This is a genomic window from Marinomonas phaeophyticola, assembly GCF_026966905.1.
Taxonomy (GTDB): domain Bacteria; phylum Pseudomonadota; class Gammaproteobacteria; order Pseudomonadales; family Marinomonadaceae; genus Marinomonas; species Marinomonas phaeophyticola.
Window position 1 is genome coordinate 115,344 of sequence record NZ_JAPUBN010000013.1, and the last position, 57,671, is coordinate 173,014.

Below are 57,671 nucleotides of genomic sequence, written 5' to 3' on the forward strand. Positions count from 1 at the left end.
AAACAGGGATGCACAAAGCCGCCAACGGCAAGCCAATCGATGACACTCTATTGCGACGAGAAGAAATCCCCAACAGCAGTGCCGTGATTGCAAGACACTCAAAGAACCAAATTAGATTGGCATTTGCAGGGCTATAAGGGATGTCGCCATCCAATAGACTGGTCAGCAAACGTGCTTGCAATTCAACGCCTGGTGTCGCACCTGAATGAGGAGTAGGAACAATGTCGCCTAAGCCAAATGCCGTTGCGCCAATCAGCGTCCAAGCACCATCGAGTAAATTACTGGGCGCTCTGTCTAGCAAGACGTCAGCCGCTGAAACCACTTGGAATGCATCCGGTCGTAAAGAATAGGAAATACGAACGTTGCCGTCTTTATCTAAAGGTACCTTAATACCGAAATAAGAGGGGAAGTGAATGTTCCAAGCCGGCGCAAAAAAGCCATCGCCTTTGATGATTTGGATGGGTTTTTCAGATGACTTAGTGGGCAGATTTTGCAATAACGCTTGTAATGATAATGAAGGATAAACTCGCCCTTGAACACAAATTAAAGGCGGTTGTTTACGAATCATACCATCCGCATCCACGATCGGTGTGATGTGACCTTTAGGAATGGATGCATAAGTCGCATGATTGGCTAAATAACTTGATGTATTGGGTAGTGGAGGTTGGCAACGCATGCCAGCCACTTCGCCAGACATTAACCCAGTTTGAATGCCATTGTTGTTCCCAAGAACCGGTACTTGAGCCAGTATACTGTTTTGTTGTTGCAATACAGAAACCAGCGCATCATCGCCTGTTTTAGATTCGGGTAAAACAATGTCGTAAAGTTGTAACGCCGCACCTGCGTCGCCTAACTTGTTAGACAGCTCGGCAAGCACTTCTCTAGGCCACGGCCAAGGCCCGATTTCCGATAGGCTTTGCTCGTCAATCGCCACAATAGTGACTCTCTCTTCCGTATTGCTAGAAGGGAATAATGACCAGCCTAATGCACCAAACTTTTCTTCTGTTGAATAGCGCCATTCATTAAAGAAGGTGCTCAGAAAGATCGTCAATAAGCCTGCTAAAGCAATCACAGCAAGCTTGGTTATCATCGGAGGCATATCCAAGACAGAGAGCCTATTTGTATTCTCTGAGGTCTTGGACGTTGGCTTAGAAAAGACGTTGAAAAACATAATTAAGGCTTACCGTTCCAATAAGTTAGTCCTTCAATTTTTCCAAGCTCTATCTCTTTTTGGAATAGATAGCTTGCTTCCGTACCATCTAGAGTAGATGCTCCAGAAACGAGGGTGCCGTTATTTTTGTTGCTATTAAAGTAACCTTTGTTATTAATGAGGCCAGAAGATTCCATAGAAATATCTGACGTAAGAGTATGGTTTAGAGACAAACCTGTATCAAAAGTACTGTTATTAAAATTAATGTTTAGCCAACCATTAGAGACGGTCATCAATTCTTTTCTGCCATCAACATGGATAACGGCTTGGGCATCAACTAGGTTAAACCGGACATTACCAAGATTAGGTGCAACAGTATCATTACTTGAATTGTTTCTGTACAGCACATATTCAGTTGTCCCAACAGTAGCGGAGCGGTCCTCAGCTATTATTGATCGAGTCGCGACAATGCGGTCTGTATTTTCAACCTGGTTGCTCCAACGACCCCATACCAACTGTCTTTTGTCGAGGTCAGCTAAAGAAACGCTCTCATTAGGAACGTAGTTTTCTGGTGGTGGGGTAACGCCACCGACTTCCTCAATGACGTCTTCTAGGCGGTCCTTTTTGACATCCGTGATTGAGTCATTATCGCTTTCTTTAGGTGCTATCACGGGGTCTAAATTTTGCTTGTCCGTATCCGTGATTGTCGGATTGTAAGTTGTTGATGTGTCATTAGTGTCATTGGATGAGTCATTGGTTTCTACATCGTCTTTTGAGGAGCTATCTGCGCTATCTATAGGTGCTTCAGTACTCTCTTCAGAGGAGTCACTTGTATCTGATCCCTCTTCTTCGTTTTCGGATGTTTGAGCGTTGGCTTGTTGTTCCATTAACTCAGGCACAAATTTACTGGAAAGCGGAATCAGAGTGGGTTTATCCGATAAATTACTCATCTCCAGCAATTGTTTGGACAGGCCATTAAGTTCCACAGAATTGATCTCGCAAGGGCCAAAGCCATCGCTTGAACAGTGGGCTGAGAAAGGGGCAACAACAATCGCCCCTTCATTGACAACCGCTTGTATTAAGTGGCTTTTTGCACTCACAACAAAATCTGTTCCGCGAACTCCTATGGCTGCAATAGGGGTATTCAGTCGGAATTTATCACGTGCGGCTTTCGCTCCTTTGCCCGAAATAGAGCGAGCAACGCCTTTCGACAAGTCAAAACGAATAACCGATGCTTTAGGGTTGGTCGCATCATATTGATAGTAATCAATGGCTAAGGCACTGTTTGGACGAACGCTCACCATCCCATCGTCGATAAAACGAATATGAACATGACCGCCATTAGCGGTGACAATGTGGTCGCCCTCAAAGATAGGCGTACCATTTTTTACTCTTACTTGCTTTTTATCATGGGTGGGGTTCGACAAATACGCTTTACCAATAACAAAAGACACTTCACCAGCGGCTTTGTTGTGTGTAGCGTGAGCAAACGTCATGGAACACATTGAAGCCAGTAACAGCACAGACAAAGATTTTTTACACGCAAATAAATTGGTATAAAAATTGTATATGTTTCCTATGGTTTTCATCGTTACATGACCTCAGAGCAATAAAAGGGGTAAGCCGCCCCCAAGCAAAGTTAAAAGATTGCTTGGTATAGTGTAAGAGCGGTATTACCGAAAAGAAATTTATAGGTTGAATCATACGCCTTGTAATGTAAAACAAAGTGATGGGAATCACATCAACTAACATAAAAATGACGAATCATTAAATAAAAGGGGAGCGATTACGAATACCACACAAGCGAATAGGCGAATGGCATAGGGTAACGTTACAGGTAAGTATTGATCATAAAACCGCACAACGTTTTTTTAACTGGAAATTTGCTCGAGCATTTAGTCGTGCAAATTGGATACTGAAAGCGAAATCGTGTAAGAGGTGAAGTATTGCCACTTGTAAGGCCAAATTTTGCCCGCATTAATGACGTCTCCAACAGCGCTTGGTTGTTATGATGTAAAGCGCAGCGGTTGTTTGGCTATAGAGTGACACGGCGGTTTGGTTATAAATAGCACCGCTGTTTTGCTGAGCAATAAAGAGCAAACAAAGATTTAAAGACGTTGTTGAGGTAGAATGGCGTTTGCAAAAGATAACCTTCGACGAAACCGTAGAAAATGAATGGCCAAAAAAATAGCAATGGCAAACAACGATAACAACGAAAGGCCGCGGTACGAATGCGCGTGACTAATGAAGTGATGGAGTATAAATGGCCGTTTCAAAAGAGCTGTTAAAGCGTTTTGAAATTTTAAGTGATTTATCTGAGACTGCCTTAGACTCATTAGCGTCTTATGCAGTGCTTCGTAATGTCGGACGTCGTGGCATAGTGATAACTGGCGGCCAGCGAAGCGACAGCGTGTGTTTCCTATTTGAAGGGCGATTGCAAGGCGTGGACTTCACATTAGACGGTCGAGAAGTTGGGCTGTACTTTGTCGAGCCAGGGGATTTTTGTGGGGAATTAGGCTTGTTTGACGAAGAAGGTCAGCCCGAAAGTGTGATCGCCTTAGCCAAATCTCAAGTGGTCGTCGTGCCGGCTTCCGCCATGAAAGCCGTGCTGCAAGAAAGCTATACCCTAGTGGAAAAAATGTTTGTTAGGATGGCGGGTCGAGTAAGGCAGCTGTCTGCCCAAAGAGCGTTGCTCGGATTGCCGAGTACGACAGGTCGAGTGTGTGGGCAGTTATGGATGATGCTGATTAAGCAAGAAACACTCAACAGAGAAGAGGGCGTGATTTTAAACCCACCCACGCACCAAGAGTTAGGCATCATGCTTAACCTAAGCCGAGAAACCGTAACCCGAGTGTTCCAAACGCTGCAATCAAAAGCCATTGTTAAGCGAGACGGTTCAACACGCTTGGTGATACTTGACGCCGACGCTTTAAAAAACCTCGCGGAATCGAAAGAATAACGGCCTTGAGAATATAAAGGGGCTTCACTCATTGAAAGAAACGCCAATCACTCCGATTAAAGCAAAAAAGCACGAATTGAATACCTAAGTGTTTCAATTCGTGCTTTTTTACGTTTTTTAGTGGTTGTTTGTGTTTATCTCACCTGTTACTTCACTAACTTTTCTTTTATGCGCCTTTGAAGCGTATGCGGAATCAGTTTAAGAATAGGGCTGAAGATTTTCATACCGCGTAATGTATACAGCAAGCCAAGCAGTCCGACTCGCGTTTTGTCTTCAAAAGATTGTTTGGGTTGTTGTTGTGTTAGCGTTGCATCAATCCACTGCCTAATATCTTGCGAAGAGTGAGTGCTAATAGAAGTAAAGCACACTTTTTTAGTCAGAGGTAAATAATCGCGTTGATACTGAAAGCGTGGTTCAGTAAAAGGCACTTGGCTCTGATAGATCTCCGGTATTACTGTGTCCGTTGCATCCGAATGTTCAGCAAGAGGTGTACCTTGCAATGTCGATTTAACATGAGTAAACACATCCGCGAAATGATGGGTGTCGCTTTCCCATGGCACAATCCACGTATGGTTTCGTTGATACAAGCGTTCAGGGAAGGCACCGATATCCGGCGCAACAATAGGCAAGCCAGATTCTATCGCGGTACTTAATGTGTAGCTAAACGTTTCAGGCCACAGAGCAGTAAACCAAATAACATCCACTTTATTGTCGCGTATCTTGTCTTGAATTGACTGCAATAAAGCGTCTTCTCGATACGCGCCTTCAACGTGTAGATTGCTGTCAGGCAAGGTAAGCAAGCGACGGTAAGCGTAACCCGTTAAAGTGAATTGAATATTGAGTTGCTGATTCTTACAATGAACGGCCAGCTCTTCTAATAAATCCGCCCCTTTGATTTTGCTGAGCGCCCCAATAACCAATACATTCAATGGTTGATCCGCCGACTTTTTCGTTTCAGCATGAGTACTGAACGCGTTGCCGGTGTAACGACCTTGTTGATGATACACCGTCTTTATAGTGGCATCAGGGAAATAAGTGGCAAAGCGGTTTTTCGCGTCATCACTGGGAGCAAAGCATAAAGTAGCTTGATTCAAGAAGGGTTGAAATTGCTTACGCCAGCTTAAAATGTCAGAGGCGTTGTCTTGAGGGTTGCGTTTAATGCATTGATTGCAGGCGTCCACACCCTTTTCTTGACAGTATTTATCGGTGTTGTCTGTCAGTGAAATTTGCGGGCAGGTCATGTAATAGTCATGGATGCTCACAAACCAAGGCAGCGACAGCATTGTGCCTAAGGACTGAGTCCAGTTCGGCAAGCCAATAAGGTGGTGATAATGTAAGGCACAAAGCGGCAGGCTAGACAGCAGTGTAATCAATGCGTCTTTGTCGTCCTCGGCATGGAAAAACAAACAAAACTCTTTTTCTTCAGGACTTAACGCCGCGTCGTGAGTCTGTACTTGAGACAGGGTTAAATAACCAGGCTTAGAGGTACTTGGCTTAAGCATCAAGGAGTGGGCTTGGCTGCGTAAGTCATCACTCAATTCTTCTAAAAAGCGTAATGTACCGCCACCTCGATTGTGTGACACGTGCAGAACAATAGGGCGTTGACTGTAACGTAAATTCGCAAGCCAAACGCGTTCACGGTAAGGCTTCGCCTTGTCTTCAAATATGTGTTGTTGTACCTGTTGTTCGTAAGTAGGGTGTAGCGCGGCCAATTTGCTCAGCGCCGCATGTTTTAGATCGTTATGTTCATCCCCAAAGCTAACATTGCCTGTGTGTAAGACAAACGTATCAAGTGCAAATTGATTGCTCCAGCCGTGTTGAATTACTCGCTGGCAAAAGTCGTTCTCTTCTCCGTAGCCCTTGCCAAAAGTGTCCACATCGAAATAGCCCACAATGTCTAAACAAGCACGGCGTATGTACATGCAAAAACCAATTCCCGTTGGGATGGCAATGCTTTCGCCCGCGTTGCAGCTAGCAAAGAGTGTGTCTAACTCGGCCACACTGCCATTTTGGGGGAATTCGTTGTCTTGGCAAAAGTTTGGGTAGCTGCAAATCGTTGCATTGTTTGAAAAAGGCGTTACCGTGCCGACATGCTCACTGGCATAAGCGCATGCTTTTATTCTGTCTAGCCAATCATTGGCTACGACCGTATCACTGTTTAATAAGAGTACGTCCCGCTCAGGATGAAGTTGCATGCCTCTATTTACGGTGGCAACAAAGCCTAAATTCTCTTCATTAATAAGCAGTGTAAAGTTGTTCTTGTCGGCTTCTTCTTTTAAATAAGCACTTACGGCAGGCTCTGGTGAACAATCGTCAATAACAATGATTTCATAGGGCGTTTTGTAATTTGCTGAATATACGCTTTCCAGGCAATCTTGAACGTCTTTTAGCCCTCGATAGACGGGTATGATAATGTTTACTGGTGTCATGTAATTACTCAATTAATTAAGCGTTTTATCTTGCTATGCAATCGCCAAGTGAAAGTGGATTTAATGGTGTCTAACTCCTCTGTTAGGGAAGTAATATGACTATTTAAACCATCTACTTGATTATTTAAATCTTCAATCAATGCGTTTTGTTTTTCTACGTTTTTGTTATTACTGTCATTTCTTAAACTTAATATATTGAGATCACGATTTATCCGTTCTATGTCAATATCTTTTTCTTCGATCACACGAATCGCATGCTGATAGGATTTATCTAGGTGGTTAATGTTATCATCTTTTGTTTCGATTGTATTAATCGCATTTTTATATAATGCGTCTAAGTGTTTTATGTCATCATCTTTTGTTTCGATTGTATTAATGGCATTTTTATATAATGTTTCTAAATATTCAATGTTTTGATCTTTTTCCTGAATTACTTTAAGCGCATAGGAATGTTGTTTGCCGATATTATTAAGCTGTTTTTGATTTTCTTCTTGTAATCGGTTTATGCGCTCTTCTTCGGCGATATTGCCGTACTGAATCAAAGACGCTATCTTGTTAATAGATAAAGACGGTAGCCATTTTTGATAAATGCAAAGGGCGGCGTTATTTGCAAGAGTGTGATCGTGCACCCCCGAAGCGGCCTCATGCAAACGATACACGGAAGTGACGGCAGGAATGTGTTTGAACTGGCACTTCTGATGTATTTGCAACCAAAAATCCCAATCTTCAAATAAATCAAACTGCAAGTCAAAACGGACCCCTTCATCTACCCAGCGACGTAAAAACAGCGCACTCATAATGGGGATGAAATTATTTTTTAGCAGTTGCAGAGAATTGAACGGGGTTTCAAATACCGACAATGGGTGCTCTGTACCTTCATGGTCAACGTTGACCGCTCGAGTTGAGCCGTACACCATACCAACAGCGTTATCAGACGGGGACTGTGACGCAAGAGACAGTGGCTCAACCAAGGTGTCTAAATGGTGTGGCAGCCAATAATCGTCGTCGTCTAAAAAACAAAGGAAGTCGCCCTTAGCATGGTCTAGACCTTTATTCGCCGCGGCCGTTCGACCGACATTGGTATCCAGTTCAATTAATTGCAAGGTGATGGTATCGGGCAGTGATTGAGTCACGGGTAAAACAGGCGCGCCACCATCATTAATGATAACCACCTCAATCGGACGATAGGTCTGCTTAACAATAGAATCTAAGCAATAACGTAGACTGTCCAGTCTATCCTTGGTTCTGACAATTACACTCACTAATGGTGGTGATGTAATAGTAGTCATTTAACTCTCCTAGTAATTGAAGCGGCGGACGGCAAAAACCCCCCACATATGATAAAAAACCCTGTATTTTACTGTGTTAGCTATCATATACACAATATAAAGTGATCAATATGATTGGTAAGCTAGGTGTATTTTTGATGATCTTGAATGACATTGGCAGTGTGAGGGTGTCTTTCGAGGTTTTTATAAAGTACACATAATCAAAGTAGGTATTCTAGTACTCATCTAATAATCACCATGTGTGTTCAATCACACTTTGCTTGGAAAAACGTCAACGGATTGTAATGCTGTAAACGGCTGTATTGCTTGCTTTATAGCATGGTGTTAAGGTAGCCGACTTCATTTTACACAGTTTTATAAAGGTTAGAGGACGGTATGCTAAGAGTTAGGTGGACGAAAGAATATCTCTTCCCCATTCAACATAAGGAACTGCTCTTTCAATTAGTAAAACGCGAAATAAAACAGAAATTCCAAGGGTCATGGTTAGGCTTAGGGTGGGCATTGCTTACTCCTATCGCGATGTTAGCGGTTTACACCTTTGTTTTTCGTTCCGTATTAAAAGCCAAATGGCCGGGTAACGAGAGTGCGACCAATGCGGAATTTGCGCTGCAGATTTTTTCAGGCTTATTGGTGTTCACTTTCTTTGCGGAGGTTGTTGGACGGGCCCCGACCTTAGTGTCGGACCAGCCTAATATGGTTAAAAAAGTCATCTTTCCCTTATCCATATTGCCCTGGGTGAATGTTGGGGCATCGGCTTTCTTTGCTCTGGTTAGTGTAATTGTACTTGCCTGTGCCGCCATTTTATCGAAAGGCTATGCCACAGTGCATTTGCTTGCTTTACCACTCATTGCCGTAAGCTTCTTGCCTATATTGTTAGGGTTGGGTTGGCTGCTATCGTCTTTAGGTGTGTATCTTAGAGATCTAGGCCATGTCGTCGGGCTCATTTTAACGCCGCTTATGTTTCTTTCTCCGATTTTTTACCCTATTACCGCCTTACCCGAGTTTGTTCAAAGTCTCATGATATTTAATCCACTGGCATTGATCATTGAATCGATTCGTAATGTGGTGTTAGAAGAGCAGTGGCCGAACTTCCTTGCCCTTGGTGGGTACTTTATTTGCAGCGGTTTCATTGCCCTTGTGGGTGCGGCCTGTTTCCACAAAACCCGAAAAGGCTTTGCCGATGTGCTCTGATCGCCATGTTTTGAAAACAGATTCTAAAGAAAACGAATGTATGTCAACGAATACCTCATCTCAGCCTGCTTCTGCAAGCGCCAACCTGCCCAGTACCCAGTTGGCGTTGCGCGCGCTTGATCTCGGAAAAACGTATCAGCTTTACAGCACCCCGTCAGACCGATTGAAGCAAATACTCTTTGGCAAAAAGAAACAGTACTTTAAAGAGTTTAGTGCCTTAAAGCGCATCAGTTTTGACTTGCCAAAAGGTGAAGTGCTTGGATTAGTCGGACGTAATGGCGCAGGTAAGTCTACCTTGTTGCAATTGATCTGCGGCACCCTTACCGCGTCTCAAGGGGAATTGCAGGTTAATGGGCGCATTGCCGCTTTACTGGAGCTGGGGGCAGGGTTTAACCCACAATTTACCGGCCGCGAAAACATTTATTTATCCGCCACCGTGATGGGCATCAGTCGCCAAGAAATAGACGACAAAATAGAAAGCATCATTGAATTTTCAGGCATTCGTCCCTTTATCGAACAACCAGTGAGCACCTATTCCAGTGGTATGTACGTTCGTTTGGCGTTCTCCGTGGCCACCAGTGTGGACCCTGATATTCTCGTTATAGACGAAGCCTTGTCCGTTGGAGATGGGGATTTCGCAAGACGTTCTTTCGAACGCATTATGTCCATGAAAGAAGCGGGCAAAACCATTCTTTTCTGCTCCCACTCTTTGTACCAAATAGAAGTGCTCTGTACCCAGGCCATTTGGATCGAAAAGGGTGAAGTGCGTGCAACAGGCTTACCCAGTGACGTAGTCCCTCAATACCAGAGCTTTTTAGACCAGCTAGGCGATTCAGAAGAGCAAGCCAAAGCACAAGCCAGAGAAAATAAGGCGCAGGCGGTTCTTGATGAGCAAGAACCTGTGACGGGTAAAGAGGACGCATCGGCGGTGAATCGCCCCTCTGAAACGCAAACCGAGACCGATAGTACCGGTGAGCTTCCACAAGAGAATACTCAGGTAAGCACGATTCAAGGGGATGAGAAGAAACAAACCGGTGTCGGTGCTCGCCTTACTCGTGTTACTGGAATGACTCACTCTCCCGATGGTTCGGTTGAATCAGGGAAAATCCTGAATCTAGAGAGTCGAACAACCGATGTTACCATTGATGTGGAATTCCAATCCTATCTAACCGACGAAATTCCCCAGGTGGCGTTAGCCATACACAGTGCTGGCGGTCAATTGATTACCAGTTGTGGTTGTTGGGTGGATAATGTGACCCCCACACTGGATAAAGACGGTAAGGGTCGCATTCGAATTCATTATCCAAACATGCCTCTCTTTAAAGGCACCTATTATGTGGGTGTCTTATTGTTCTGCGAACGGGGATTGTTTTTGCATGATGAGGCGGATCCGGCGATCACCCTGCATGTGACTCAACCCAACCAAGAACGTGGGGTAGTGTACATCCCTCACACATGGCAAACCGATGGTTCTGATACGATCGCCGACACCCAATCAGAAGAAACCTGTTCAGGTATGAACAATCCGGCTTCCCGTTGGCATACCGAAGAGGCAAGTAATATACCTCCGCCACAATTGTTCCGTTTGTTCGAACGGTGTTTTGGTCACCCGTTAACGCCTGAGTTATGGCGTTGGAAATATCAGCATGCCATCTCTCCTGGCGTAGCGGTATTAGAAAGAGAGCGTGTGGTGGCCTTTAATGGCGGTATGCCCCGTGCTGGATTGCTGTTTGGAGAGAATAGCCACTTTGTACAGATGGGCGATATCATGGTGGACCCGAAAACACGTGGCGTCTTAACCAAAAAAGGCCCTTTTTACCTAGCAGTGCAGGCGTATTTAGAGAAAAATATTGGTGAAGGCAAGTGTTATTCCCACGGTTTTGGTTTTCCAAATGAACGCGCCTATTTAGTGGGTGAAAAACAAAACGTGTATGCCAATATTGATATTATCCAAGAACCGCATTGGCCTATCATTTATGAACCCACAGACAGTGGTCTAATGGATGACGCCGGTTTAGTGCAAAGCACCTTGAATCTAGATTTAGAGCCATTAACCTGGTCCCTTGATCCAAGAGAAAATAGCCAAACGAATTACCAAATAGACCAGTTATGGCAAAAAATGTCTCTGTCTTTACGTCATCTGGCTGTGGGTAATCGTGACAGTCGTTGGTTGCAATATCGTTATCACAATAAGCCTGATAATGATTATAAACTGTATTGGGTTAAACGTACTGCTCACTCTGCCGTGAGAGGGAGCGCGGTGACAATGAATGAGCCTGTAACGAATGAATCAGCGGCAATCGATGGCACTCCTGCTACCGCTAATGCTCAAGCAAGGCTACTAGGGCTGATTGTAGTCAAGCATCATCCAGATCAAGGGGTAGAGTTGCTTGATTTCTTGTGTGAGAAACAAGATGCCGAGTGGATTATTTCAGCGGCACAATTATTGGCTGGGCGTTTAGCGCCAAACTTAACCTCATCGTTTGATCTTTTTGCTTGGATGACACCCAGTGTTGTGTCATGGTTTGATCCATCAAAAGCAGAAATAAGAGCAACCCCTGTCATTATTCCGGGCTCTGCGCTCGATAACAAAGCGCATGCCCAGCAAATCAAAGGCAAGTGGTGGCTTCTTGGTGGAGACAGTGACTTTCGATGAACGACTCAAATGATTTTATAAAAAAGACGACAACCGTGCCTAATTTAGAACAATTCTTTATGCCATACACTAGTCAATTCTTATTACCAGGAGAGGTCATCCCAGAAGGCAATGCACCGGCTAAACGCGTACTGGTGTTAGCGCCACACCCAGATGATGAAGTCTTTGGTTGTGGTGGGGCGGTTTCTCAGCTGGCCACCGCCCAAGCGGAGATCAAAACCTTAATACTCACTGACGGCTTAAGTGGTTTAGCTTCCCAAGACGCATCTCAATCCTCTCCCTCTCAGGCTTCACTATTAAATGAAGGGGCCGTTCAGGGCGTTAATATCCGCCGCCGAGAATCCATACAAGCCGCCCATTGCTTAGGGACGCCAAAGCCGATCTTTTTAGACCGTCAAGACGGTGCGTTAATGCAAGACGCAGACTTACTGACAGTGATTTTAGAGGCGATAGGCGATTTTCAGCCCGATTTAATTCTTGCCCCTTCCATATGGGAAATGCACCGAGACCATAGAGCGGTTTCTCAAGCGGGGTTAGCACTAGCGGCGCAATTACCCAGTGTGGCCAATATTGCCATGTATGAAGTGGGTGTGCCTTTGATCCCCAATGCCTTTATTGATATCAGTGAAACCGCCACCAAAAAATCCAGAGCCATGCGCTGTTTTGCATCGCAAAATTCACAGCAGTCTTATGCCGAGCAAATTCAAGGGCTAAACCGTTTTCGCAGCTACACTTTAGGTATGCAAGTAAAAGCGGCTGAGGCTTACCATATTGTTGCCAAAGTAAATGTGGCGGACTTTATGACCCAGCACCCTCAGGACATTAATAACCATGCCTTGTTTCAAGCGGAACAACATCTTGCTGTGTTTCAGCAGCAGTTGCAGCAGCAATCGTTAGAGATTGAACCGCTTAGAAAAACACGGCAGTTATTGGAAGAGGAGAATACCGCCCTGATGCAAGCGAACCTGCAGCAACAAGAAGCGCATCAAGCGGATAAAGAGCATTTAGAGAATGCTCAAATTAAGCTTGCTCAAATAGAGGAACACATTTCTGTCATGGAAAGCACCCTCAGCTGGAGAATGACAGCCCCACTGCGCTGGATTCGTCGATACATATAAAAATGCCCTCTAGGTGGTTTTTTAGACGGAAAAATATTTTTTTCATGCCAAAGGTTACAAAAGATTGCATTTATTATCGTACTTATGACAATCTTACCCCCGTTTGTGTCCTGCTTAGTCTGGTGGATGTTATACATCGACCTAATATAGAAGGCACGCAACGGGTTAAATTAGACGAAAACAAAGAAAAAAGAGTAATGTGCGTTCGTGTGATGCTCATCACATAACAAAAAACCTAACTCAACTATTCTTTGCACAGTCTAGGGTGATATTTGAAATGTCACCAAAGTGTCATAGATAGAAGTAATACTTTTTACTGTTCTGAAGTCGGCTTTTAACTAAGCATGATTAGTACATCAGAAGAGAATTAGAAAAGACATTACAACTTAAGTAGGAATGTGAAACAAAGAACGTCATTAGACGTGACCAGTATCACAAACGGCACCACACAGCGGTGCTATTCTTACATGATGCTAAGTATTACTACTCGTGTCCCATTGTGGTGGCCGAGTAATAACCGTTAATTTTGTATGATCATCATGAGGATGATCATGAAAATTAATAACCAACCTTGATCAAGGAGTTTTATAAATGGCTATCACGCTATCACAACGTACAGACCTTATTACTGCACTAGTAGGTCTTTTTGACGCAGCACCATCTTCTGAATTGTTGACTGGCTTCGTAGCTGGCATGGATTCAGGGGCTACTGTTGATTCTATGGTAAATAACTGGGGCAATTCAGCTGAATTCGCTGCTCTTTACCCAACTTACCTAACAAACGAAGAGTTTGCAGCGAAGTTTGTTAAAGCGCTTACTGGCAGCAACCTTGATGCAGCTGGCGTTACATTAGCAAACGATTTCGTTCTTGCTCAAATCAATGGCGGCGCAACGCAAGCTGAAGCAGCCCTTACGGCCATTCGCGTTTTGTCTACTGTTGACGTTACTGACGCGGTTTACGGTGCAGCAGCACAGCAACTGTTAAACAAAGTTGACGTAGCGACTCACTTCGCAACAACTCAAAACATCACTGATGCAACGTTTGCACAATTACGTGATGTAGTGACTGGTGTAACAGCTGACACTCAAACAGTGACAGACAAAAAAGTATTGATCGATGCCGGTGTTGATTCACTTCAGCAATACCTAACAACAGGTCAAGATATATTGACTGGTTCAATAGGTTCTGATTTGTTTGTTGCGACCTATTTCGACAACCAAAACACCCTACAGTCTGGTGACATCATCAATGGTGGTACTGGTGTAGATACATTAGCAGCGAAAATTGGCAACTCAGCCGATTATGCAATCAACGTTGAAACACAAGGCGTTGAAATTGCGAAATTCCAAGCACAAGCGGTTGCAGAAGATTCTTCTGACAACGAAATTGCCGGTGATCGTCCTGGAAACAGTGATCTAACTAAAGTAGACACTAACGGTTCAGCCGCTGTTGATGCACAAGACATGGAAGGCACTAGCCAATTCTGGTCTACTAACTCACGTGCGGATTTGGTTATCGAAGACGTTCGTAACAACTCACACGAAACAACCATCGTAATGCAAGACACAGATGCGGGCGATGTTGACTACGCGGTTTACTTCGATACTCAGCACATCACTAAACCTGGTGCGACAGTTGAAACTAGCCTATACCTAGAGATTTTGGATCTTGAAGCGGCGGCTGCGACAGGTGACAAACTAACAAACAACCCATACGTAGGCGTAAAAATCTCCGTTGGTGGTGTTGAGTACTCTATCGTTGGTGATACCGCTATCACAACAACTTACCAAGATCTAGTAGATGCCTTAAATGCTGCATTGACTTTGCAAGGTCTGACGTCTGTAAAAGCGTCTTTGGGTCAAACTTTCTCTAAGTTTAACTCTGACGATGGTTTGAAATACGATGGTACAACAATCGTTTTGACGAACTCAGGTTCTGAAGCCTTGACAGGTATCGGTTGGGTAGTAAACGGTACAGTACCAAGCGACACCAACGTTCACACCGCGATTAAAGACGTAGACCCTTCTGTTTCTACTGAATTAACTCAAGTAAACATGATCGTTGATAACGTAGGTCGTGGTTCTGAGTCGGGTGATTTCCGTGTAGGCAACATGTCTACTGGCGATTCTGGCTCTAACGGCATCCAACAATTCAACCTAGAAGTTCAACGTTCTAGCTGGATCACGTCTTTGTCTACAACGTCTAACGATTTAGAAGTCGTTAACGTAGTAAACGACGGCAACCACAATGGCGACCTTCGCATTGGCGACAACAAAGATAACGACGGTTACACTGGTCTAGAAGACGTGCGTGTATTTAACGCGTCTGCAATGACAGGTTCGGTTACTCTTGAAGCCGACGTGGATGCGGACGTTATCGCGAAATACGATAACCTAAAAGACACGCAAAACGGTGTTGAAAACGACAACATCGAGTTTTCTTACACGACTGGTTCTGGTGCAGACGTTATCGATTTCACTATCTCTGAAGAAGCCATTTCTTATGAAGATTTAGAATTAGCGATCGAAACAGGCGCAGGTAACGATCTTGTTAACTTCAAAGTTGAAAACTCTAATAGCACTTTGAATGCTAACTGGCACACAGATCAAGCGGCGCTTAACAACATTGTAATCTCTACAGGCGCTGGTGATGACACTGTCCGTGCTTTTGGTGATGGTGAAGTAACTATCTCTACAGGTGCTGGTAACGATACGGTTTACTCTGATAACTCTGGTCTTCCGACTCAAGCAGCGACTTGGATTTACAATGCTGCAAATACAGTTATTGGTGATATTCAAGGTTCTGGTGCAGGTTCTAAATTCTTTGTTACTGATGAAGCAACAGTAACAGTGACGTTCTCTGATTCAATTGATGGAGCTCTTGCTGTAAATGGAACTTCTGGGCATGAAGTGGTTATCGACTTAAGTGCTGTATCTGTTAATAATGTTACAGATAATGCGGGTGTTAACCAGGCCATCAAGAGTGCGATTAACTCTGATCCAGTATTAAACAAGGTATTAAAAGCAGAAGATGGCCCTAACCATTCTCTTGTTATTACCTCTTTGATTGATGGCGAATTTGATAATACTGATTTAGCAATTCATCTAAACACTCTTGGATACAGCAGAGCTTCTACTGCTGTAGCCCAAACAGCTATTGTAGCTGCTGATATTAGTGCAACTGAGTTGAAAAATTACCAAACATTTGTGAATGATTCTAGTAAACTTGCGGGTGATGTTATTGGTGCAGTAGCTACTGGCGCAGCAGCAGCCGTTAACTTCGCCACTACTGAAGAAGTTGTTGTTACCCTTGCTAATGGTGCCGATGCTACTACAGGTGGAAGTGTACTATCTTTTGATGGCTTCTCACTTACAGTTGCTGATAGTTCTACTGCTATTGCTAATGCTACTGCTTTCACTGCGGCTTACAATGCAAGTGCAAATGCAAATTACGTTGCTGTTGATGATCTTGCAGGTGGCATCACGTTTACAGCTAAAAACTTAACATCAGGTGCAGAATTTACGGCTACTGGTGATGAGGTAACTGTTTCACAAGCTGATCCAGTTGCAGGTAATGACATCTCAGGTGTTAAGTCTAATGAAGAAGCAAATAACAATACCATTAACGTAGGTACTGGCAGTGATGTTGTTGTCCTTTCAACTCATGATGATAGTGCAGAAACAATTGTATTTACTGGTACTAATCAAGGTGTAGTTGATATCTTCAACTTTGATGATGCTAATGATATGCTTGACTTCTCTGCATACCTAACTACTAAGGTATATAATGGTGGTTCATCAAGTGTTATATCACAAACAACATATGATGCTGATGGCGTTGCAGGTGGTCCCGTATTAGGTTATGACGCAGCTGCTAACTCATTATCTGCAAATGATGTAACTATTATTGATATGACTTTTGATATCAATAATAAAACGCTTACTGATACATTTGCAGGTCTTAATGCTGATAACCTTAAAGCGGCATTAACAGCAGTAGATCTTGATGGTTATGCTGGTACTGGTGCAAGCACTGCAGCTACTGCTACAACAGCAGGAACAGTTGTTGCTCTTGAAGCAAATGTTGCTAATCTAGTTGGTACAAACCTAGAATCTGTTGTTATGATCGAAAATGATGATAACTTAGGTGAATACAAAGTATTCCACATTACTTCTACTCAAGCTACTGCGGCAGTAAATGCTGTAACAGGAGTTGAGTTGATTGGTACTGTTGACTTTGGTGCAAGTGTCACATTAACTGATGCATTAATTGCAGGTTAATTAGAAGTTTACTTTTATATCTTTGATATAAAGTAACTTTGAATTAAGAAACCCCTATCTCTTTTGAGGTAGGGGTTTTTTTGTGTCTGCTCTTTGTCAGCTTTACAATTGACATCAATTGGACACCGGTTTTATAGGACACCCAACATTAGTTTTATTTGGTTTTATAGGACACCCAAAAGGTTTTATAGGACACCCAAAATAGTTTTATGGGACACCCACCAAGTTTTATGAGACCAGGTTTTATAGGACACCCAACATTGAAACTCAATAAATAGCTTGTTTTATAGGGTTTTATAGGACACCCAACATTGAAGGTTCAACTGAAAAGTTTTATGGGACACCCACCCAGTTTTATAACATCGGTTTTATAGGACACCCAACATTAAAACTCAATAAATAGCTTGAATCATTTCATTAAAAGCAAAACAAGAAGGAAAACCTGAAATTCAGGTAGAGAGTCGATAAGAGGGTATCTTGGTGCTAATCATCCCAATACATAAGTGCATAAGATCACTTACTTTTGCATAAGTGCCTTTTGGAAAGCAGTAAAATGTGTGGTGACGGCTAAGCCAGTAAACGGCAACAGCGTTTATTCGGCCTAGATCTTGGTTGGGCGTTTTTATAACGAGAGGGTTTTATAGGACACCCAACATTGGTTTTAGGTTTTATAGGACACCCAACATTGAAACTCAATAAAGAGCTTGAATCATTTCATTAAAAGCAAAACAAGAAGGAAAACCTGAAATTCAGGTAGAGAGTCGATGAAAGGGTATCTTGGTGCTAATCATCCCAATACATAAGTGCATAAGGTCACTTACTTTTGTATAAGTGTGTTTTCGAAAACAATAAAATGTGTGGTGATGGCTAAGCCAGTAAACGGCAACAGCGTTTATTCGGCCTAGACCTTGGTTGAGCGTTTCTATAACGTTGGATACTTTGCTCTTGCCCAACCACGCCATGGGTATTTTGCTCAAATTGAATGGCAATCGTTAGCCAGTTTTCAGATGATATGCCAAGCCGCTGTAAAATAGGCGAAAGCGATAGGTCAATCGAGCCTCTCTTGTCTTGTCGTGCAATTCTGCCTGTCATATCGACCAGTTGTAGATAGTCCGTTAATTTAAATAAAATCCCTTCGTTTTTCTCTTTATGCTCATTCCCCACAAACGGATGCAGTGCTTTGGGTTGAGAGCCTGTTTTAGCGGCCTTTACCCTTTGCTTGATACTGGTAAACTCGGACGTCTCAGGGGTCGTGGCGATATTGGCTCTAATCGGATTAAGATCAACATACGCCATGCAAGCTAAAACAGAAGCGTCATCTAACAGTGCTTGAGACTTAAAACGCCCTTCCCAAAAACGCCCAGTGCAGCCATCTTCTGCATTGGCTTGTCTTGCAATGGGTTCATTTAATTCCCGCATAAACCAGCTTACATCAGATAGTCTTTTTCGGTATGCCTCAGCTGATTGCTCTGCTAATTCAATGGCATAATCCGGTATGGTGTCGCCTCTCGCGTATTGCTGAGTGAATAAGGACCCTTTATGCAATGAATGCCATCGCCTCAATACCTCATGAGTTGACCAATTTTTGGCTTGTATTTCATTCACATGCAGCACGATGTGCAGGTGATTACTCATCACCGCATAGGCACAAATATCGATTGAAAAGAGTTGGGATAAAAACAAAATTCGTGTCTCGATCCAACCACGACGATGCTCAAAACTCTTTCCGGTTACAGAATCTTCCCCACATAGAAAAGCACGGCGGACACATCGAGAAATACAATGATAGTAAGGTGTATCAGACAAACTAATTTGTTGGTTTCTTGCCCTTGGCATAATTCATTCCTCATTCCTTGAGTTTGATTTCTACAGTTTAAACGGTGATCAAATAAACATCAATAAAGTAATGGGTGTCTCAGATCAGTCTTTTCAATAAAGTAATGGGTGTCTCAGATCCGCTAGATCCGTTCTTAATACGATTGGGTAGCAATCGCTTTTGATAAAACATATTATTTAGGGCGTTACGCAGAGTCAAAAATCGCAATAAACAAGGATGCATTGATGGATACCATGTTGTTAAAGTCAAATACTGATGCTCAAGATCAATTCGTTTTAATCAAAAATACTCTGACTGCGCTGGTAGGCCTTTTCGATGCCGCGCCGTCTGCCGAGTTATTCGCTGGTTTTATGGGGAGTTTAAGCACTGGCGCGACATTGGATGAGCTGGTCGATAACTGGGTGGCTTCAGAGGAATTTGCCTTGTTGTATTCTCCAGATTTAACCAATGAAGCCTTTGCTCAGCGTTTTGTCCGTAATTTATTGGGTAGCGATACGACAGAGGCTAACTTAGCCGAAGGTGAAGCTTTTATCTTAGCTCGCATGAATGAAGGTATGACAAAAGGTCAAGCGGCGTTTGCTGGCGTTCAAGCGTTGTCTACATTGCCGTATACTGCAGGGTATTGGTTTTATAGTGCCCGTGAGGCGCTGGCAAACAAGGTGAATGTGGCAGCGTATTATGTGGCCAGTTACGGTGGAATAGTAGAGCCTGAAAAGGATGCTAATATGTCAGGAGAGCCGTTGTATTATTTACAAGGCATCTTGGACGGTGTGAATTCGTATGCAGACTCTGTTACCACACAGCATCTATTCATTGATGAGGGTCGAAGTGCGTCGGTGCCGCCGTCTCTTACGGTCGTCGCGGATTCGATAATGGGTACGGCTGTCGATGATACGATTCTAGGCAGTACCTTTGAGGGGCAAATGACACTGCAGACAGATGACACCATCGATGGCCGTTTAGGCAATGATACGCTGGAGGCAAAAGTCGTGGCGAGTGATATGGAGGGGTTGTCACCGTCAATCACCAGTGTGGAAAATGTGCGTTTTCAAGCACGAAAAACCGATACTGAAACATCCACTCCTGTCGTTATAAATGCCACTCATATGGATGGCACGCGCCGTTTTACTTCGACTTCTTCCGATAATGATTTGATTCTGCGTCACATTCAACCCCCTTCTCATTTAACTACCTTGGTACTGCAAGACAGTGCGTCCAATGTAAATCTCAAGGCCTCTTTTGATAACGTGACTTCCCCGAAAGGCTTTGTGGGGCAATCACAGCTGAGACTGGAAATATTGGACTTAGACAGCTCGGCTAAAACGGGGGAGCCGTTAGCATTTAACCCTTATATTGGAGTGCGTGTTCAATTAGGTGATCAGCTTATTGATATCAGTATGCCAGGCTATTATGCCCACACATACGAAGATCTGATAAAGAGTTTAAATTACTCTCTACGTCTGCAAGGCATTGAAAATATCGAAGCAACCCTTGGGAATAGTACGTTTGCAAAATTCAATTCGGACGATGGTATTCGATATTCTGGAACGGAAATACGACTGACGTACACCGGTTTAGAGACCTTTAAAGGTATTGGTTGGATTGCAGAAGGGGTGCTTCCTGGATTCAATGTACACACGGCTATTATAGACGCGGCTTTGTCAGAAGATACCTACACCCAAACCAATCTGGTTTTGGATAACGCCGGTCAGGGCGAACAGGGTGGTGAGGTGTTGATTGAATCAGACAATGCCGTGGCCATTAATAGAGTCAACGTTCGTGTTGAAGACAGCAGCTGGGTGTCTCGCCTTGCGACAACAGAGGGCAAATTACAGCAGGTCGTGGTGACCAACGCCAAAGACCATTCAGGGGACTTGCGTATTGGTCATGCGTCAGGCGAAGAGGGTTTGCAAGAGGTACAGCGTTTTGATGCTTCAGCGATGACTGGGTCTGTCGATCTAACTGCGACACTGGGCTTGCAAGCGTTGTCCCTAGCGCAAAAATACAATGGGTTAGGGGGGATTCGAACCGAGGCCGATGAAGACTTTATTTACCAAACCGGTTCAGCCAATGACCGCGTTGTTTTAACCGTGGCAGAGACTCCATTGAGCTATGAGGATTTTGTTTTAGCCATTGCCACCCTCGATGGCGACGATAACGTGACGTTCACCATTCAATCCAATGAGACGGGCAATACGCAAAGCCCCCGTGCTGAAACGGACATGGCTTGGTATCAGCATCAAGCCAGTTTAGACAATGTTCGCATTGCGACGGGCAAAGGCAACGATGCGATCACCTTGATCGGCCGTGGCGAAGTTCAGGTCAATCTGGGCGCGGGAACCGATACCTTGACCTTGTCAAACAGCGAATACAGCCGTGCTATTGTTGAATTCACCGAATATGACCAAGGCCACTTGTCGATAGCCCATTTCCAAGCCGGGTCGGCGGGCGATGTGTTGGATTTCTCTGCTTACTTAACGTCTAATTCAACGACGTCGACGAACCGAGCCGACATCCATTTAAATACCAGTGACATGGCCCAGGCGAATTCCATCAGCATCATTGATTTTGTCGCTGGCGTGGGGACGCAATCCAATGAAACCTTTGCTAACCTGACGGCCGACCATGTACGCATTGCCTTAAACAGCCGCCATGTCGATTCCCAATACGGTAACGGTGTTGAAGGTATTGATGCAGGAGACCTAAGCGCCGCAAGTACGTCTCTAGAAGACGCTTCACTAAAAGACGCTAAGGATTACCTTGTTCTGATACACAACGAAGCCAATCAAGGGGAATACAAAGCGTTTCATCTTACCTCAAAAGGCACAACACAGTTCGAGACAGCCACTCTAATTGGCACCTTGGATCTGGGCGAAGAGCAGACATTCAGTGTGGAAAATTTTATGTGAAAAGCGGTTTTCAAGAGCCGTGAGAGTGAAAGCGGTGATTAAAAAGAAAACGTTTGAACGGCATGTAAGCTAGAGGCTCAGTTAGGCTCCCTTGTTACGATTTTAAGGGATTCTTTCCTGAGCCTCTTTAAAGCGCATTTTAAACAGTCTATTATGAGCTTATTCAATATTGGGTTATAGCGTAATAAAGAAACGATCTAACAATACACGCTACAGCATTATTCTACAGTAATAGCGACAGGAGAAGAGGGACGATATGTTACCAGCAACGCAAAACTTATTAGCGAAACACGGGGTGAGCTTTGAAGCCGCCCGTAGCTTTATTTATTCTAATGTATCTCAACCAAGCATAATTTACCAAACGGCCGCGCAATTTGGCATTACCTTTGATATGTTGGCGGATTTATATGGTCAAGGCACAACAGGGGAGGTGGTAAAAGGCTTTTTTCATCAACAAGGCATGTCGATTGACGGCGATGCCCCTGTTCAAACGCCAGCACCAGCACCAAGCAATGATGTGTCGCAAGGCACCATTGATCTATTGTCTAGCTTGGGTGTTAGCTTGGAAGAGGCGCGTGCCTTTATTGAAAGTGTGGCAGGCCAGCTAGAGTCACTTTATACGGTAGCCGCTCAAAATGGCATTAGCTTTGATATGTTGGCGGAGTTATACGGTAACCTTTACAACAGTGAGGATGTAAAGGCGCTGTTTGCCGCTCAAGGGTTATCGGTAGAGGGCAGTGCGCCAGTGATTGCTCCTGTCTCCCCTCCAACGACTTCTCCAGAGATAAATTCACCTGAAGTGGTTTCTTTTATGGAGAAGTGGGTAAGCGGCATGGTGGCGGGTTTGAATGAACTGAATTTAGGTTCATACGCAGATCAATTATTAAGCGCTTACCAAAGCCAAGGCAGCAGCTTGATCGAGAACAATAACTTTCTAGAATCCTGGACGGAGGCCATGACAAGCTCTTTAAGTACGCTTGATCCTGCTCAGGTGAATCAATTTGTTAATAAAATGATGCCTATCGTTCAAGAGTTATTCAATTTTCAATTAAGCTTTTTGGGTGATTTAGGTATTAATAACTTCATCGCACCTGAAGGTGAAGATGAAGATTTCGACGCGATCTTTGCGGCTTTAGATAACGAAGGATTGTCACAGTCCGAGTTTGATGCCTTGTTAGCTGAAGCGTACAAAAATGCCGGTGAGTATTTTGAAAACCTAATGCCATCCTACGCGGCGGCGCCATCAACACAGATGTCCGAAGTAGTGGGGGTGTCGGAGATGCCAGAAATCGATTTCTTTATATAGCGGCACTCATTCCATCGCTATTTAACGCCGTAAATCAAAAGCAGTCGCTTAACAGTGGCTGCTTTTTTTTGGGCTCAGGGGTAGAGTGAGACGCAATAATTCATAATTTACCATTCACTGAGAAAGATGATATCCACAATAAGAGGTATGAGATGTTAGTAGGCGTGACATTAGGAACAAATCAATTAGCCGCAGCCAGTCAGTTTTATCAGCGGGTTTTGGCTAAAATCGGCATGCAGCAAACGCTTTCCATAGAAGGTGAAGTAGGCTATGGCGTAGCGGGAGTCAGTTCTTTCTGGGTATTGACGCCGTTTAACCAAGAAGCCGCAACGGTAGGCAATGGTACGCAAGTTACGTTTAGAGCCGCGAATAATGCGCAGGTAGATGCCTTTTATCAAGCCGCTCTATCGGCCGGTGGCAGTGACGAAGGGGCACCAGGGTATCGCTATAGAGAACACTATTATGGTGCTTATTGCCGTGATCTAGATGGTAACAAATTGCATGTTATGCACGAGCCTCAATCCTTATAATCTCATGTTAGCCTAGATTGAATGGACCAGCATGCGATAATAATCGCAAAAATCCGTGCCGTTTCACCGCATTAGTCTTAATAAATATTACTAGATTTATCATTAGGATGGCAGGAAGAGAGCACCCTAATGATAAATCGCTTGTGCTATTACGCGACGGCCATACTTAATCCTGTTAGAGCAATCACACCACCCGCAAGGCGAGTCACCCATTGGTTGTACACTGGCGCTACTATGACGCTAAGTCCTTTACTCAATGCAATGCCCGCAAAGTGTAAGGCAACCGATGCTGCTGCGAAGCCCGCAACATATAAGGAACCGTGAACGTCCATCGGCATTTCAACACCGTGAGCGGCACCATGGAAGAAGGCAAAAGCGGCCACTAAAGCGCTGCAGATAGGCGTTGAGAATTTTGACGCGGCGGCTAATAAAATGCCTAAAAAGACAACGGAAAGCACAATGCCTTGCTCAACGAATGGAACACCGACACCTGCCACGACGAGTAGACAACCTAAAATCATGGTTCCTACAAAAGCCGCCGGAACGGTGAAGACCGCTTTATTACCTAGACGCGCAGCCCATAAACCAACCGCCAGCATCACAATTAAATGATCCAATCCCATGAAAGGGTGGGCGAAACCAGATAATAGACCGCTTTCAGCGTGACCTGGATGTGCAAGGGCGAGAGGCGCGGCCATTGAAACGCCAGCTAATAGCAAAGCGCGAAGGGTGTTTTTATACGTCATAGGATTCTCCATGTGTGTATAGATCAACGAAAAAATAAAAAAATCAGTAAACTCTAAGAAGCAATAGAATCAGACCAATGTGTTAGACCACAGCCTGGGCTGAAGGAATATTTTTGGATTCTAACATACCCTCTTTAATGATGAGTTGAATGATTTCATCTAATCCTTGCGCTTTTTTCAAGTTAGAGAAAATAAAGGGCCGATCGCCACGCATCATTTTCGCATCTCGGTCCATTATCTCTAAAGAGGCACCCACTAATGGGGCTAAATCGGTTTTATTGATAATCAACAAATCCGATTTAGTAATTCCTGGGCCTCCTTTACGGGGAATCTTATCGCCAGCGGACACATCGATCACATAAATGGTGAAATCTGATAGCTCAGGGCTAAAAGTCGCACTTAAATTATCACCGCCACTCTCGACGAAGACCACATCCAACTCTCCATGGCGCTCAAGTAACTGATCTATCGCCGCTAAGTTCATTGATGCGTCCTCACGGATCGCTGTATGTGGGCAACCACCGGTTTCAACACCAATAATACGGTCCTCATCTAAGGCTTGATGTTGAGTCAAAAACTTTGCGTCTTCTTGGGTATAAATATCATTGGTGACAACGGCAATATCATAATGATGACGCATGGCGGCACACAAGGAGCGGAGTAGTGCTGTTTTACCTGATCCAACTGGGCCGCCAACACCGATGCGTAAGGTTTGTTTTTTCATACTATTTTTCCTATATAAAAGCGTTTAAATAATTAAGCATAAATAGACTGTTTGTTTGGCAAAGGGTTAAGAGCGAAACAGTCGTGAATATTGTGTTTCATGGCGCGCACTGGCAATGGCAATGGCAGGTAATCCCGCTCCTATGTCTTCTGTGGTCACCGTTTCTGAAACGCGAATGGCCACGGGAATGCCGCGTTGCAATTCGCCTAATAGTTGTTGCGCCTGCGTCTGACCTAAGGGCACTAATTTGGTTGCCGCCGCGATTTGATTTTCTAACCAAGACCAACTAAATCCTAAGGCGGTGGTGTGAAAAGAAATATTCCAATGGTGAGCGGCAACAGCGAATAAGACCACAAAACTGACGTCTTCACCTTTTTCAAAGGGCAAGGGAATGTCTAAGCTGCGTAACAGTCTCGATAAGGCCTCCCCCATAGCGGTGTCAGTAAGCTTGAGCTCTTTGGTTTCACGACACGCTAAAATCAAATCATTGCATTGACTCAATGTGATGTCGGAGCAATCCGTGCGCGCAAGTGACTGCATTGCCAGTTTCAACACAGGCAGGTCTAAACGCGCAAGAGACTCCGTCAGTTGAGTTTCAACCCAATGAGATACCTGAGGGGCATTATTAATCCAGCCGCTATCAATGGCGTATTCCAACCCTTGCGAAAAGGAGAAGCCACCCACAGGTAGACTGACACTGCTTAATTGCAATAAGCGTAATAAACTCAAATCCGTTGTTGCTGAGGTAGCGTTAATGATGCTTGTGGCCATGACTATAGGCTCCAGATTCAGGAATGAAAACGGCCTTGATCGGCGTCACCGTTAATCCTAATAAGACCAGCATTTCTTCAAGAACATGATCGGGCGTAATAGTGAGTGAACGTTCACCTACTGAGATTTTCACGTGTCTATTGCCAAGGTGATAGCAAGCTTTGGCAAAAGTAACCCAATCATCACAACTTGCCTGCGTTACGTCTTCCACCGCGCCTTCTACTTTTATGTGTTTACCGCAAGTAGAAAGTAAATACTCACCTACAAGTAAAGGCTTGCCTCGCTCTAGGAAGACGCGAATGTCTTCGCCATTGGTTCCAGTTAACTTTAAACGTCCGCGATCGCGTTGTTCATGGGTTAGCGTCACGCTTGTGTAGACGGCTTCATGGCAATGGGTGCCAAGGCGTTCGTATATATCAATCATATGGGTGTCCAATTTCATTTTCTATTATTAACGTCATGGGTTAAAACAAGCAATAAAGTTGCGCTAGCGGTAATTCTTTCGCTGGCTCGCAAGTAAGCAGCTCGCCATCGGCTCTGACCTCATAGGTTTGTGGGTCAACCGTAATATTCGGCTGCCAGTCGTTTAAAATCATATCGGCTTTACCTATGTTACGTGTATTTTTACAAGCGACTAAAGTACGATCTAAGCCCAATGTGTCTCCGACTTTATTATCTAAGGCCGCTTGCGAGACAAAAGTCACAGACGTTTTAGCCGATGCTTTACCAAAAGAACCAAACATAGGGCGATAGTGCACAGGCTGTGGTGTTGGAATAGACGCATTGGGATCGCCCATTGGCGCACTGGCTATCATACCTCCCTTAATAATAAGCGAGGGTTTAACACCAAAGAAAGCGGGTTTCCAAAGAATCAAATCGGCTAATTTACCCGCTTCAATAGACCCTACTTCATGGGAAATACCATGAGCAATGGCTGGATTAATGGTGTATTTTGCGATGTAACGACGGGCGCGAAAATTGTCAGCGCCAAGAGCTTGATCTTCAGGTAGTAGACCGAATTGTTGCTTCATCTTATGAGCCGTTTGCCATGTGCGGGTGACGACTTCACCGACGCGCCCCATAGCTTGGGAGTCCGATGAAATCATGCTAAATGCGCCTCGGTCATGAAAGATGTCTTCCGCGGCAATGGTTTCTTTACGAATCCGCGAGTCTGCAAACGCTACGTCTTCTGGAATGTTGCTGTCTAAATGGTGGCATACCATCAACATGTCCAAATGCTCATCTACTGTGTTGTGAGTATAAGGGCGAGTTGGATTGGTTGAGGACGGTAAAATATTGGGAAAGCCGCAGGCTCGAATAATATCGGGCGCATGTCCGCCACCCGCGCCTTCAGTATGGTAGGTGTGAATGGTTCTGTTTTTAAACGCACCTATGGTGTCATCCACAAAGCCGGATTCGTTCAACGTGTCCGTATGAATCGCCACCTGCACGTCGTATTGTTCCGCCACACTCAGGCAGGTATCAATGGAGGCAGGAGTGGTACCCCAATCCTCGTGCAGCTTCAAACCACAGGCACCGGCCTCAAGCTGTTCTATTAATGAAGCCGGTTGACTGGCATTGCCTTTACCCAGAAAACCCAAGTTCATCGGCATAGAATCCGTGGCTTGCATCATCTTACCCATGTACCAAGGTCCAGGGGTGCACGTGGTCGCATTGGTGCCAGTGGCCGGTCCCGTACCGCCACCTATCATGGTCGTGACACCAGACGTGAGCGCTTCTTCAATTTGCTGTGGGCAGATAAAGTGAATGTGTGCATCAATGCCGCCAGCGGTCAGAATTGAACCTTCTCCAGCGATCACTTCCGTGCCTGGGCCAATCACAATGTCGATCTTATCTTGAATGTCAGGATTTCCCGCTTTACCGATTTTAAAAATGCGGCCTGCTTTGATGCCCACATCGGCTTTAACAATGCCCCAGTGGTCTAAAATTAAGGCGTTGGTAATGACCAGATCAACCGCTGTATTGTTGTCCAGCTGGCTTTGTCCCATACCATCACGGATGACTTTGCCGCCACCAAATTTCACTTCATCACCGTATTGGGTGAAGTCTTTTTCGACTTGAATCCACAGATCCGTATTGCCTAAGCGAATTTTGTCTCCTACCGTTGGACCAAACATTTGTGCGTAGCTGAGTCTGTCCATGGTGACTTGGCTGGTGGCGGCGTTGAGACTGGAATTTGCTTGCTTTGTGTCACTATCCAGCGGGCCCATGACATCGCCACGAAAACCGTAAACTTCTCGTTTGCCTGCGTAAGCGACTAATTCGACTTCACGACCTTGTCCCGGTTCAAAGCGCACCGCCGTTCCTGACGCGATGTTTAAGCGGAATCCTTTGGTGATCTCTCGCTCGAAAGACAGAGCGGGATTGACTTCATAAAAGTGATAGTGAGAACCGATTTGCACTGGTCGATCCCCCGTATTTTCTACTCTTACTCGGACGACGTCACGACCCGCGTTTAAATGGATGTCACCGTCAGCTACTTGAATTTCCCCAGGAATCATACCGGCGCCTTTTTTTCTGAAATGGATGAAGACATAAGGTTACTCCCTCTGAGTTAATTAATGGGGTTATGCACTGTGACCAGCTTGGTACCATCGGGAAAGGTGGCTTCCACTTGTACTTCATGGATCAATTCGGTGACACCGTCCATCACTTGCTCTTCGGACAATAATGTTTTGCCATAGCTCATTAGCTCCGCCACGGTTTTGCCATCACGAGCGCCTTCGATAATCTCCATAGTGATGTAAGCCATGGCTTCAGGGTAATTGAGCTTTAACCCCCGATTTAAACGACGCTCCGCCAGCAGGGCAGCGGTAAACACCAGCAACTTATCTTTTTCTCTTGGTAATAATTCCATCGAATCGTCCTCAATTTTTTCTATCCCATTGTTTTAAAAGGGTTAAAGTAATGGGTGTCTTGTATGTTTTGTCTTAAACGTATTAAATCAATGGGTGTCTTGTTTACGTTCCTATCCCATTGTTTTAAAAAGGTTAAAGTAATGGGTGTCTTGTTTACGTTATCTTGTTTAGGTTAATGTTTCTGGATCTTGACCTCATGCTTAGAAAGCCTAGGTGGCCCAAATTCGTGGTTTACAAACTTGGACACCCAACAACGCTGGACGGATCAATTGCCAATATTGGGTAAAAGCGAATTTTGCTTGCTCGGAATCTGGCCCTAATAATCGAATCACGATAAACCCACTGACGAAGCTAATACCGGTGATGCCATGTTGATCGTATTTAGTGGATGCTTGCCTGAGTTGTTCGATCAATGCCGCGGGCTCTGTAGAATGGTTGTTTTTATCTGAGAAAGGTCCCGCGACCATAAACCCGTTTACCGTGTGCTGTCTTAATCCTGTAGCAGAGGTTAACAGCTGGCGGTTGCTGTCATTAATCAATAGACGCTCTTTGAGTACGAGGCGCTGATTTTGTTTGATTTGAATGCATTGACTGACTTGACCTTTGTGGAAGGGCTGCGCACTCGCCGTTAACCCGAAACAGGTGACTTCCCAGCCGATAAATTGCGCGCCTTCGGCTAAATGAATATGGGTGTCTAGTTTTGTTTGGGCTTCTGGGTAGAGTAGCGTTTCCTGCGGTAACCATTCTAATTGGCTATTTTCACCTACATTGAGAGTGACTACTTGGTGTTGTAAGCTTTTGTCGGCTCTGGCTTTATAGACCCGACCTGCTCCTGGTGTAGTAATTAATACCTTGGTATCGGCTTGTTGGTTACTCTTGATGGTTAAGTTGTCCCCGGAAACTAAGCCTCCGGGAGGGTGAAGCAGATAAATATGGGCTCTGTCATACCCTTCAGGGTAAAAGGGTTTTTGCACATAAAGAGGGCCTTTATGTTCGCAAGTCTTGAGTGCTACCCCACGACGAGTATTAGCAAACCCCATGGTTAAAAACGCATGCCAATGTGAAGGGGCATGCGTTGGCGGATTTTGGTTGTTGGTTTGCTCTTCTACATAAGCAAGGTTGTTTTTATTATTCATGGATACCTTTTAAACGCCTTTATAACAAGGTATCCGCTAGTGAAAACAGACACCCGCTGTCATTGTTGTATCTCGACTTTCTGGACGGTCTATATCTCGTTATACGGCAAGATAATGACGGATGAGATCATCGGTTAGGTTCTCCATCTGGTCTGCGGCAACAACACGGCCTTTTTCCATTAAGCGGAAGGATTGACCCACGCGACGGGCAAACCCCAGTTTTTGTTCCACTAGGATGACGGTTAAGCCTTCTTCTTTATTCAGCTTTAAAATGACATCGCCAATTTGCTTTACAATATTGGGTTGGATGCCTTCATTTGGTTCATCTAATATTAAAACGCTCGGTTCTAGTACCAGAGCTCGACCAATTGCCAGCTGCTGTTGTTGACCTCCAGATAGATCGCCCCCTCTTCTATGCAACATCTCTTCCAACACGGGGAAAAGTGTGAAGATTTTTTCAGGAATTTGCTTGGCACCGTCTTTGCGTACGGGGAGACCAATACGCAAATTTTCTTCTACAGTGAGTAAAGGGAAAATGTCGCGACCTTGGGGAACATAGCCTAGCCCTGAGTATGCGCGAGATTCGGCGCTTTTCTTATGTAGAGGGTTGTTATTAAAGAGAATTTCACCACTTTTTATCGGTAGTAATCCCATTAAGCATTTTAATAAAGTGGTTTTTCCTACGCCATTTCGTCCCATGATACAGGTGATGGAACCGGGCTCAATGTGTAAATTTAGGTCCCATAAAATCTGTGTTCCACCGTATAATTGGTTAACTTTATTAAGTGAAATCATAAGTAAGATTCTCCCGCTTTAGTGGATGAAGTCAGGCTGGCGTCCTCTCCAAGGTAGACTTCAATCACATCTGGGTGGTTTTGAATTTGGTCCATTGTTCCTTCAGCGAGCACGGAGCCTTGATGAAGCACTGTAACGGTGCGTGCAAGGCTGCGAACAAACTCCATATCGTGTTCAACCACAATCACAGTATGATCGCCTGCTAATGAGGTCAGAAGTTCGGCGGTACGTTCTGTTTCTTGCGCCGTCATGCCAGCAACCGGCTCATCAATGAGTAATAACCTTGGTTCAGCGGCCAGTAACATGCCGATTTCTAACCATTGCTTTTGACCGTGAGAGAGCGCCCCCGCTAACATAAAGCATTGTTGTTTTAAGCCGATAGTTGTGAGTACTTCGTCGATACGATCTAATTGAGTCGGGGTTAATTTCGCCCATAAAGTGGGTAGCACCCCTTTGTCAGACTTTAACGATAATTCCAAATTACTAAAGACGGTTTGTTCTTCAAATACGGTAGGCTTTTGGAATTTTCGTCCTATGCCTAACTGGGCGATTTCCGCTTCGTCTTTATTTAATAGGTCAATGTTTTGCCCAAAGAAAACCGATCCTGTATCACAGGCTGTCTTGCCTGTAATCACATCCATTAGTGTGGTTTTACCGGCACCATTGGCGCCAATTAAGCACCTAAGCTCTCCGTCATTAATGTAGAGATTAAGGTCGTTCAGTGCTTTAAAACCATCAAAGCTGACGCTAAGTCCTTCTACATAAAGGATCATGTCTTTATCGACATTGACCTGCTGTTCGTGTGGCGCTAGAAATGACCATACTTGATCTCGACGAAAGGTATTGCGAGTGGATTCTAAAAGGCTCATTCATTGGCCTCCTTGTGTGTAGAGGGAGTGGTATTACTCTTGCTGGATTCTGTGTTAGACGTTCCATATTTTGTTTTTAGTTGATCGTATAAGCCCATTAGCCCTTTCGGTAAATACAAGGTCACTAAGACAAACATGGCCCCTAACGCAAACAGCCATGCTTCAGGCATAATGGCGGTAAAGCGGGTCTTGGCGTAGTTCACCAATAAAGCGCCGATAATGGCCCCTATTAAGGTGCCACGACCACCAACGGCGACCCAAATCACAATCTCAATAGAGTTTATTGGAGAGAACTCACCTGGGTTGATAATGCCCACTTGTGGCACATATAGCGCCCCCGCAATGCCTGCAATCACAGCGGAATAGACAAACAACCATACTTTGTAGTTTTGCGTTCGATAGCCTAGAAAACGCGCTCTGGATTCTCCATCTCTTACCGCCAGAACCACTTTCCCTAAGCGCGACTTGAGAATGTAATGACTGGATACGAACACAAGGCTCAGCATAATGGCGGTAATCACAAATAGACTGACACGAGTAGCATCCGATTGCAGATCAAAGCCAAGAATTTCTTTAAAGTCAGTTAAGCCATTATTACCACCAAATCCCATCTCATTGCGGAAAAAGGACAGCAATAAGGCATAGGTCAGGGCTTGGGTCATAATGGATAAGTAAACACCGGTGACACGGGAGCGAAACGCTAACCAACCAAACACAAATGCCAATAGACCAGGAATAAAGACCGCCATGATCATAGCAAACCAAAATTGATCCATACCGAGCCAAAACCATGGCAACTCTTGCCAATCTAGGAAGACCATAAAGTCTGGTAGCAGTGGGTTACCATAAACGCCACGGTCACCTATTTGACGCATTAGATACATCCCCATGGCATAGCCGCCAAGAGCAAAAAAGGCGCCATGGCCGAGACTCAAAATACCGCAATATCCCCAGATAATATCCACCGCTAATGCCAACATGGCGTAGCATAAATACTTGCCTAATAAAGTAATACTGTAAGTACTTACATACAGTGAAGCGCTTTCAGGTAGAAGTAAATTAGCGGCCGAAGCCAAGAGGGTGATCACTAAAAGCAAGATAACAAAAGGGGCGGTGTGCTTGCCAAAGGCACGACTTGAATTCGCTTCTTTTGCCAACCCTTGGTTAAAGGCATCAGACGATGCTGAACTAGATGGCGTTGAATTAAATGACATAGGGTTATTATTCATTCTGCTGCTCTCCCTTTTTGTGGAAAGAGCCCTTTAGGACGCTTCTGGATAAAGAGGATAATAAAGACAAGTACCGCGATGGCCGCTAAAACGGCGCCAGTAACGGGTTCTAAAAATTTGGTTGCTATGCCGAGGGAGAAGGCCGCGACTAAAGTGCCAAAGAGATTACCTACACCGCCAAACACCACCACCATAAAGGAGTCGATAATGTAAGCTTGTCCTAGGTTTGGCCCTACATTAGTGAGCTGACTTAATGCGACTCCGGCAATACCTGCAATACCGGAACCCAAGCCAAAAGTCATGGCATCTACCCATGCGGTTTTCACTCCCATGGCTCGGGCCATATTACGATTTTGTGATACCGCTCGAACATTCAAGCCTAACGAGGTTTTCTTTAAAATAAACAATAAAGCAAAAAACACCAACAAGGCGAATGCCAAAATATACAGACGGTTTAACGTAAGAGATAGCACGGGATTAATCTCCACTGAACCACTCATCCAGCTGGGTGTGGATACTTGACGGTTCAAAGGAGAGAAAATACTGCGTACAAGCTGTTGCAGAATTAAGCTAATTCCGAACGTCGCTAGCAAGGTTTCTAAAGGGCGGCCATGTAAGTGACGAATCACTCCACGTTCAATTATCACTCCCATTAATCCAGAAACTACGAAGGCCGCAGGAATGGCCACCCAGATGGAATAATCAATGTGGTTTGGCATCAATAACTGCACTACGTAGGTCGTATACGCGCCAAGCATAATCATCTCACCGTGGGCCATATTGATGACACCCATCACTCCAAAAGTAATGGCCAAGCCAATGGAGGCGAGTAACAACACGGACCCTAAACTGAGTCCAAAAAATAATTGATCAACTAAGGCGTAGCGGTTGACTTGCTGATCAATCGTTTTCAATGCGGTCAGCGCGGCGTTACGAACGACTTCGGGTTGATCGTCTTTTGTTAGTTGTGTTAACGCGTTGCGTACCTCGTTTTCTAAACTGTTGGCCAATCGGCGAATGGCAGCGACCTGTTCTCGTTCAGAACCATTCTCGGCACTGTATAAATCGAGAGCTATATCCATCATCGCTTTCACACCGGTATCGGTTTCTTTTTCTCTAAGCTGATGAATACGACTGATTGTGCTCTCATCTAATGAGCTTAATAAAGAACGGACGGAAGATTGGCGTTTGCTAATGTCTGTTGACGACAATTGAATGCGAGCAATGGCGCCGCGTAAATATTTTCGCAGGGCATTATTTACTTTGATTTTCTTTACTTTTTTCGACGTTAATTCAGATGCCTGCTGATTCGTTGCTTTATTAAGAAAAGGGAAAGTAGTAAATGACGTTTTACCATCAATGGAACGCTTTTGAACCAGAGATCGATCACTTTTAACGTAGTATAAACCGCCTTCTAATAGAGTCGTAAAAACCGGTAGCATTTCTTCGCTACTGATCTGTTCAATTTTTTCCAAGATCGGCATCGACTTCTTTAGACTGGCGTTGGTGAGATCCATCAGTAATGCATCGCGTACTGCTATTGCGTCAGATGGGTGGGACTGAGTGCTTTCGGCGTGGCTTGAAAGGCTTAAAAAAGAAAGCAAGCAACAGCAAAAGAGAATAAGGTTTTTCAAGCAAATACTCCTCTTAACGCTTTGTATTTTTCTTAAACGGTACATACGTTAGCCTGTATATAAGTTAAACAATACATGGGTTAAAACTGGTAAAAGAAAGGAGAAAAAAACTGCGACTCCATACTGAATCGCAGTAACTATCTGGGAGGATAGGAGGGTTTCCTCATCGTTCAGATTTTGGAACGGGTTAACTTAGTAATTTTGACCAGAGCAGGCTTTGGTTTTGGTGTTGTAATTACCGCATTTAATTGGTGCTGTCCAATCGGAGATTAAGTCCATTGAACCCGGTAAAAAGTCTGACCATGCATCACCCGGTACGACACCTTCTGTTTCCCAAACCACTTCAAATTGACCATCGTCTTGGATTTCACCGATTAATACTGGCTTGCTCAAATGGTGGTTTTTGTTCATAACGGCTGTGCCACCAGTTAGGTTGCTCGTCTCTTGTCCGATCATCGCCTGTTCAACGGCATCAACATCCGTCGTGCCGGCCTCTGTGACCGCATTTGCCCACATTTTGAAACCTATGTAAGTGGCTTCCATTGGGTCATTGGTGACGCGATCTTGATTTTTAGTAAAGGCTTTCCATTGCGTAATGAACTCAGCATTGTCATCACTTTCAACGCTTTGGAAATAGTTCCAAGCCGCTAAGTGACCAACCAGTGGTGCGGTATCCAAGCCGGATAATTCTTCTTCACCAACAGAGAACGCAACAACGGGGATGTCTTCTGCTGAAATGCCTTGGTTGCCTAGCTCTTTGTAGAAAGGTACGTTTGCGTCGCCGTTGATTGTAGAAACCACCGCGGTTTTCTTGCCTTCACTACCGAATTTTTTGATATCAGAGACAATGGACTGCCAATCAGAATGACCGAAAGGGGTGTAGTTGATCATGATGTCTTCTGCTGCCACACCATTGGCTTTTAGATACGCCTCTAAGATTTTGTTCGTGGTACGTGGGTAAACGTAATCGGTTCCCGCTAACACCCAACGCTCTACTTCTAGATCGTCTTTTAAGTAGTTTACGGCAGGGATTGCCTGTTGGTTCGGCGCCGCACCTGTGTAGAATACGTTTTTAGACGACTCTTCGCCTTCATATTGAACAGGATAGAACATCAAACCGTTTAGTTCTTCCAGTACAGGTAAGACAGATTTACGTGAAACTGAAGTCCAGCTACCAAAAATGACATCCACTTTTTCTTGAGTTAAAAGTTCACGACCTTTCTCTGCAAATAAAGGCCAGTTTGAAGCTGGGTCAACCACAACGGCTTCTAATTGCTTGCCGAGTAAGCCGCCTTTTTTGTTTTGTTCTGCCACCATCATTAACACAGTGTCTTTTAATGTGGTTTCACTAATCGCCATCGTACCAGAAAGAGAATGCAGGACACCCACCTTAATGGTATCCGCCGCGTGGATATTAAAGGCAACCAAAGTAGCACCCGCTAAAGCAATCGAAGAAACAAGCGTTTTCATTTTCATCGTGTTGTACCTTTTAAATAAAAAAATGGACTGAATGAGCGAAGCTGACATAACCATGAATAAACCGAGTCAAACAGCAGCAGCGCTTCTAAAAAGTAAGCCTGATCAGTATTGTGAAAAATGAAGGATTAAGGTATTCGCTGATTGACGCAGAGGCATACGTCATTTGACGTATAGGCTTCGTTGGAATAGGTCATTCTAGTAGATCGCGGCTTTAGCCCGAAAAATCTACAGGAAAGCACTCAAAGTAAAAAACCTCCGGTTTCTACTGGTATTATCAATGTAGAAAAGCGGAGGTATGGTGCTTTTGATTGTGCTAAATAGATGAGAGGGAACTAACGGATTTTAAAATATATAAATGCTCTTTTAAAATAAAGATAGATTTTTTTAAGGTTGAATTCAAACGATAAAAGTAAAGATAAAATAAAAATCACTGATGCATTTTTTAAGTTTTCAAATGTAATGTAAAAATAAAATGAATAAATAAAAGGTAAGATAAATTTGTAGTGATCACTTTTTTCTTTTAGAAAGGTCATCATTAATATAGGAGGGATATAATAATAATCCATTATTATTTCTTGTATGTTCATAGTTTAATTCCGATAGGATCTTTTCTGGAAGTAAGAGGAGTTACTATATAAATAGCAACTCCCTGTATTCTACATGTTAATCCATTATTTTACAGACCACATAATCCACTGCACCTGTTGCTAAACCAACGTCTGGTTTTTTAGACATAACTCCTGCTGTTATACCTGCTTTGACTGCATCATCTAGGCACTCGTCACTAGATATATTATCTAATCGTGTGCGGTCAGATCTCCAACCATAGCTGCGTGTCATATTGCTGTGGTTACTACTGTAAGCATTTGGTGATCCATTTATTCCACGAGTACTGTTACCACCTCCGCCTCCACCACCAAATGCGATGTTTTTATTTAAATTAGATTCAGGTAAAACCGTTTTTTTTATAAATAATTGACATAATTAATTATCCTTAATTTTTTATGGAATGTTTGCGGGGATTCATCGAGAATACCCAGTTAATTGGAGCAGAAATGCTCACAATGTTTTTTATAATAAAGAGGTCTTGAATTCGACTAAATAGGTCCTTTATAAAGTAGAATCTATCTGGAGATTAATTTATGGTGTTTTTATTGTCAAATGTTTTTTAGCGTTATTTTTTCAATTTATATTTGTAATATTTATTTTTCTAATTAGAATTTTACAAAAGTTTTTCAATTTACAATATTGTGTGTTTTGTCTTTTTCCTCAAAGTCGCGGCTTTAGCCCGAAAAATCTACAGGAAAGCACTCAAAGTAAAAACCTCCGGTTTCTACTGGTATTATCAATGTAGAAAAGCGGAGGTATAGTGCTTTTGATATGTTATATAGTGACTTGGTCATATGATAAGGATCAAAAGTAGAAGAAATATAAAATGTATAAATATAAAACACTTTTTTCTCTCATGTTCACTATTCTTTGTTAATAAAGTATTTTCAATAGTGACAGTCGATAAGGAAAGTGCTGTTACGATTAGAATCCAATAGACAGAATTTGTTTCTTTATCTATGAAAAAACTGATAGCTCTCAAAGAAATAAAATAAATTGAATATGACCATAAGAGTTCGAATATAATTTTTTTTAATTTCATAATAAAACCAAATAGATTTAATAGGGAGAAAATGTTTCTCCCTAAGATGATTTTACCACTTGTGATTAATTATTTGGTCAGCCGTATTTATTACTGCTGATGCCCCGCAGATAGTAGGGTTTTTTGTTATTCCGCAGGCACTTCCTGATATTATAGATGATGCTCTGACTATGTTTTTTATATCTTGGCTTGAAATTTCACCTGAATTAACTTGATCAGGAACATTTTGAACTCTTGTATAATTGTTTCCTGTTCTATCAGCTATGTAATTACCTCTAGACACAATTGCGCCTTCGGATACCCGCATAGATGCTGAACCACCTCCGCCTCCACCACCAAATGCGATGTTTTTATTTAAATTAGATTCAGGTAAAACCGTTTTTTTATAAATAATTGACATAATTAATTATCCTTAATTTTTTATGGAATGTTTGCGGGGATTCGTCGAGAATACCCAGTTAATTGGAGCAGAAATGCTCACAATATTTTTTATCATAAAGAGGTCTTGAATTCGACTAAATAGGTCCTTTATAAAGTAGAATTTATCTGAAGATTAATTTATGGTGTTTTTATTGTCAAATATTTTTTAGCGTTATTTTTTCAATTAATAATAGGTTTTGATTCGCTTGTTGATGTTTCTTTTATCATTGTCTAAACTTAACTAATCAAACTCAAGGATGAGAAGGTGTTATGCCAAGAGCAAGAAGTCAGCAGATCTGTTTGTCTGAAACTCCATATTACCACTGCGTATCTCGCTGTGTTCGCCGAGCTTTTTGTGTGGAGAAGATTTTATAACCGGCAAAAGTTTCGAACATCGTCGTGCTTGGATTGAGGCGCGAATTCTATATTTAGCTCAGATCTTCTCTATTCATATTTGTGCTTATGCTGTGATGAGTAATCATCTACATATAGTGCTATACGTTGATGAGAAACAAGCGGGAAATTGGTCAGTGCATGAAATACTGAGACGCTGGCATTTGCTTCATAAAGGTACTTCATTTACTCAACAATACGCCCGTGGAGACACCATGCCAGCTTATGCTATGGAGTTAGCGGAGCGATCAGCTGAGGCTTATCGAGATAGGTTAACTGACATTAGCTGGTTTATGCGGGAGTTGAACGAACCCATTGCTCGGCAAGCAAACCAAGAAGATGAGTGCACAGGGCGATTCTGGGAAGGGCGCTTCAAATCACAAGCTTTGTTAGATGAGGCTTCTGTTTTAGCGTGTATGACGTATGTCGATCTTAATCCCATTCGAGCCAATATTTCGTCTACTCCTGAGTCATCCGATTTTACAAGTATTAAGAAAAGAGTTACATCAGTAAAAACAGGCACTCAACCAAAAGTTCTGTACCCTTTTATTGGCCATAATCGAAATGATGAAATAAAGGGGATTAGGTTTCAATTAGCCGATTATTTGCAGTTAGTGGATACGACAGGCCGTATTATTCGACAGGAAAAAATAGGGTCGATTGATGTATCTTTATCTCCTATTTTACAGCGGTTGGGTATAACCTCTAAAAACTGGCTGACGATTGCCATGAACTTTGAAGAAAATACCCATGGAATTGTTGGGCAGGAACACAGTATGACGCGCTATAAAAATGCTCAACCAAGATCAAGGCCGAATAAGCGATGTTGCCAATTATTGGCCTAGCGTAAACTTTGCATCTTAAACTAAACCTCACTCCTTACTAATCAGTAAGCAATTCAACTCTCCTGAAGAACCCAATCCGCTTTGAAATAGACGGTTAAGTGAACGAGATCCTAGCTAAGTTTTTATTTACCTCTTTGTAATATGTATGGGTCTAATTAGAAGGTTAAAAAAGTCTTTCAATTTATAATATTGGGTGTCTCGTTTTTGATGGTGTGGGTGGCCTTCTGATGGTTGTCTTGATGGTGTGGGTGGCCTTCTGATGGTTCTGATTTTTTGGTGTTCTTTTATAGGGATAAGCATAATAATTAGTGTTAACGATGAAATATTCCATTTACTTAAATAGAGATAAGCATCATGGCTATGACTGGATTACTGGCGCTATTGGATGATATTACTACCTTACTTGATGATGTGGCTGTTTTTTCTAAGGTTGCTGCGAAGAAGACGGCGGGGGTATTAGGCGATGATCTTGCTCTTAATGCGGATCAAGTCTCTGGTGTAAAAGCTGATAGGGAGCTTCCTGTTGTCTGGGCTGTTGCTAAAGGTTCGTTCCTTAATAAACTGATTTTAGTACCGTTAGCGCTCGCAATTAGTGCCTTTACACCATGGTTGATTCAGCCTTTGCTTATGGCTGGAGGTTTATACTTATGTTTTGAAGGTGCCGAAAAGGTATTGCATACGTTTAAAAAAAATGATGAAGAGAAGCAGGTTCTTAGAAATAATTTGCAACAGGCAGAATCTACAAAAGATTTGCTTGTTTTAGAAAAGGGCAAGGTAAAAGGCGCCATTCGTACAGACTTTGTATTATCGGCAGAAATCATTGTTATTGCCCTGGGAACCGTAGCGGGTCAAAGTTTACTCATGCAAGCTCTTGTTGTTAGTTTAATCGCATTTGTTGTAACCGTGGGGGTTTATGCATTAGTCGCTTTAATTGTTCGTCTTGATGATATTGGGCTGCATTTATTCCAGTTACCGAATCGGTTCGTTAAGATAATAGGCAATACCATTTTAAAAGGGGCACCTATGTTAATACGTCTACTGACGATTGTAGGAACCATTGCTATGTTCTTGGTGGGCGGTGGTATTTTTGTTCATGGCTTACCTGTCTTACATCATCTTGCTGAAATGGCCGTTGCGGGAGAGATGGCCCAACTCCCAATAATGTCAGCGCTTATTGATACCGGTATTAGTCTAGTCGTTGGGCTCTTGATTGGTGGCGTGGCTGTTTTGCTCTTTTCTCTCTTGCCTCAAAAATCCTCAGATCATTCATAATGACATAATGAGAGACACCCATCACAATGTGAGCGTAATAATATGAGACACCCACCATATCGATACTATTATTTGCCTGCGTTGTTAAGTTTAAATGTGTTTTAGGGGTGGGTGTCTTACCTAGATTCCCAGGATCCCGTTAGTTCCTCCATTAGTTTGGTTGAGACTTGATGTTTAATGGGTGTCTCGGTTCGGTTTTTATGTTTGATGGGTGTCTCGGTTCGGTTTTTTAGAGGAAGTGAATAACGTGAAGAATGAAGAATCCCACTGGAGTGTGTGCTTAGAGTGTCAGGGACGAGGGAAGAAGAGCAAGCGTATCCGTAAAAAAGTGCGGCTTAGCTATCGGAGGGAGTTAGAGGCTTTTGAACAGTCAAATGGAGAGGGCATGCCTCCAGTTCGTCCTAAAGGGCATCTTGATTCGTGTTCAAAATGTGCCGGATCGGGTTTAATCGCGGCCGCTAGCGCACCAGAAGTTGATCGTGAGAATTATCCCCATGTGGCGATTGTTGGTGGAGGTATTGGAGGTGTGGCGTTGGCGGTGGCATGCTTGCATAGAGGCATTCCCTTTACTCTTTATGAACGGGATAGTGGCTTTGATGCTCGATCCCAGGGTTATGGCTTGACCTTACAGCAAGCAAGTAAAGCCATTGAAGGATTAGGGATTTTTTCTTTAAAAGAAGGCGTGATTTCAACTCGCCATCTCGTGCATACGACAGACGGAAAAGTGATTGGGGAGTGGGGTATTCGAAAATGGATACAGTCTGATGTTAAATCGCCACCTAAACGGACAAACATTCATATAGCACGTCAATCTCTGCGTTTGGCGTTACTGGAGCAGCTTGGGGGAGAGGGTGTTGTTCAATGGAATCACCAGTTGGTGGATTTTAAGGAAAATGAGACTAATGAGGTTGATCTGAGCTTTAATGTTAATGGCGTTATAACTCATGCTAAAGCCGATATCCTTGTAGGAGCTGATGGTATTCGTAGCTCTGTCCGCAGGTTATTGATCGGTGAGGAGGAAGCTCCTTTACGTTACCTAGGGTGTATCGTTATTTTAGGGATCTGTCCTTTGACGGCGCTTAATGGTATTGAGAGTGAATTACTGGATTCAGCGACGGTATTTCAAACCGCTAATGGCAACGAAAGAATGTATATGATGCCTTTTGATGCACATTCTGTGATGTGGCAGTTGAGCTTTCCAATGGAGGAAGAGGACGCAAAAGCATTGAGTGCTCAAGGGGTAAAATGCCTTAAAGAAGAGGCTTGTCGTAGAACTCAATGGCATGACCCTATCCCACAGATAGTTGCGTCCACATTAGAAGCGCATATATCGGGTTATCCCGTATACGATAGAGCCTTGCTTACTGCGGAGTGGTTGCAAAAAGGCGCTAAGGTCACCCTGATAGGAGATGCTGCACACCCAATGAGCCCATTTAAAGGTCAGGGTGCCAATCAAGCGTTATTAGATGCGCTTGCTCTTGCTCGTGGGATTGCCAAAGAGTGCAATGCTTTTTCTCAATGGCGAGAGCTTGGGGTAAGGGAAAGTGTACTAACGGAATTTGAACATGAGATGTTAGAGCGCAGTGCGATCAAAGTAAAAGATTCTGCCGAGGCGGCTGAGTTTTTACATTCAGACATCGTGTTACATGAGGGAGATGAGCCCAGAGGCCGTAACTTGAAAAGAAAAGATCCAATATGACCCTAAAGAAATGAGAGTTGAATAATTAAGGGGTTACTAAATTTACTTACTAACCCCAAAATTACTCAATAGTAAATCGATCTATCCTTACATCAAGATCGACTCAGATTTTATTGCCTATCTTGAAGCTTGTAATCTTCAGGCACTTCAAATTTAGTGTCTTTGATCATTTTTTCAGATACTGAAGTGACTTCGTAAATGTAGCGAACGCGGGCGTCTTTTTTCCAGTCCGTTATAACATCATCGACTATTTTATCAGCGCCATCTTTGATCATGTTACCAAAGAAAGCGGATGCGGCATTACCAATGCCTTGTGATAAATCAATATCTTCAGAAGCACGTTTTTTCTTAGGAACCGCACAGGCTTCGCTCTTTTGGAACCATTCCATTTTGATTGAAAGTGGGTAACCTTCAATAGTCGCAAGCTTTTTGGTTATGCTATTAAATTGAGCGGCGTCCGTTTTTTCAATATCGCCACTGAATGCACTGATGGCTTTATAACCTTCTTTTCCGAGTAGACGAACTAACACATTGTTATCACCAACGGCATTAAGGTAGTTATCTGTTGCCTTTTCGTGAGTTTTCCAAGCTTCTTTGATATTTTCTGTTGGTACAGTGGTCCAAAATACAAATTGCAGCAAGTTTAAATCGACCTTACCTTTGCTATCTTTAAACTCGGTTGTCCAACGTGCGGTGTATTCTTGTGCTGGTAGCCCTCCGATTTTACGGGTGTTATTTGTAGCTACAACGTCAAAATCATTGGTAGCGAGTTCGACCTCACAGCCTTTTTCTTCGTAGGTTTCATACTCTTCTTCGTCTTCAGATGAGTCTTGAGCCTTGTCCATGAAATTAGCAAACACATCACTGCAACCACTTAATGGACACTCACTATAGACTTCTTTGTCGTGATCGATGTCCCATAGTAAGTTGTTATCTATGCGAAAAACCGTAGTCGTATCGTAATTTGCCCAACGCATATAAAAGCTATCAAATTTTGCTTTTTGATCAATGGCTCGCATGTTTTCACGGGTATAAACAATTTGTTTGCCTTCATGGTCAGGAAGGTACAGGCCATTAATCGTAAAGTCAGCGGTAACAACAGACGTAGGGCTTTTTGGGATGTTATCGACTTGTGGAGTAGAACAAGCTGTTAAGGCACTCGCGACAGCAATGGCCGTTATAGAACGTGTGAAAGTCATTTTTATTCCATTTAATGAATGAATTTAGGATGATTTTTGCATAAAAGCTGCACATTTATAAGTGCTAAATAGAATCTATAGAGAAAATTTTTACGAAAGGCAATAAAGGTCTTTTTTAGTGTTTTTGAGAGACGCTATGCTGTTCTCATAATGTTGTTAACATTTCTCTTATACGATTCGATAGGGGTTGTCTGGTATGCTTAGCAAAATCATGAGATATGGAATTGAAAAATGAAAAAAATCTGCCTTATGGCTTCAATATTAACGGTTTCTATGTCATCAGCGACGCTTTATGCTGGTTGGTCGGATGCACTTAAGGATGTGGTTAAAGATGAAGACGTACAAAAAGTATTAGACAAAGCGGTTGGTACCACTACAGGTAAGACAAGCAATTTAAGTACTGACACTGTGATTAGTGGTTTGAAAGAAGCGCTTGAAGTCGGTAGCCGACGAGCGATAAAAGAGATCAGTCAACCTGGTGGTTATCTTGATAATCAAAAAATTCGTATTCCATTACCTGATAGTGTGAATAAGGTCTCTGCATTACTTAAAAAGTATGGTTTAGAAGGACAGGTGAATGATTTTGAAGAAAGCATGAACCGTGCTGCTGAAAAGGCCGCCCCGCAAGCCACAGCATTAATTGTATCGGCAGTGAAAGAGATGAGTTTTGAAGACGCCCAAAAAATCTATTCAGGGTCTGATGGTGCGGCAACCGCTTATTTTAAAGAAAAGACCAGCGATAAGTTAAGATCTTTGTTCCAACCGAGTGTAGAAGCGTCATTAGGGGAAGTAGGGGCAACTCGTTACTATAATGAGTTAGCGACAAAAGCTAAGGATATTCCACTTATTGGAGACAAAATTAACCTAGACCTGAATAGCTATGTAACCGAAGAAGCGTTAAATGGTCTATTTACTATGCTGGCGGCGGAAGAAAAGAAAATCAGAGAAAACCCTGTTGCTCGAACAACGGATTTATTGAAAAAAGTCTTTGAATAAAATGTATAAATATTCCAATAAATACGCATTCTAATAAAAATAATTACAGAAGCTGCATCTGAGAAATTGTACTGATGTATTTAATACGTACTGATTAGAGCATATTACCGATTTTTCATAGATTGATTCAAAAAAGGGGCACACAATGGCGCCCCTTTTTTATTCACGTAGTGGTATTTATTTTGAGCGGCCTTTATTGACAGGTCGACGGCTCCAATAGCTCGCGAGTAAAGAGCCAGAGATATTATGCCAAACACTAAAAATAGTCCCAGGTAACGCCGCCATTGGCGTGAAGAATTTCACCGCTAGAGCGGCGGCTAAACCTGAGTTTTGTAAACCGACTTCAAATGCGATAGTACGACATACACGGGCATCAAAGCCAAGTAAGTAGGTTACCCAATAACCGAGAACCAAACCAATCATGTTATGAAGAATAACAGCGGCCGCCACGATCAGGCCCACTTGAACAATTTTGGAGGCGCTTAAGGCCACGACAATCGCAATGATAAGGACAATGGCAAACATAGATATGTAGGGAAAAATAGGTTCTGCTTTACGAACAAATTTCGAAAAGAAAGTATTGATCAATACGCCCGCCGCAACAGGTAATAGCACGATTTTAAATAAGCTCATCAACATACCTGCAACAGGTACGTCAACACTTTGACCTATCATCATGGATACGAGTAAAGGCGTTAATAGCACACCAATCAAGGTTGAAATAGCGGTCATGGAAATAGATAGCGCCGTATCCCCTTTTGCTAAATAACACATGACATTTGAAGAAGTACCGCCAGCAACACTACCAACGAGTAACATACCGACAGTTAATTCTGTGTCAAATCCAAAGGCGAAGGCAACCCCGAAGGCGGCAATCGGCATAACTAAAAACTGCAATACCACGCCAACCCCAACCGCTTTACCATTTTTCAATACTTGTTTGAAGTCTGTCGGGCTGAGAGTTAATCCCATTGCCAACATAATGACAGTGAGCAATGGAACGATTTGGGTTTTCAAACCGACAAAAAATTCAGGTTGAAAAAAGGCAAGTACTGAAAGAACAACAGCCCAAAGAGGGAAAAGCTGGATAATCATAATGTAGAGCTCCATATATGCGGTTCTATTCCGTCTACTAGGAAAACAGACAAAACGAACTCGCGACCATAATTAATTATTATAAAACCCCATTTACATACCGTTAGCAAAGCACATTACTAAAGCTAAATGACTGATTTGTAGGCGATAGTTTCAAGCCTAGAATCTAAAATGGGAGCAAGAGTGTAACCAAATCAGAATTACCACAACAGCTTTTAAGGTCAGTTTGAAATGAATTAAGGCAAACGGTCCAAACTTGAATATTTTAAACTGGTGACCCAGCTTAATTCAGTCGATGCGACTAGTGGAATTAGGTCATTAAGGATGCCTATCGCGCTCTGAAGAAACGAAAAAGTGTACTCTAAACTCAGTTTGTTTAAGTGGTTTCTATTCTCAATTTCTTATCCTTTTGCTCATTACCTTATGATAAAAACGTTTTTTAAGAACGTTGACAACGATTGATTGTTACCCGTAACATACAGTTGTTACCGGTAACAATTTATATTTGGATAGTGCGAGTACTTGATAGGCTCGACGTCATTGTGGAGGTGAATACTGTAATGAAAATTGTCATTTTAGGCGTGTCTGGATCCGGCAAATCTTTGATTGGTAGTCAATTAGCTAATCGGCTTACTGTCCCTTTTTTCGATGGTGATGATTTTCACCCTCCTGCGAATGTGGAAAAAATGCGCCAAGGTCACCCCTTAAATGATGAAGACAGAGTAGATTGGTTGCTAAGACTAAATCGTTTAATTAAAGAAAATCAGTCCTTAATTGTCGCATGTTCTGGCTTAACGCCAGCCTATCGAGCCTCTCTCAAAGAAGGCAATGAAACGTTACAATTAGTCTATTTAAAAGGCGATTTTGATCTTATTTGGCGTCGGCATCAGCAACGAGATGGGCATTATTTTAATGGTCAATCTATGTTGCATAGTCAATTTGAAACATTGATTGAACCTACGGCTGAGGAGGCCTTGATTGTTAGCATTGAACCTGAGCCTTATACGATAATCGATAATATTATATCCATGCTAAACTCTTCTGCTGATAGTGGCATAAGAGATACAGATGGCTAATTTTAATCCATATCATGGAAAGGTCTGAGTGCATGACAACAAAGAAAAATAAGCGTCCGACCTTGCAACACGTTGCAGATAAAGTAGGGGTTACTAAGATGACGGTCAGCCGCTATCTTCGTGACCCTAAACAGGTATCAGAACAACTTCGTAGCGTTATTGAGTCAGCAGTAGAAGAGTTGGGCTACATCCCTAATAGAGCGCCAGATATTCTTTCTAACGCTAAAAGTCATGCGATTGGTGTCTTGGTGCCTTCTTTGACTAACCAAGTTTTTGCGGAAGTGATTCGTGGTATCGAAACGGAGTTAGAGCCTTCAGGTTACCAAACTATGTTGGCGCATTATGGATACAGTCCATTAGCGGAAGAAAGTCGTATAGCGACTTTGCTTTCTTATAATGTGGACGGACTCATTCTTTCAGAAAGTGTTCATACTGAGCGAGTACGCAAGATGCTATCGGTGGCAGGTGTGCCCGTTATTGAAATCATGGATTCTGTGTTGCCACCTTTGGAGCAGGCGATTGGTATTAATAACGAAGCCGCGGCACGCGATATGACGGAGTTGATGATTAGTAAGGGACGCAAGCACATTGTTTACCTAGCTGCACGAATGGACGAGCGAACTCAGCAAAAGATACGAGGCTATGAAGCGGCCATGTTGAGGGCCAACTTACAACCAAAATCGTTGCAGACAGTTGATGCGTCCTCTTTCACTATGGGAGCCAAATTGCTTCTGGATGCCATACGTGAAAACCCTCAGACAGACGGGTTATTTTGTACCAACGATGATTTGGCTATCGGTGCACTTTATGAGTGTCAGCGTCAAGGGATTGCGGTTCCAGAGCAAATATCGATTGCTGGTTTTCATGGGCACGATATTACGAAAGCGATGATTCCTAGGTTAGCGACAGTGGTAACCCCGCGTGAAGAGATGGGTCGCCAAGCCGCCGCTCAAATGATGGCTCGTTTGAATGGCGCTCCCATTGAGCAAAAGATCATAGAATTACCCTACTATTTAGAGGTTGGGCAAAGTTTAGGAGGGTGACACGTTAACATTCCTTTGAAATGACACCTAATTCCGCCCTACCTTGATCTTTTTGTTTGAGTCATTAGGTACTTATTCATAGCTGCAAACGGTTTGATCCGTTATTATGCACGTTAATAGGAATGTGTGATGTCACTTCCTGAATCCCAATCTTCTAGGACACTAATGAAAAAAACATTTGAGCTATCTCATCCAAAAATTGCTTACCCTCGATTGATAGAAGCGACAAAAAGCGAAGTCAAAAAATATTTGAAAAGAGAACGGAATAAAACCTTACCTGACTATGCTGATTTCTGGGGATTTGATTGCCGATTTGGTCAAACTCCAGACCAAGCGGAAACCATTCGTGTAGGGCAAATCAATGAAAAAATCAGTTTTGCTGAAAGCCAAGAATGGACATCATTTTATTTGGAAATTTTGGCTGTACCAGCTCAGCGCACAGCCCATGACGATGCTGATCCAGAAGAAGAAAGTGAAGAAAAAGCGTAAGCCATTTTTTGTAGTCAGTAAGAAGACCCAAAGCCAGATCGGTGTGAACGGTCGCTAAGTCGTTGAACTATCCCATTGATGGCGTCTCTTCAATGATTTGGCTTTTTTGGGAACGTTGTGAATCAGTACGGCTAACGTCTATTATTCTAACGGTCTGATGGGTGATTGACTCCATCAGACGTTGGAATATCGGGTATTTTCAAAGGGTTAATTCCTTCCAAGCAAGCGACATTGAATCCATATTGGTCTGCATTTGATCGGCGTTGGTGATGCGTGTAAATACCACATAGACTACAGAAATAATGCTTTGCGGCTTTCGTATTAAATTGATAAAGCGTCAGAGTGTCTTCACCTTTAATAATATGAATTCCAGATGCGGGTATGGCGGCTGAGATAATGCCTTTTCTGCGACACAAAGAGCAATCACAGCGTCTTAAATCGATTATCCCGTTGGGTAACGTGAGTTCAATCTCTACAGCACCACAGTGGCAGCTGGCTTTGTGCTTTTGCTGTATTTCAACCCCGTCAACGGCTTTTAAATTTATCGACATATAGTATTCCTTATCCGAGACGTTGTCGGATGACGTTTCTTTGGAGAGGTAAAATGGCCGCGAATGGTTTAATCATTCATCGCTTATGTACGCCAATCGAGTAATCGATTTTCTACCATGCCAATGGTCGCACTGACACTGACCCCCAGAATGGATAGGATGGCGACTCCAGTAAACAGGCGTTCTAAGTTATAAAGAGAGCCCGCTTCTAAAATGTAAGCCCCAATACCGTATTCCGCTCCAAGCATTTCGGCTGCAACCAGCAAAATGATGGCAATCGCAAGACTAATTCGTAGCCCAGATAAAATGCCAGGCATTGCTCCAGGAAGAACGATTTTTGTCACAATTGAAAACCAAGATAAAGAAAAACTTTGCCCCATACGGATAAGTGACCTGTCCACATTATCGACAGCCCCGTACGTTGCGACTACGGTTGGAGTAAAGGTACCAAATGCGATGAGTGCATATTTTGATGTTTCATCAATCCCAAACCAAATAACAAAAAGTGGTAGAAGGGCAATTTTAGGGATAGGGAAAATAGCGGCGATAACGGGGACAAGACTCCCTCGTGCTAATGAAAATAACCCAATTAAAATGCCAACACAAATACCAAGAGAAGAGCCAATAGAGGCACCAACAAAAAGACGCGTGAGAGAAGGAATTAGGTGTTCCCAGAGTAACCCACTCTCCCATAACTCAAGAAATGTGGTGAATACATCGGAAGGTCTAGGTAGGGTAAGGTTACTAATAAAACCAACACGAGTGCCAATTTCAATAAAGGCCAGAATGAAGAAAAATACCACAAAACCTAGCCATTTTTTGGATTTAGGAGCAAATCCACCACCGCGAAAATCAATGGTTTTTTCTGTAGTGACGTGATTACTATTAGACATCAATTAATTCCTTATCTGCTTCAACCGCTTCTTCGCGCATTAGGTTCCATAGGTGTTCCTGTTGCCGTTCTAGTTCTACATCACCTAATTTACGATCCGCTAAAGGCGTTGCGATATCGACCACTTCACGAATTTTTCCCGGTCGGCGAGACAAGACGACGATAGAGTGCCCTAATCTAACCGCCTCATTCAAGTTATGAGTAACATAGACAGCCGTGAAAGGTTCACGAGTCCAAAGGTTTATCAGGTCATCCATAAGCAGTTCACGGGTTTGGCTGTCGAGAGCAGAAAGCGGTTCGTCCATGAGCATGACGGCTGGTTTTACGGCTAATGCACGTGAAATGGCCACTCGTTGCTTCATGCCACCAGATAGTTGTTTTGGGTAAGCTTTACGAAAGTCAGTTAACTTTGTACGTGCTAGTACGTCCGTTATAATAGCATTCGCTTTACTTCCTCGAATACCATGATCTTCTAATACCAAACTGATATTTCCTTCCACGGTTCTCCAAGGCAATAGTGCAAAATCTTGAAAAATATAGGTCAATGGATTAATGCTTTCAGAAGGAGGCTCTCCGATTTGGATAACGCGTCCAGAGGTCGCTTTTTCAAGTCCTCCTATGATTCGTAGGAGCGTTGATTTTCCACACCCTGAAGGGCCAACAATACAGACAATTTTACCCGCAGGAATGTCAAGATTAATATCCTGCATAATCTCCATGCTGCCATATTGATGACCTATGCCTTGAAGTCTAAGATCCATAAATTACCTTTTTCTTAACGATATTAGACATAAAGTGAATGCTTTATGTCTAATAGTATATTTACTTGAAACAATCATGGAATAAGGCAAGTAATTGAGCTAACTCACCTGATAATTTCTTTATTGCAGGTAAGATGCATCGACCAGTGTGTCGATTGTAATGCTATCTTTGATGAGTTTTTCCGATTTAAACCAATCTAATTGATCTTGTACAGATTCCATATTTAAGGCCGCGTTGGCACTAATACGCATCGCTCCATTACGAATACTTGGCGCGGCTTTTTCATATGGACGATCAGCATAAACATACTTATGAATCAGTTTAATCATGTCTTCAGAGGCGGCTTCGCCGGCGGTTTTATCGACCAGAGCCTCATTAAAATCGGCCGCACCTCTTGAAAAGGCTCGTAAAAATGCTTTAGTTGTCTCGGCTTTATTGGCCGCATGGTCCGCGGAAGTGAAGACGGTAGTCACTTGATAATTAGGAATATAATCCGCCACATTACCAATAATGTGTACGGCTCCTGCGGCATCAAGAGGCTTAGCGATATGGGGAACAATAGACCAACCATCGATTTGACCGGACTTCAATGCGCCAATGATAGTACCGACCTTTTGCATCGGTTTATAGGTAAGTTCAATGCCTTCTTTCTCCGCCATTTTTGCACCGACATAATGGAATGACGATCCCGCTTGGGTGATGGCGAAAGACTTCCCGTCTAGTTTTTCTGGCGTAGTAATACCGGCATCAAAGGCCTTGTTGGAAACAATGATTTTTTGACCTTCAACCCCGGCTTCTTCCATTAACGCCCCACCAATGACCTTAATAGCGCCTTTTTCAGCCAGAGAAATGAGTCCTCCAGAAATGGCGGTTACCGCATAATCAATGTCTTTTGATGCAACGCCAACCGCCATGGGTTGAGCCGCTTGGAAAAATTTAAATTCAACATCCAAGCCTTCGTCTTTAAAATAGCCTCGTTCAAATGCAACAAAAGTGGCCGCATGGCTCGTAAATCGTAAAGCGCCAACATTAATTTTTGTGTCATCGGCATAAGAGGGAAGAGAGGCGAACATAGAGGTAGCCACACTGCCCATCATCAACATCCATTTCAAGGAGGTTCTTCTCGATATTGTGTTCATTTCATTTTTCCTTTTTATTATTGTTTGCTTATTTGTTGGCCTTTTACGTAAAGGTCTATTTATGTGCTCTGAATTGAGTAAGCTAAATTACCCTCAATATCTTGCTGTAAACACTTTTTGGCTGTTTCAATATCATTCACTAAAATAGCGTCAACCAAACGTTTTTGGTTATTAGATATGGATGTGAAATTGAGTTGCTGCTCTCGAAGCGCTCTTAAAATAAAGCGTCGAGATTGATCATAGAGTTGGGTATGAGTAGCAATGAGACGGGGAGAACCCGACGCGGACATCAGGTTAATATGAAACATTCGATTGGCTTCATCCCATTCTAAGGCGGAATCTATCGGCGACGCCATCACACTCTCTTGTGCTCGTGACAGCTCATGGCTAGATGCGATGATTTTACCCTGCCATTTAACATCCCCTTTTTTCAACGACCATTCAAGTCCCAGTTTTTCGATTTCCCAGCGTAGCTGAATAATGTCTTTTAAATCCTCTTCTGTAGCGGATGAAACTCTAAAGCCTCGTTGAGCATTGGCCTCAACAAGACCCTGTGTGCTTAACCGTGTCAGCGCTTCACGTAAGGAATGGCTTGAACCTCCATAGCGGGTTCTAAGTTCTTCGATCTTCAAGCGCTTATCTGGAGAAAGTTCACCAAACGAAATATCTCTTCGAATTGCACTAGCAATTAAACCAACGACGGTTTCATTGTCATAATTATTAGAGAAAATCATTAATATCCAATATAACTAAAAATATGTCATATTATTAAGAACTATCAAGATAAAAGAGTCAAGGCGTCTATTGGGCGGAGGTATTGATGCCCCCCTATCTGAGTTGTTCATGGGTACGTTACTGTCGTCTAAGGTGTTTTTTAGGGTAGGCGGATTGCGAGCAGGCCTCATAAGGCGTTCCCTATAGCCTGTCACTTCTGTGAAGAAGATATCGAGCTATCTCAACGCTTGAATATTAAAACCTTGTAAGGAAGAGGTTGGCTTGTACTGAGCAAAATACTCTAGGAAATCGACATCCATGACTTTCTTATGTGTCTGGCTCGCATGGCGCAAAAAGAGTGTATCGCCTTTACGAATGGCAATAGATTGATGTGAGACATTCATATTTGTCCCTATCCATTTCTTAATATCCCAATTAGGGCGGACCATACTGATAATGCTTCCAGAGGGGATTCTGTCTAGTAATGAGAGGTTTGCCGAATGGTCGTCTAGATATAAGGCGGTTAAAGGAGTATAGGGAGTTTCAACTGACTCGGGGAGAAATGACTTACCTTCGGCTTGTAATTGATTCAGCAAAGTACGGCAAGCTATGGAGGATTCATCTTCACACTGTAATCGATCCTCGGTCATCTTTTGGTACCAAGCGGGTTTATCAATGACGGTTTTTGCTATGGCAATCAGGCTACCTGCGACCTGATCGGTAATGTCTATTAATAGGTCTTGGTTATTAGGGATCCAATCAGCACTAGGGAAATGATTGCGTGTGGCAAAAGAGACTTTTCCCTCTTTATAACGCAACTTCATTAGGTTAGGCATAAAATCCTCTTGAGAGTTTGACAAAGCACCTGCCAGTACCGCTTCAACATAGGTTGTGCAATCAAACACATCAAAGCGTACCAAAGGATCCTTATCGTATTTTCCTTGCTCGCCTTCTCCCAAACTGCCATCCACATAAGGTGCGTTTAATAAAGTCGCACTTAAATACTCTATTTTTAAGTGATTTGGCAGAGAGGCGGTCTCCGAGGCCGTATTATTGGTGTTGAGCGTAGCAAAAAAAGCCGCTTTATTTGCTGCATTTAATGATTCATCCGCAATGAGGGTGGTTGATATTAAAGACGCGCTTAATAATACGCCCGCAAGAGGCTTTATTCGATTTAGTATGTTCATAAATACACTCTTAATAGCGGGTTTTGTGTCTAAAATACACCCAATAATTGTCCTCATTGGGAGGTTTAGTCTCGACATTTGAAAAGGGTATCATGGAAAGGGCGTTTATCTATAGAGGCCAACTGTCTATTTTTGGTTGAAGAATGTTCTTCGTTGCTAAAAAAATAGAAGTGAATGCTATGGAAAACGCGTTGTCATTAAAGAGTCTTTACATCTTGTTGAGTCAGTATGGCGCTAAAGTCTTCCAGAGGTCTTACTGTAAACTCTTGTGGTTTTATTTCGGCCTTGATGATTCGATCATATCGAAAGATTCGTACGTCGTTTCTAAGATGATCCCAGGCTAATAGATACCAAATAGGGAATCCAAGATACAAATAATGCGCTTCTATGTCTCGTTGTGTTTCTTTGTCATGGAAGTCTTTATAGACAATCCTCAGGCGTTGATGAAACATAAAAGCGTTATGTATTTTTTCAATAGTTGGATTGGCTTTAACCGTGTTTGCTTCGTGTTGATGATGAAAAGAAGACAAAGTTTCCGGGGAAGCTTGCGCACCTATGTGGATACGCTGGCGTAGCTGGTGGATTTTCTCTTTTTGTTTTGGTGAAAAAGAGGCCATAAGTTTGTTGCGAACCCTCTGGATATTTCCCATAAATAAGGTCTGCCCCATGCTCTCAGAAATGGCGAGACTAATGAGCAGATCAATGACTTCTTGGTTTTCTAAAGATAACCTCCCCACGCCCCAGTTGCGGTGAAGTTTAATGCCTCCCCCTCGGCCCTTATCGGCTTCAATCGGTAATCCTCGTTCTCGTAACAGACCGATATCCCGGAATAAGGTTCGTTCACTTATGTTGAGTTCGGCAGCGATGCGTTTTGTGGTGAGAGCATCTTCTGATTTAAGAATGGCGGTTAATTGCTCTAATCGATCTAAGTGTCTGGTTGTGTTGGCTCTGCTCATGATTTTAATATGACATAAAGTGTCATAGTTGTCGATATAGTAAACCCGTCATTAACGAGTCAAATCGATTTTTTGGAGATAAAATGAAATCAGTAATGTTAGCTGAAAAACACATAGCCGGTTTAAGTGTACGAACCAACAATGCCAATGAAAGACATCCAGGGACAGCAAAAATTGCTAGTTTGCACCAAACCTTTGTCCAACAAGCCCAAGTGAAGTATGAAAAAGGCGCCTGTTTATATGGTGTGTATTACCAATATGAATCAGACCACAGAGGAGACTTTTCGGTGCTCGTCGGTGCTGAGCCAGACATGCTTGAATCGAATGCCGAGTTAACAAGGACGTTACTTCCCGCTGGTGATTATTTGGTCTTTTCTGGCGAAGGGGAGATGCCACAGGTGGTAATAGCGGTTTGGGAGCAAATTTGGCGTTACTTTGCTGACGACACGTGTGTTCATACTAGAGCCTATAGTGTCGATTTTGAATGCTATACCAGTGAGACCAAAGTGGATATTTATATTGCTATCGCCTAGCCCATAAGGGGCTTTGAAACCGTTTTTTTGTGATGAAAACCGTGAAATTACCATCTTGATGCTTGTGTCATCTGACTTTTTTGAATGATTAAGTTAAAAACAATGAGGACGGATAGCCGAAAGATTCCGTCTTTCTTGTTTTTTAGTGTCGGGTAAGTTTAGTATAATGGCGTTCTTTCCCCCACCGATCGCGAAGTATTTTTTATGACAACGTCCAGTTTCAGCTTAGATTTGGCTAATGAATTAAAGGCCATTGTAGGAAATCAATACACTCTAACAGATGAAGACAAAACACAACCTTATAGTCAGGGCTTTCGTCTTGGTGGCGGTAAGGCCTACGCCGTTGTCCGTCCAGGTAGCTTGGTTGAAATTTGGAAAGTGCTGCAAGCGTGTGTGAAGGCCGATGTTATTGTTATTATGCAAGCGGCGAATACAGGCTTAACCGGTGGGTCAACGCCAAACGGGGCTGACTACGATCGTCCTATTGTGATTATCAGTACCATGCGTATTGATGATATTCAGTTGATTGATCAAGGTAAGCAAATCGTTGGTTTTGCCGGCAGTACTTTATTTGGTTTAGAAGACACACTGAAGCCTTATGGTCGTGAACCGCATTCTGTTATTGGCTCTTCTTGTATTGGTGCGTCCATCGTTGGTGGTGTGTGTAATAACTCCGGCGGGGCATTAGTGCAACGTGGCCCGGCTTACACTGAAATGTCGTTGTTTGCACAAGTTACCCACGATGGTGAATTGCAATTGGTGAATAACTTAGGCATTGAGTTAGGAACCGATCCAGAAGAAATTCTTAGCAATTTGCAGAATAAAACCTACCAAGAAAAAGACATTCAATTCCCTGATAAACTCGGCTCTGACAATGAATATCACCAGCGAATCAGAGACGTTGATGCGGATACGCCTTCCCGTTTTAACAATGATCCGCGCCGTTTATACGAAGCGTCTGGTTGTGCGGGTAAGTTGGCGGTATTTGCCGTTCGAATCGATACCTTCCCTATCCCTGAAAAGTATCAAGTTTTCTACATTGGCACCAATGATCCAGCGGTGATGGAACAGATGCGCCGTGATATGTTGTCAAGCTTCAAACATTTGCCTGTCTCTGGCGAATACATGCACAGTAGCAGTTATGACATCAGTAAAAAGTACGGTAAGGACAGCTATTTAGTGATCGACAAACTTGGCACTAAATACATCCCTAAAATGTTTTCTCTAAAACGTACGGTTGACCGATGGGCGGGTAAATTTGCGTTTCTGCCGAATAAGCTTTCCGACCGTATTATGCAGTATATGAGTCAGATTTTCCCGAACCACTTACCCGAACGCATGGAAGATTTTCGTGAAAAATACGAACATCATTGGATTGTCGAAACCAGTAATGAAGGTGTAGATGAGGCTCAAGCCTATTTAGACCGTTTTTTTAAAGACAATGAAGGCGATTACTTTGCTTGTACTAAGCGCGAAGCTGATCAAGCCATCTTACACCGTTTTGTGACTGGTGGCGCATTAAGTCGTTATCATGTTATGAATGGCAAAGACCTAGGGGCTATCATGACCATAGACGTGGCCTTTCCGCGTAATGAGCGTGATTGGTTCGAAGTGCTTCCACAAGACATTGAAGATAAAGTGGCTGTGAAAATGTACTACGGGCATTTTTTCTGCCATGTCATGCACCAAAACTACATCATGAAAAAAGGCGCCGACGCCAAAGCCGTGAAGAAGCAAATCCTATCCAGCTACGACGCTCGCGGTGCGGAATACCCAGCCGAGCATAATGTAGGGCATGAATACCTTGCCAAACCTGCATTGCGGGAGTTTTACCAAAAAACCGACCCAACCAACAGCTTCAACTCAGGCATCGGCGGCACCAGTAAACTGAAAAACTGGCAAGAACTGAGCGACGAACACACAGGCTGTGGCTGTAATAAATAAGCTTTAGAACAACAGTGAATGCAAAAAGCCGAGATGTTTCTGTTAAAGATGTCTCGGCTTTTTTGTTTTTTTACTTAACGATTGCGAATTGAGAGATTTCTATATCTTGTCCGTCAGGGAACTTGGCGTGTATTTCTAGCTTACCTCCCAATGCTTCAATATATTGATTCAATGTACTGATAAGGGCATCGGGACGATTTTCAATTTGAGATATATTTGGCTGAGCAATATTCATAAGGCCGGCTAAATCGGCCTGATTTATGCCTCTTTTTTTCTGACTTCTGCAAGTGACATCTCTGCAATAATGGCAACGGCTTTAGCTCTAGCGGCGGCTTGAACTTCTGGTTTAATTTTCTTCCGTAATTCGTTTATCGACTTAGCCATAACTAAACCTCCTATTTTGTTTTTTCTGAATCACTATTTTTCAAGTAATTTAAGAATTTTTTTTCAGCTAACGGAATATATCTATCATAAAATGTTTTATCTCTTTTCCCATCTTTGCGGCCACCACATAACAATATGGCTTTCCTTTTTTAATGGCTCAAGGTATTTGCTAATTGTTCACGATCATACATTGATATAGAGCAATATTAATCATGACTAAGCAATCATCTTTAGTGCTCAATGCGATGGCATTACTTCCTGCTCACATTAAAGCTCAGTTCATAGAAAATGATAAACTCATACAGAATGACGAGCTCAATAGCGGTAGCTTCACTGACGGTGAATTATGTTTGATTGTCAGTGGTGATAACTATCACTTTTATGTTGCTGTAAAAAATATACATCGGAAGGAAAGTTTAGACTCTTTATTGGGCGAAAGTGCTTCTAATACGCTATTGATTTGTAATCGTCTTACATCTTATTTAGCGGATATATGCACACAAAAAGGGCTTAA

At 43.1% G+C, this 57,671-nt stretch carries 47 protein-coding genes (2 of these 47 cut by a window edge); 18 read left to right on the forward strand and 29 right to left on the reverse strand.

What is annotated here, in order from left to right; genetic code table 11:
- Both O1D97_RS06700 and O1D97_RS06705 read right to left on the reverse strand, forming a co-directional pair.
- A protein-coding gene (locus O1D97_RS06700; RefSeq protein WP_269124038.1) for a CHASE2 domain-containing protein crosses the window boundary here: on the reverse strand, positions 1-1,090 show its 5' portion. Its footprint begins 857 nt before the window's first position; only the first 1,090 of its 1,947 coding nucleotides appear in the window; the start codon lies at positions 1,088-1,090; its stop codon lies off the left edge, out of view.
- Positions 1,091-1,173: 83 nt separating this feature from the next.
- Positions 1,174-2,646: a FecR family protein gene (locus O1D97_RS06705; RefSeq protein ID WP_269124041.1), complete on the reverse strand. Its 1,473-nt coding sequence runs from the start codon at positions 2,644-2,646 to the stop codon at positions 1,174-1,176.
- 767 nt (positions 2,647-3,413) lie between these two features.
- Between O1D97_RS06705 and O1D97_RS06710 the strand changes: the two genes are divergently transcribed.
- Entirely contained in the window at positions 3,414-4,109 is a 696-nt protein-coding gene (locus O1D97_RS06710; RefSeq protein ID WP_269124043.1) for a Crp/Fnr family transcriptional regulator, read from the forward strand.
- A gap of 146 nt (positions 4,110-4,255) precedes the next feature.
- Here the strand turns inward: O1D97_RS06710 and O1D97_RS06715 are convergent, their stop codons facing one another.
- Together O1D97_RS06715 and O1D97_RS06720 are read right to left on the reverse strand one after the other, a co-directional pair.
- Positions 4,256-6,538: a glycosyltransferase gene (locus O1D97_RS06715; RefSeq protein WP_269124044.1), complete on the reverse strand. Its 2,283-nt coding sequence runs from the start codon at positions 6,536-6,538 to the stop codon at positions 4,256-4,258.
- Between the two features lie 8 nt (positions 6,539-6,546).
- On the reverse strand, positions 6,547-7,827 hold the full coding sequence (locus O1D97_RS06720) for a glycosyltransferase (protein WP_269124046.1): 1,281 nt from the start codon (positions 7,825-7,827) through the stop codon (positions 6,547-6,549).
- Positions 7,828-8,202: 375 nt separating this feature from the next.
- On the opposite strand from O1D97_RS06720, the gene O1D97_RS06725 reads away from it, so the two are divergent.
- From O1D97_RS06725 to O1D97_RS06740, 4 genes are all read left to right on the forward strand, one after another.
- The gene (locus O1D97_RS06725; RefSeq protein WP_269124048.1) at positions 8,203-9,018 is read left to right on the forward strand and encodes an ABC transporter permease; all 816 of its coding nucleotides are present in this window, start codon (positions 8,203-8,205) and stop codon (positions 9,016-9,018) included.
- Positions 9,019-9,058: 40 nt separating this feature from the next.
- Positions 9,059-11,674, forward strand: coding sequence for an ATP-binding cassette domain-containing protein (locus O1D97_RS06730; RefSeq protein WP_269124049.1), 2,616 nt, complete (start codon positions 9,059-9,061; stop codon positions 11,672-11,674).
- Positions 11,671-12,792 carry a PIG-L deacetylase family protein gene (locus O1D97_RS06735; RefSeq protein WP_269124051.1) on the forward strand — a complete coding sequence of 374 codons (1,122 nt, stop codon included), beginning with the start codon at positions 11,671-11,673 and terminating at the stop codon, positions 12,790-12,792. Before O1D97_RS06730 ends, O1D97_RS06735 begins: the two co-directional genes overlap by 4 nt.
- 591 nt (positions 12,793-13,383) lie before the next feature.
- Positions 13,384-17,073, forward strand: coding sequence for a beta strand repeat-containing protein (locus tag O1D97_RS06740; protein WP_269124053.1), 3,690 nt, complete (start codon positions 13,384-13,386; stop codon positions 17,071-17,073).
- An 867-nt stretch (positions 17,074-17,940) separates the two neighbouring features.
- Here O1D97_RS06740 and O1D97_RS06745 read toward each other — a convergent pair.
- A complete protein-coding gene (locus O1D97_RS06745) occupies positions 17,941-18,909 on the reverse strand; it encodes a transposase (protein WP_269124055.1) in 969 nt (322 codons plus the stop codon).
- 225 nt (positions 18,910-19,134) lie between these two features.
- Between O1D97_RS06745 and O1D97_RS06750 the strand changes: the two genes are divergently transcribed.
- The 3 genes from O1D97_RS06750 to O1D97_RS06760 all read left to right on the forward strand — a co-directional run bounded on the left by O1D97_RS06750 (position 19,135) and on the right by O1D97_RS06760 (position 23,655).
- Positions 19,135-21,819 carry a hypothetical protein gene (locus O1D97_RS06750; protein WP_269124057.1) on the forward strand — a complete coding sequence of 895 codons (2,685 nt, stop codon included), beginning with the start codon at positions 19,135-19,137 and terminating at the stop codon, positions 21,817-21,819.
- Positions 21,820-22,075: 256 nt separating this feature from the next.
- Complete coding sequence (locus O1D97_RS06755; RefSeq protein ID WP_269124059.1) at positions 22,076-23,125, forward strand: hypothetical protein; 1,050 nt, start codon at positions 22,076-22,078, stop codon at positions 23,123-23,125.
- A 152-nt stretch (positions 23,126-23,277) separates the two neighbouring features.
- The gene (locus tag O1D97_RS06760; RefSeq protein WP_269124061.1) at positions 23,278-23,655 is read left to right on the forward strand and encodes a VOC family protein; all 378 of its coding nucleotides are present in this window, start codon (positions 23,278-23,280) and stop codon (positions 23,653-23,655) included.
- Positions 23,656-23,804: 149 nt separating this feature from the next.
- Here the strand turns inward: O1D97_RS06760 and O1D97_RS06765 are convergent, their stop codons facing one another.
- The 13 genes from O1D97_RS06765 to O1D97_RS06825 all read right to left on the reverse strand — a co-directional run bounded on the left by O1D97_RS06765 (position 23,805) and on the right by O1D97_RS06825 (position 37,968).
- On the reverse strand, positions 23,805-24,401 hold the full coding sequence (locus O1D97_RS06765) for a HupE/UreJ family protein (protein ID WP_269124063.1): 597 nt from the start codon (positions 24,399-24,401) through the stop codon (positions 23,805-23,807).
- Between the two features lie 82 nt (positions 24,402-24,483).
- Positions 24,484-25,125 carry an urease accessory protein UreG gene (gene ureG, locus O1D97_RS06770; RefSeq protein WP_269124065.1) on the reverse strand — a complete coding sequence of 214 codons (642 nt, stop codon included), beginning with the start codon at positions 25,123-25,125 and terminating at the stop codon, positions 24,484-24,486.
- Positions 25,126-25,191: 66 nt separating this feature from the next.
- Positions 25,192-25,896 carry an urease accessory protein UreF gene (locus O1D97_RS06775; protein WP_269124067.1) on the reverse strand — a complete coding sequence of 235 codons (705 nt, stop codon included), beginning with the start codon at positions 25,894-25,896 and terminating at the stop codon, positions 25,192-25,194.
- On the reverse strand, positions 25,877-26,320 hold the full coding sequence (locus O1D97_RS06780) for an urease accessory protein UreE (protein ID WP_269124069.1): 444 nt from the start codon (positions 26,318-26,320) through the stop codon (positions 25,877-25,879). Before O1D97_RS06780 ends, O1D97_RS06775 begins: the two co-directional genes overlap by 20 nt.
- A gap of 40 nt (positions 26,321-26,360) precedes the next feature.
- Entirely contained in the window at positions 26,361-28,418 is a 2,058-nt protein-coding gene (gene ureC / locus O1D97_RS06785; RefSeq protein WP_269124071.1) for an urease subunit alpha, read from the reverse strand.
- Between the two features lie 53 nt (positions 28,419-28,471).
- A complete protein-coding gene (locus O1D97_RS06790) occupies positions 28,472-28,774 on the reverse strand; it encodes an urease subunit gamma (RefSeq protein ID WP_269124073.1) in 303 nt (100 codons plus the stop codon).
- 210 nt (positions 28,775-28,984) lie between these two features.
- Positions 28,985-29,911 carry an urease accessory protein UreD gene (locus O1D97_RS06795; RefSeq protein ID WP_269124076.1) on the reverse strand — a complete coding sequence of 309 codons (927 nt, stop codon included), beginning with the start codon at positions 29,909-29,911 and terminating at the stop codon, positions 28,985-28,987.
- Positions 29,912-30,010: 99 nt separating this feature from the next.
- The gene (urtE, locus tag O1D97_RS06800; protein ID WP_269124077.1) at positions 30,011-30,706 is read right to left on the reverse strand and encodes an urea ABC transporter ATP-binding subunit UrtE; all 696 of its coding nucleotides are present in this window, start codon (positions 30,704-30,706) and stop codon (positions 30,011-30,013) included.
- A complete protein-coding gene (gene urtD / locus O1D97_RS06805) occupies positions 30,703-31,575 on the reverse strand; it encodes an urea ABC transporter ATP-binding protein UrtD (RefSeq protein WP_269124080.1) in 873 nt (290 codons plus the stop codon). Before urtD ends, urtE begins: the two co-directional genes overlap by 4 nt.
- A complete protein-coding gene (gene urtC / locus O1D97_RS06810) occupies positions 31,572-32,804 on the reverse strand; it encodes an urea ABC transporter permease subunit UrtC (protein WP_269124082.1) in 1,233 nt (410 codons plus the stop codon). Before urtC ends, urtD begins: the two co-directional genes overlap by 4 nt.
- Positions 32,801-34,483: an urea ABC transporter permease subunit UrtB gene (gene urtB, locus O1D97_RS06815; protein ID WP_269124084.1), complete on the reverse strand. Its 1,683-nt coding sequence runs from the start codon at positions 34,481-34,483 to the stop codon at positions 32,801-32,803. Before urtB ends, urtC begins: the two co-directional genes overlap by 4 nt.
- 147 nt (positions 34,484-34,630) lie before the next feature.
- Positions 34,631-35,914, reverse strand: coding sequence for an urea ABC transporter substrate-binding protein (urtA, locus tag O1D97_RS06820; protein WP_269124085.1), 1,284 nt, complete (start codon positions 35,912-35,914; stop codon positions 34,631-34,633).
- 1,706 nt (positions 35,915-37,620) lie between these two features.
- Positions 37,621-37,968, reverse strand: coding sequence for a hypothetical protein (locus O1D97_RS06825; protein ID WP_269124087.1), 348 nt, complete (start codon positions 37,966-37,968; stop codon positions 37,621-37,623).
- Positions 37,969-38,458: 490 nt separating this feature from the next.
- Between O1D97_RS06825 and O1D97_RS06830 the strand changes: the two genes are divergently transcribed.
- The 3 genes from O1D97_RS06830 to O1D97_RS06840 all read left to right on the forward strand — a co-directional run bounded on the left by O1D97_RS06830 (position 38,459) and on the right by O1D97_RS06840 (position 42,197).
- Positions 38,459-39,226: a transposase gene (locus tag O1D97_RS06830; RefSeq protein ID WP_269124089.1), complete on the forward strand. Its 768-nt coding sequence runs from the start codon at positions 38,459-38,461 to the stop codon at positions 39,224-39,226.
- Between the two features lie 354 nt (positions 39,227-39,580).
- Positions 39,581-40,498 carry a DUF808 domain-containing protein gene (locus O1D97_RS06835; RefSeq protein ID WP_269124091.1) on the forward strand — a complete coding sequence of 306 codons (918 nt, stop codon included), beginning with the start codon at positions 39,581-39,583 and terminating at the stop codon, positions 40,496-40,498.
- Between the two features lie 247 nt (positions 40,499-40,745).
- Complete coding sequence (locus O1D97_RS06840) at positions 40,746-42,197, forward strand: FAD-dependent oxidoreductase (RefSeq protein WP_269124093.1); 1,452 nt, start codon at positions 40,746-40,748, stop codon at positions 42,195-42,197.
- Between the two features lie 110 nt (positions 42,198-42,307).
- On the opposite strand, the gene O1D97_RS06845 is transcribed toward O1D97_RS06840, so the two are convergent.
- Entirely contained in the window at positions 42,308-43,396 is a 1,089-nt protein-coding gene (locus tag O1D97_RS06845; protein WP_269124095.1) for a hypothetical protein, read from the reverse strand.
- Positions 43,397-43,627: 231 nt separating this feature from the next.
- Between O1D97_RS06845 and O1D97_RS06850 the strand changes: the two genes are divergently transcribed.
- A complete protein-coding gene (locus O1D97_RS06850; RefSeq protein WP_269124097.1) occupies positions 43,628-44,392 on the forward strand; it encodes a DUF4197 domain-containing protein in 765 nt (254 codons plus the stop codon).
- 177 nt (positions 44,393-44,569) lie between these two features.
- Here the strand turns inward: O1D97_RS06850 and O1D97_RS06855 are convergent, their stop codons facing one another.
- The gene (locus tag O1D97_RS06855; RefSeq protein ID WP_269124099.1) at positions 44,570-45,487 is read right to left on the reverse strand and encodes a bile acid:sodium symporter family protein; all 918 of its coding nucleotides are present in this window, start codon (positions 45,485-45,487) and stop codon (positions 44,570-44,572) included.
- Between the two features lie 560 nt (positions 45,488-46,047).
- On the opposite strand from O1D97_RS06855, the gene O1D97_RS06860 reads away from it, so the two are divergent.
- The 3 genes from O1D97_RS06860 to O1D97_RS06870 all read left to right on the forward strand — a co-directional run bounded on the left by O1D97_RS06860 (position 46,048) and on the right by O1D97_RS06870 (position 48,095).
- Positions 46,048-46,563: a gluconokinase gene (locus O1D97_RS06860; protein WP_269124101.1), complete on the forward strand. Its 516-nt coding sequence runs from the start codon at positions 46,048-46,050 to the stop codon at positions 46,561-46,563.
- Positions 46,564-46,595: 32 nt separating this feature from the next.
- On the forward strand, positions 46,596-47,606 hold the full coding sequence (gene gntR, locus O1D97_RS06865) for a gluconate operon transcriptional repressor GntR (RefSeq protein ID WP_269124103.1): 1,011 nt from the start codon (positions 46,596-46,598) through the stop codon (positions 47,604-47,606).
- Between the two features lie 165 nt (positions 47,607-47,771).
- Positions 47,772-48,095: a DUF6172 family protein gene (locus O1D97_RS06870; protein WP_269124105.1), complete on the forward strand. Its 324-nt coding sequence runs from the start codon at positions 47,772-47,774 to the stop codon at positions 48,093-48,095.
- A 146-nt stretch (positions 48,096-48,241) separates the two neighbouring features.
- On the opposite strand, the gene O1D97_RS06875 is transcribed toward O1D97_RS06870, so the two are convergent.
- The 7 genes from O1D97_RS06875 to O1D97_RS06905 form a co-directional block, all read right to left on the reverse strand.
- Entirely contained in the window at positions 48,242-48,646 is a 405-nt protein-coding gene (locus tag O1D97_RS06875; protein ID WP_269124107.1) for a GFA family protein, read from the reverse strand.
- An 83-nt stretch (positions 48,647-48,729) separates the two neighbouring features.
- The gene (locus O1D97_RS06880; protein ID WP_269124109.1) at positions 48,730-49,539 is read right to left on the reverse strand and encodes an ABC transporter permease; all 810 of its coding nucleotides are present in this window, start codon (positions 49,537-49,539) and stop codon (positions 48,730-48,732) included.
- Complete coding sequence (locus O1D97_RS06885; RefSeq protein WP_269124111.1) at positions 49,532-50,299, reverse strand: ABC transporter ATP-binding protein; 768 nt, start codon at positions 50,297-50,299, stop codon at positions 49,532-49,534. Before O1D97_RS06885 ends, O1D97_RS06880 begins: the two co-directional genes overlap by 8 nt.
- Positions 50,300-50,419: 120 nt before the next feature.
- Positions 50,420-51,439 carry an ABC transporter substrate-binding protein gene (locus O1D97_RS06890; RefSeq protein WP_269124112.1) on the reverse strand — a complete coding sequence of 340 codons (1,020 nt, stop codon included), beginning with the start codon at positions 51,437-51,439 and terminating at the stop codon, positions 50,420-50,422.
- A 59-nt stretch (positions 51,440-51,498) separates the two neighbouring features.
- Positions 51,499-52,173 (reverse strand): GntR family transcriptional regulator, encoded by a 675-nt coding sequence (locus tag O1D97_RS06895; protein ID WP_269124113.1) that lies wholly within the window; start codon positions 52,171-52,173, stop codon positions 51,499-51,501.
- 216 nt (positions 52,174-52,389) lie between these two features.
- On the reverse strand, positions 52,390-53,340 hold the full coding sequence (locus tag O1D97_RS06900; protein ID WP_269124115.1) for an N-acetylmuramoyl-L-alanine amidase-like domain-containing protein: 951 nt from the start codon (positions 53,338-53,340) through the stop codon (positions 52,390-52,392).
- Positions 53,341-53,537: 197 nt separating this feature from the next.
- Positions 53,538-54,296: a helix-turn-helix transcriptional regulator gene (locus tag O1D97_RS06905; protein WP_269124117.1), complete on the reverse strand. Its 759-nt coding sequence runs from the start codon at positions 54,294-54,296 to the stop codon at positions 53,538-53,540.
- Positions 54,297-54,379: 83 nt separating this feature from the next.
- Between O1D97_RS06905 and O1D97_RS06910 the strand changes: the two genes are divergently transcribed.
- Entirely contained in the window at positions 54,380-54,829 is a 450-nt protein-coding gene (locus O1D97_RS06910; protein ID WP_269124119.1) for a GyrI-like domain-containing protein, read from the forward strand.
- 204 nt (positions 54,830-55,033) lie between these two features.
- Positions 55,034-56,773, forward strand: a complete 1,740-nt coding sequence (gene dld, locus O1D97_RS06915; RefSeq protein ID WP_269124121.1) for a D-lactate dehydrogenase — start codon at positions 55,034-55,036, stop codon at positions 56,771-56,773.
- A 70-nt stretch (positions 56,774-56,843) separates the two neighbouring features.
- Here dld and O1D97_RS06920 read toward each other — a convergent pair whose 3' ends face one another.
- Both O1D97_RS06920 and O1D97_RS06925 read right to left on the reverse strand, forming a co-directional pair.
- Complete coding sequence (locus O1D97_RS06920; RefSeq protein WP_269124122.1) at positions 56,844-57,008, reverse strand: helix-turn-helix domain-containing protein; 165 nt, start codon at positions 57,006-57,008, stop codon at positions 56,844-56,846.
- Between the two features lie 23 nt (positions 57,009-57,031).
- Positions 57,032-57,157, reverse strand: a complete 126-nt coding sequence (locus O1D97_RS06925; protein WP_265728036.1) for a hypothetical protein — start codon at positions 57,155-57,157, stop codon at positions 57,032-57,034.
- Positions 57,158-57,369: 212 nt separating this feature from the next.
- Here O1D97_RS06925 and O1D97_RS06930 point away from each other — a divergent pair, with 212 nt between their 5' ends.
- A protein-coding gene (locus O1D97_RS06930; protein WP_269124124.1) for a type IV toxin-antitoxin system AbiEi family antitoxin crosses the window boundary here: on the forward strand, positions 57,370-57,671 show its beginning. The gene runs 691 nt beyond the window's last position; 302 of the gene's 993 nt are visible here — the first part of the coding sequence; it begins with the start codon at positions 57,370-57,372; its stop codon lies off the right edge, out of view.

Coding starts and splice junctions, on each gene's coding strand:
- O1D97_RS06705 (WP_269124041.1), bottom strand. CDS start 2,646: ATGACGTTTGCTCACGCTACACACAACAAAGCCGCTGGTGAAGTGTCT.
- O1D97_RS06710 (WP_269124043.1), top strand. CDS start 3,414: ATGGCCGTTTCAAAAGAGCTGTTAAAGCGTTTTGAAATTTTAAGTGAT.
- O1D97_RS06715 (WP_269124044.1), bottom strand. CDS start 6,538: ATGACACCAGTAAACATTATCATACCCGTCTATCGAGGGCTAAAAGAC.
- O1D97_RS06720 (WP_269124046.1), bottom strand. CDS start 7,827: ATGACTACTATTACATCACCACCATTAGTGAGTGTAATTGTCAGAACC.
- O1D97_RS06725 (WP_269124048.1), top strand. CDS start 8,203: ATGCTAAGAGTTAGGTGGACGAAAGAATATCTCTTCCCCATTCAACAT.
- O1D97_RS06730 (WP_269124049.1), top strand. CDS start 9,059: ATGTCAACGAATACCTCATCTCAGCCTGCTTCTGCAAGCGCCAACCTG.
- O1D97_RS06735 (WP_269124051.1), top strand. CDS start 11,671: ATGAACGACTCAAATGATTTTATAAAAAAGACGACAACCGTGCCTAAT.
- O1D97_RS06740 (WP_269124053.1), top strand. CDS start 13,384: ATGGCTATCACGCTATCACAACGTACAGACCTTATTACTGCACTAGTA.
- O1D97_RS06745 (WP_269124055.1), bottom strand. CDS start 18,909: ATGCCAAGGGCAAGAAACCAACAAATTAGTTTGTCTGATACACCTTAC.
- O1D97_RS06750 (WP_269124057.1), top strand. CDS start 19,135: ATGGATACCATGTTGTTAAAGTCAAATACTGATGCTCAAGATCAATTC.
- O1D97_RS06755 (WP_269124059.1), top strand. CDS start 22,076: ATGTTACCAGCAACGCAAAACTTATTAGCGAAACACGGGGTGAGCTTT.
- O1D97_RS06760 (WP_269124061.1), top strand. CDS start 23,278: ATGTTAGTAGGCGTGACATTAGGAACAAATCAATTAGCCGCAGCCAGT.
- O1D97_RS06765 (WP_269124063.1), bottom strand. CDS start 24,401: ATGACGTATAAAAACACCCTTCGCGCTTTGCTATTAGCTGGCGTTTCA.
- ureG (WP_269124065.1), bottom strand. CDS start 25,125: ATGAAAAAACAAACCTTACGCATCGGTGTTGGCGGCCCAGTTGGATCA.
- O1D97_RS06775 (WP_269124067.1), bottom strand. CDS start 25,896: ATGGCCACAAGCATCATTAACGCTACCTCAGCAACAACGGATTTGAGT.
- O1D97_RS06780 (WP_269124069.1), bottom strand. CDS start 26,320: ATGATTGATATATACGAACGCCTTGGCACCCATTGCCATGAAGCCGTC.
- ureC (WP_269124071.1), bottom strand. CDS start 28,418: ATGATTCCTGGGGAAATTCAAGTAGCTGACGGTGACATCCATTTAAAC.
- O1D97_RS06790 (WP_269124073.1), bottom strand. CDS start 28,774: ATGGAATTATTACCAAGAGAAAAAGATAAGTTGCTGGTGTTTACCGCT.
- O1D97_RS06795 (WP_269124076.1), bottom strand. CDS start 29,911: ATGAATAATAAAAACAACCTTGCTTATGTAGAAGAGCAAACCAACAAC.
- urtE (WP_269124077.1), bottom strand. CDS start 30,706: ATGATTTCACTTAATAAAGTTAACCAATTATACGGTGGAACACAGATT.
- urtD (WP_269124080.1), bottom strand. CDS start 31,575: ATGAGCCTTTTAGAATCCACTCGCAATACCTTTCGTCGAGATCAAGTA.
- urtC (WP_269124082.1), bottom strand. CDS start 32,804: ATGAATAATAACCCTATGTCATTTAATTCAACGCCATCTAGTTCAGCA.
- urtB (WP_269124084.1), bottom strand. CDS start 34,483: ATGTACCGTTTAAGAAAAATACAAAGCGTTAAGAGGAGTATTTGCTTG.
- urtA (WP_269124085.1), bottom strand. CDS start 35,914: ATGAAAATGAAAACGCTTGTTTCTTCGATTGCTTTAGCGGGTGCTACT.
- O1D97_RS06825 (WP_269124087.1), bottom strand. CDS start 37,968: ATGTCAATTATTTATAAAAAAACGGTTTTACCTGAATCTAATTTAAAT.
- O1D97_RS06830 (WP_269124089.1), top strand. CDS start 38,459: ATGAGTAATCATCTACATATAGTGCTATACGTTGATGAGAAACAAGCG.
- O1D97_RS06835 (WP_269124091.1), top strand. CDS start 39,581: ATGGCTATGACTGGATTACTGGCGCTATTGGATGATATTACTACCTTA.
- O1D97_RS06845 (WP_269124095.1), bottom strand. CDS start 43,396: ATGACTTTCACACGTTCTATAACGGCCATTGCTGTCGCGAGTGCCTTA.
- O1D97_RS06850 (WP_269124097.1), top strand. CDS start 43,628: ATGAAAAAAATCTGCCTTATGGCTTCAATATTAACGGTTTCTATGTCA.
- O1D97_RS06855 (WP_269124099.1), bottom strand. CDS start 45,487: ATGATTATCCAGCTTTTCCCTCTTTGGGCTGTTGTTCTTTCAGTACTT.
- O1D97_RS06860 (WP_269124101.1), top strand. CDS start 46,048: ATGAAAATTGTCATTTTAGGCGTGTCTGGATCCGGCAAATCTTTGATT.
- gntR (WP_269124103.1), top strand. CDS start 46,596: ATGACAACAAAGAAAAATAAGCGTCCGACCTTGCAACACGTTGCAGAT.
- O1D97_RS06870 (WP_269124105.1), top strand. CDS start 47,772: ATGAAAAAAACATTTGAGCTATCTCATCCAAAAATTGCTTACCCTCGA.
- O1D97_RS06875 (WP_269124107.1), bottom strand. CDS start 48,646: ATGTCGATAAATTTAAAAGCCGTTGACGGGGTTGAAATACAGCAAAAG.
- O1D97_RS06880 (WP_269124109.1), bottom strand. CDS start 49,539: ATGTCTAATAGTAATCACGTCACTACAGAAAAAACCATTGATTTTCGC.
- O1D97_RS06885 (WP_269124111.1), bottom strand. CDS start 50,299: ATGGATCTTAGACTTCAAGGCATAGGTCATCAATATGGCAGCATGGAG.
- O1D97_RS06890 (WP_269124112.1), bottom strand. CDS start 51,439: ATGAACACAATATCGAGAAGAACCTCCTTGAAATGGATGTTGATGATG.
- O1D97_RS06895 (WP_269124113.1), bottom strand. CDS start 52,173: ATGATTTTCTCTAATAATTATGACAATGAAACCGTCGTTGGTTTAATT.
- O1D97_RS06900 (WP_269124115.1), bottom strand. CDS start 53,340: ATGAACATACTAAATCGAATAAAGCCTCTTGCGGGCGTATTATTAAGC.
- O1D97_RS06905 (WP_269124117.1), bottom strand. CDS start 54,296: ATGAGCAGAGCCAACACAACCAGACACTTAGATCGATTAGAGCAATTA.
- O1D97_RS06910 (WP_269124119.1), top strand. CDS start 54,380: ATGAAATCAGTAATGTTAGCTGAAAAACACATAGCCGGTTTAAGTGTA.
- dld (WP_269124121.1), top strand. CDS start 55,034: ATGACAACGTCCAGTTTCAGCTTAGATTTGGCTAATGAATTAAAGGCC.
- O1D97_RS06920 (WP_269124122.1), bottom strand. CDS start 57,008: ATGAATATTGCTCAGCCAAATATATCTCAAATTGAAAATCGTCCCGAT.
- O1D97_RS06925 (WP_265728036.1), bottom strand. CDS start 57,157: ATGGCTAAGTCGATAAACGAATTACGGAAGAAAATTAAACCAGAAGTT.